Annotated in this window: 35 protein-coding genes and 10 pseudogenes; 34 read left to right on the forward strand and 11 right to left on the reverse strand. The window is 58.3% G+C overall.

Going from position 1 to position 48686, the window contains the following annotated elements; translation table 11 throughout:
• Positions 1 to 481: HlyD family efflux transporter periplasmic adaptor subunit (locus tag EOA79_RS03805; protein ID WP_206639228.1), on the forward strand; the 481-nt coding region annotated here is incomplete at its 5' end.
• Positions 482 to 760: 279 nt separating this feature from the next.
• Here EOA79_RS03805 and EOA79_RS03810 read toward each other — a convergent pair.
• Positions 761 to 889: pseudogene (locus EOA79_RS03810) on the reverse strand (IS5/IS1182 family transposase); the annotation flags it as partial.
• A 321-nt stretch (positions 890 to 1210) separates the two neighbouring features.
• On the opposite strand from EOA79_RS03810, the gene EOA79_RS03815 reads away from it, so the two are divergent.
• On the forward strand, positions 1211 to 2554 hold the full coding sequence (locus EOA79_RS03815; RefSeq protein ID WP_127215540.1) for an MATE family efflux transporter: 1344 nt from the start codon (positions 1211 to 1213) through the stop codon (positions 2552 to 2554).
• A gap of 375 nt (positions 2555 to 2929) precedes the next feature.
• Positions 2930 to 3127, forward strand: coding sequence for a hypothetical protein (locus EOA79_RS03820; protein WP_245489837.1), 198 nt, complete (start codon positions 2930 to 2932; stop codon positions 3125 to 3127).
• 188 nt (positions 3128 to 3315) lie between these two features.
• On the opposite strand, the gene EOA79_RS03825 is transcribed toward EOA79_RS03820, so the two are convergent.
• The 3 genes and pseudogenes from EOA79_RS03825 to EOA79_RS03840 all read right to left on the reverse strand — a co-directional run.
• Positions 3316 to 4527, reverse strand: coding sequence for an acetyl-CoA carboxylase biotin carboxylase subunit family protein (locus EOA79_RS03825; protein ID WP_127215539.1), 1212 nt, complete (start codon positions 4525 to 4527; stop codon positions 3316 to 3318).
• Positions 4528 to 5010: 483 nt separating this feature from the next.
• Positions 5011 to 5676 (reverse strand): hypothetical protein, encoded by a 666-nt coding sequence (locus EOA79_RS03830; protein WP_127215538.1) that lies wholly within the window; start codon positions 5674 to 5676, stop codon positions 5011 to 5013.
• Positions 5677 to 6827: 1151 nt separating this feature from the next.
• Positions 6828 to 7205, reverse strand: a pseudogene (locus EOA79_RS03840) (site-specific integrase); the annotation flags it as partial.
• Positions 7206 to 8089: 884 nt separating this feature from the next.
• Between EOA79_RS03840 and EOA79_RS03845 the strand changes: the two are divergent.
• The 19 genes and pseudogenes from EOA79_RS03845 (at position 8090) to EOA79_RS03935 (ending at position 30108) form a co-directional block, all read left to right on the forward strand.
• Entirely contained in the window at positions 8090 to 9415 is a 1326-nt protein-coding gene (locus tag EOA79_RS03845; RefSeq protein ID WP_127215537.1) for a serine hydrolase, read from the forward strand.
• Between the two features lie 227 nt (positions 9416 to 9642).
• Positions 9643 to 10471: pseudogene (locus EOA79_RS03850) on the forward strand (MFS transporter); the annotation flags it as partial.
• A complete protein-coding gene (locus EOA79_RS33415) occupies positions 10456 to 10614 on the forward strand; it encodes an MFS transporter (protein WP_245457060.1) in 159 nt (52 codons plus the stop codon). The pseudogene EOA79_RS03850 and the gene EOA79_RS33415, both read left to right, overlap by 16 nt.
• Positions 10615 to 10816: 202 nt before the next feature.
• Positions 10817 to 11128: pseudogene (locus tag EOA79_RS32625) on the forward strand (MFS transporter).
• 1861 nt (positions 11129 to 12989) lie between these two features.
• Positions 12990 to 14243, forward strand: a complete 1254-nt coding sequence (locus tag EOA79_RS03870; protein ID WP_127215533.1) for a methylaspartate ammonia-lyase — start codon at positions 12990 to 12992, stop codon at positions 14241 to 14243.
• Positions 14244 to 14258: 15 nt separating this feature from the next.
• Positions 14259 to 15410 (forward strand): CaiB/BaiF CoA-transferase family protein, encoded by a 1152-nt coding sequence (locus tag EOA79_RS03875; RefSeq protein WP_127215532.1) that lies wholly within the window; start codon positions 14259 to 14261, stop codon positions 15408 to 15410.
• Between the two features lie 135 nt (positions 15411 to 15545).
• Complete coding sequence (locus EOA79_RS03880; protein WP_127215531.1) at positions 15546 to 16457, forward strand: CoA ester lyase; 912 nt, start codon at positions 15546 to 15548, stop codon at positions 16455 to 16457.
• A 133-nt stretch (positions 16458 to 16590) separates the two neighbouring features.
• The gene (locus tag EOA79_RS03885; protein WP_128292872.1) at positions 16591 to 17517 is read left to right on the forward strand and encodes a LysR family transcriptional regulator; all 927 of its coding nucleotides are present in this window, start codon (positions 16591 to 16593) and stop codon (positions 17515 to 17517) included.
• A 196-nt stretch (positions 17518 to 17713) separates the two neighbouring features.
• Complete coding sequence (locus EOA79_RS03890) at positions 17714 to 19147, forward strand: NAD-dependent succinate-semialdehyde dehydrogenase (protein ID WP_127217280.1); 1434 nt, start codon at positions 17714 to 17716, stop codon at positions 19145 to 19147.
• 6 nt (positions 19148 to 19153) lie between these two features.
• The gene (locus EOA79_RS03895) at positions 19154 to 20698 is read left to right on the forward strand and encodes a fumarate hydratase (RefSeq protein ID WP_128292873.1); all 1545 of its coding nucleotides are present in this window, start codon (positions 19154 to 19156) and stop codon (positions 20696 to 20698) included.
• Between the two features lie 66 nt (positions 20699 to 20764).
• Positions 20765 to 21262, forward strand: coding sequence for an Lrp/AsnC family transcriptional regulator (locus EOA79_RS03900; protein ID WP_127215251.1), 498 nt, complete (start codon positions 20765 to 20767; stop codon positions 21260 to 21262).
• 188 nt (positions 21263 to 21450) lie between these two features.
• Positions 21451 to 21696: a multiubiquitin domain-containing protein gene (locus EOA79_RS03905; RefSeq protein ID WP_127215250.1), complete on the forward strand. Its 246-nt coding sequence runs from the start codon at positions 21451 to 21453 to the stop codon at positions 21694 to 21696.
• A complete protein-coding gene (locus tag EOA79_RS03910) occupies positions 21696 to 22118 on the forward strand; it encodes an E2/UBC family protein (RefSeq protein WP_127215249.1) in 423 nt (140 codons plus the stop codon). Before EOA79_RS03905 ends, EOA79_RS03910 begins: the two co-directional genes overlap by 1 nt.
• On the forward strand, positions 22115 to 23569 hold the full coding sequence (locus EOA79_RS03915; RefSeq protein WP_127215248.1) for a ThiF family adenylyltransferase: 1455 nt from the start codon (positions 22115 to 22117) through the stop codon (positions 23567 to 23569). Before EOA79_RS03910 ends, EOA79_RS03915 begins: the two co-directional genes overlap by 4 nt.
• A gap of 5 nt (positions 23570 to 23574) precedes the next feature.
• The gene (locus EOA79_RS33420) at positions 23575 to 24030 is read left to right on the forward strand and encodes a DUF6527 family protein (RefSeq protein WP_245457015.1); all 456 of its coding nucleotides are present in this window, start codon (positions 23575 to 23577) and stop codon (positions 24028 to 24030) included.
• Positions 24031 to 24553: 523 nt separating this feature from the next.
• A pseudogene (istA, locus tag EOA79_RS03920) lies at positions 24554 to 25860 on the forward strand (IS21 family transposase).
• Positions 25854 to 26648: pseudogene (gene istB / locus EOA79_RS03925) on the forward strand (IS21-like element helper ATPase IstB). Before istA ends, istB begins: the two co-directional pseudogenes overlap by 7 nt.
• Before the next feature lie 384 nt (positions 26649 to 27032).
• Entirely contained in the window at positions 27033 to 28439 is a 1407-nt protein-coding gene (locus EOA79_RS03930; RefSeq protein ID WP_127215247.1) for an aminotransferase, read from the forward strand.
• Between the two features lie 931 nt (positions 28440 to 29370).
• Positions 29371 to 30108, forward strand: a complete 738-nt coding sequence (locus EOA79_RS03935; RefSeq protein WP_127215252.1) for a LuxR family transcriptional regulator — start codon at positions 29371 to 29373, stop codon at positions 30106 to 30108.
• A gap of 547 nt (positions 30109 to 30655) precedes the next feature.
• Here the strand turns inward: EOA79_RS03935 and EOA79_RS03940 are convergent.
• On the reverse strand, positions 30656 to 30937 hold the full coding sequence (locus EOA79_RS03940) for a DUF2285 domain-containing protein (protein WP_127215246.1): 282 nt from the start codon (positions 30935 to 30937) through the stop codon (positions 30656 to 30658).
• A gap of 116 nt (positions 30938 to 31053) precedes the next feature.
• Between EOA79_RS03940 and EOA79_RS03945 the strand changes: the two genes are divergently transcribed.
• A complete protein-coding gene (locus EOA79_RS03945; RefSeq protein ID WP_127215245.1) occupies positions 31054 to 31287 on the forward strand; it encodes a helix-turn-helix transcriptional regulator in 234 nt (77 codons plus the stop codon).
• Positions 31288 to 31765: 478 nt separating this feature from the next.
• Here EOA79_RS03945 and EOA79_RS03950 read toward each other — a convergent pair whose 3' ends face one another.
• Positions 31766 to 32032 carry a DUF2285 domain-containing protein gene (locus tag EOA79_RS03950; RefSeq protein WP_029354712.1) on the reverse strand — a complete coding sequence of 89 codons (267 nt, stop codon included), beginning with the start codon at positions 32030 to 32032 and terminating at the stop codon, positions 31766 to 31768.
• 109 nt (positions 32033 to 32141) lie between these two features.
• Here EOA79_RS03950 and EOA79_RS03955 point away from each other — a divergent pair, with 109 nt between their 5' ends.
• From EOA79_RS03955 to EOA79_RS03990, 9 genes and pseudogenes are all read left to right on the forward strand, one after another.
• A complete protein-coding gene (locus tag EOA79_RS03955; RefSeq protein ID WP_029354714.1) occupies positions 32142 to 32360 on the forward strand; it encodes a helix-turn-helix transcriptional regulator in 219 nt (72 codons plus the stop codon).
• 684 nt (positions 32361 to 33044) lie between these two features.
• Positions 33045 to 33962 carry a DMT family transporter gene (locus tag EOA79_RS03960; protein ID WP_236473635.1) on the forward strand — a complete coding sequence of 306 codons (918 nt, stop codon included), beginning with the start codon at positions 33045 to 33047 and terminating at the stop codon, positions 33960 to 33962.
• The gene (locus EOA79_RS03965; protein ID WP_127215244.1) at positions 33959 to 35941 is read left to right on the forward strand and encodes an argininosuccinate synthase-related protein; all 1983 of its coding nucleotides are present in this window, start codon (positions 33959 to 33961) and stop codon (positions 35939 to 35941) included. Before EOA79_RS03960 ends, EOA79_RS03965 begins: the two co-directional genes overlap by 4 nt.
• A gap of 221 nt (positions 35942 to 36162) precedes the next feature.
• A complete protein-coding gene (locus EOA79_RS34035) occupies positions 36163 to 36390 on the forward strand; it encodes an aminotransferase class III-fold pyridoxal phosphate-dependent enzyme (RefSeq protein WP_263485461.1) in 228 nt (75 codons plus the stop codon).
• Entirely contained in the window at positions 36351 to 36599 is a 249-nt protein-coding gene (locus EOA79_RS34040) for an aminotransferase class III-fold pyridoxal phosphate-dependent enzyme (RefSeq protein ID WP_063169297.1), read from the forward strand. Before EOA79_RS34035 ends, EOA79_RS34040 begins: the two co-directional genes overlap by 40 nt.
• A 308-nt stretch (positions 36600 to 36907) precedes the next feature.
• Positions 36908 to 37142, forward strand: a pseudogene (locus tag EOA79_RS03975) (aldehyde dehydrogenase family protein); the annotation flags it as partial.
• A 68-nt stretch (positions 37143 to 37210) separates the two neighbouring features.
• A pseudogene (locus EOA79_RS03980) lies at positions 37211 to 37866 on the forward strand (IS630 family transposase); the annotation flags it as partial.
• Positions 37867 to 37967: 101 nt separating this feature from the next.
• Entirely contained in the window at positions 37968 to 38627 is a 660-nt protein-coding gene (locus tag EOA79_RS33425; RefSeq protein ID WP_063169296.1) for a hypothetical protein, read from the forward strand.
• A gap of 144 nt (positions 38628 to 38771) precedes the next feature.
• Complete coding sequence (locus tag EOA79_RS03990; protein WP_244514237.1) at positions 38772 to 38972, forward strand: hypothetical protein; 201 nt, start codon at positions 38772 to 38774, stop codon at positions 38970 to 38972.
• A 307-nt stretch (positions 38973 to 39279) separates the two neighbouring features.
• On the opposite strand, the gene EOA79_RS03995 is transcribed toward EOA79_RS03990, so the two are convergent.
• Together EOA79_RS03995 and EOA79_RS04000 are read right to left on the reverse strand one after the other, a co-directional pair.
• Complete coding sequence (locus EOA79_RS03995) at positions 39280 to 39978, reverse strand: OmpW family protein (RefSeq protein WP_063169295.1); 699 nt, start codon at positions 39976 to 39978, stop codon at positions 39280 to 39282.
• Positions 39979 to 40016: 38 nt separating this feature from the next.
• Positions 40017 to 42179 carry a prolyl oligopeptidase family serine peptidase gene (locus EOA79_RS04000; protein ID WP_082826571.1) on the reverse strand — a complete coding sequence of 721 codons (2163 nt, stop codon included), beginning with the start codon at positions 42177 to 42179 and terminating at the stop codon, positions 40017 to 40019.
• A gap of 217 nt (positions 42180 to 42396) precedes the next feature.
• On the opposite strand from EOA79_RS04000, the gene EOA79_RS04005 reads away from it, so the two are divergent.
• Together EOA79_RS04005 and EOA79_RS04010 are read left to right on the forward strand one after the other, a co-directional pair.
• Positions 42397 to 42657: a hypothetical protein gene (locus tag EOA79_RS04005; RefSeq protein ID WP_095769041.1), complete on the forward strand. Its 261-nt coding sequence runs from the start codon at positions 42397 to 42399 to the stop codon at positions 42655 to 42657.
• A gap of 93 nt (positions 42658 to 42750) precedes the next feature.
• Positions 42751 to 42951: pseudogene (locus EOA79_RS04010) on the forward strand (SMC-Scp complex subunit ScpB); the annotation flags it as partial.
• A 161-nt stretch (positions 42952 to 43112) separates the two neighbouring features.
• Here EOA79_RS04010 and EOA79_RS32630 read toward each other — a convergent pair.
• From EOA79_RS32630 to EOA79_RS04025, 3 genes and pseudogenes are all read right to left on the reverse strand, one after another.
• Positions 43113 to 43349, reverse strand: coding sequence for a hypothetical protein (locus EOA79_RS32630; protein ID WP_063169293.1), 237 nt, complete (start codon positions 43347 to 43349; stop codon positions 43113 to 43115).
• A 116-nt stretch (positions 43350 to 43465) separates the two neighbouring features.
• Positions 43466 to 44149: pseudogene (locus tag EOA79_RS33430) on the reverse strand (integrase); the annotation flags it as partial.
• Positions 44150 to 44392: 243 nt separating this feature from the next.
• Positions 44393 to 47926, reverse strand: a complete 3534-nt coding sequence (locus EOA79_RS04025) for an autotransporter domain-containing protein (RefSeq protein WP_082826570.1) — start codon at positions 47924 to 47926, stop codon at positions 44393 to 44395.
• Positions 47927 to 48686 lie beyond the last annotated feature (760 nt).

Consider the following 48686-nt stretch of genomic DNA (forward strand, 5'->3'; position numbering starts at 1 on the left):
CCGCCGCGAGGCCTATCTCGACAAGATCGCCACCGAGCTGGTCGAGATCGACCGCTCGATCGGCGTGCTGCAGCAGGACCTAGCCAAGGCCGAGCTGTTCGAGCGCGCCAGCCTGCTCAAATCGCCGGTAGCCGGCCGCGTGCAGCAAGTGGAGGTCAACACACCGGGCGAAGTGGTGCAGACCGGCCAGCGGCTGATGGTGATCGTGCCGGATGGCACGGCGCTCGAAAGCGAGGCGATGCTGCTAAACCGCGACAAGGGTTTTGTGCACGAAGGGCAGGATGTTCGGGTCAAGCTCGAAGCTTTCCCCTTCACCAAATACGGCACTTTGAAGGGCAAGGTTCTGACTGTGTCCAACGACGCCATCCCTTCCGGCGCGCCGCAGGCGCCAGCGGCCGGGGAAGAAGCTGCGCGCGATGCCGCCGGTGTTTCCTGTGCGCATGACGCTCAACGAAAGCTTGATCCGTGTCGAGGGCAATGATGTCGTTTTGACGGCCCGGCATGTCGGTGACGGCGGACATCAGGACCGGGAACCGCCGGGTGATCGAGTTCCTGCTCGATCCGCTGATGGAGATGACGGATGAGGCGTTTCATGAACGATGAAACACACGCAAGAGAGTATTACGTCACTTTGAGTCAATACATCGCGCTGAAGGACGTCCTAACATGAGCTGGACTCAGGTAACTCATAGTTCATCCGCAAGTGGCGTTGGTGCATTGAACCGGACTTTGAGCGGATGGCGATTTTTGAACCGGCAGACTACGCCGCTGCCTTGCGGCGGGCGGATTTCGGGCGCGCGCAGGCAAGCATATGGTTGAGGACGGCGCAGTTGATGGCGCTTTCGGTCTGCTGAACGGGAAGCGACCGTGCCCGCAAACGCCGCCCGATTTCATCCGGCCGCCTCTTGCCGATTGCGGCGATATAGGCAAGTGGACGTCGCAAGGACTGATCGCGACCGGCCGCATCCAGAGCAGGGCTTTTCCCACCTGTCTCGGCATTCTGTCTCTGACCCAAGTGCCCGTCCTCGTTTCAAGAAACCTTCAAATAAATTTGCGGGATCTTTGCAGCGGCCAATCGCCGACAATCGTACGTTCACCTCGTGTCAGAGGTCAGGCGCGGCCAAAAAAGCCCGAGATTGGTCGCGAGTCGGCGCTTTATGCCACACCGCCGGTAATCAAAACCCTGCAATCGATCCAACAGGAGCCGAACATGGAACAGAAAGCGCCAATCCGAGGCTCCAGGCCGTTCCGGGTAACCAATCGGCAGGTTCTGGCAATCGCCATTCCGATGACACTCGCATACCTCACGACGCCGCTGCTCGGCCTCGTCGATACGGCCGTAGTCGGCCGATTCGGCGATGCAGCTTTGGTTGGAGGTGTTGCATCCGGGGCGGTGCTCTTCGACATCGTCTTCGCAACCTTCAGTTTCTTGCGCTCCGGTACGACCGCGCTAGTCGCCCAGGCTTTCGGGAGGAACGACGCTCTAGAAGAGAGGGCGGTCTTCTGGCGGGCGTTTGTCATCGCCGCGATTTCCGGTATGGCCCTGGTCTTGTTTTCGCCGTTGATTGCCGCGGTTGGTGAATGGTTCATGAACGCGGGACAGCCTGTGACTGCCGCGATGGATCTCTACATCCGCATCCGCCTTATTGCGGCGTCTGCCGCCCTGATTAACTATACCGTTCTCGGTTATTTCCTAGGTCGCGGCAATTCAGCCCTCGGACTTCTCCTGCAACTTCTCCTGAACGGGACGAATGTCGCGCTCTCTATCTTTCTAGGTCTTTGTCTCGGATGGGGTGTTGCAGGCGTCGCCTGGGGAACCGTCTTCAGCCAGGCCATTGCCATGATCGCCGGGATGATAATCCTCCTCGGGCGCTTTCGTGCGATGCCGAAAATGTCGCGCCAGCACATGTTCAACATGATGGCAATATGGCGGATACTTCAACTCAGCGGTAACATTATAACTCCTTCCTGCATGGTCGCGGGAGTCTACATGCTGTTCACGAGGCAGGGCGCCCAGCTTGGTACGTTGACCCTCGCCGCGAATGCGGTGCTGATGCATATATTCCTGGTGTCGGGCTATTTGCTTGACGGGTTTGGCGGGGCCGCCGAACAGCTCGCCGGGCGGGCCGTTGGCGCATGTTATCAGCCGGCTTTCTCGCGAGCCGTCAGGCTGACTGCGGGCTGGGGATTCGCGCTCGCGGGCCTTGCGAGCCTTGTGATCTTCGCATTCGGCGAACAGCTCATTGGCGCCATAACAAAGGCAGCGGACGTGCGAGCCGAGGCGGCTCTCTATCTTCCTTGGGCGGCCTTCGCGGCACCCTGCGGCGTGCTGGCCGTCCAGATGACCGGCATCTTCGTGGGCGCAACTTGGTGGCTCGACGTGCGCAATATGATCCTCATATCCTTCGCAGCCTTTATCGCTGCTTTGTTCGCATTCGGCCAGATGTTCGGCAACCACGGCCTCTGGGCTGCTTTTTACAGTTTTCAGCTCGTGCGAGGAATAGGCCTGTTGCTGGTCCTGCGTCGCCGCGCCTACACCGCTTTCGCGCAATGACCAGTTGATATGCCGTCGGTCACTTCGGGAGCTGTTGGCTTTGTCACGAGCCTTCGATCCGGCCAGTTAGGTGACACGCGCCATCGGGGGCACTGATTTTTCGGTTAGTAACCGGTATGATCATGACGGTGCCATCCGATCCCCCTCTGGAGATGAGCGATTTTCGGCGTCTGGTGCGACCATCCGGGACAGGGGCACCGGGAGCACGCCAAGTGCGGGTAGGCCGATGTATTCGATGAGCTGCGGGCTCGCGCTAGTAGCTGGCCGCCCCTGCGACCTGCCCGGTTGCGCCGAGAGCGCGGATCCGTAGGTGTCGCGTCGCCCGCCGGCTCCCGACTGTTTGAGGAGAGGAAGCCGATGAGACGTGTGATTGGAATGGACATCCACCGCACCTTTGCGGACGTGGTGGTTTGGCAAAACGGCCGGCTGCGCCATCACGGACGGGTCGACATGACCCGCTCGGGACTGGAAGGCTTCGGCCGCAGTTTGCGACGGACGGATGAGGTTGTCGTCGAGGCTACGGGCAATGCCATCCGCAATTACCTGATCGGCGTGGCAATGTGCCGTCCCTGATGAAACGGCGGTTCAAGGCCCCGATCTCGTCGCTCAATCCCGATGGCGCCGCCCGCCCGCCGGAAAACAATGCCTTCCTGCGGTACAGAGAATGGTATCGGAGCAAAAAGGGACCGGACTCTAATCGCCGCGGATGAAAGCTATGTGGGTCATCCCAACCCGCAACTTGGGTCTGTATCGCTTGGCAGTTAAAACGGTGTGATCGACCAATCGATCAAGTCGACGGCGTGCTGAAGTATCTCCTGGGTCCGAGAAAGGCTGGGTGAAGCGGCGATGACATATCCGAGACTGTCTGTGTAATCGCCTCTCCTGACGATCGGGGTCTTGGGTTGAATATGAAATTTCACGTCGGCGATACCTGGCACTGCAGCCGCCCGATCGCCGCCGTCGATCCAATCGAGGGTGCCATCGCAATCAGGAATTAGGTGCCGCACAGCCGCCGTGTTTGAATGCCTTCTGCGCAAATCCCATTCCTCGCCGATGACAAGCTTGATGTGCTCGGTGATGAGGTTGACACCGTAAGACAGCTGAACCAGCCGAGGGCTGGCCCCACCGGCAAGTCGCGGATTGACTTCAATCACCACTGGTCCACGCTTCGTCCACCGGAATTCGATGCTCGTTGGCCCCCAGCTAAGGCCGAGAGCTTGCAAACAGCACAGCGAAATATCGGCGATGTGCTCATACTCGTCATCAGTTAGGGGGGCCGGAAAAATCGTTTCATGAAAGACGAAATGCGGAGGTGGGCCGAAGTCAGCGGCACCAATCGCAATGACTTCATTTCCCATTATATTAGCGCTATAAAAAGGGCCCTGTGCGAATTCTTCTGTTAGTATCTTCGGCGCAGACCTCCATATGTGCTTCCCATCCAACAGGAAGGTCGAATGTTCGGCCAACTCGTCGAGAGTGCGGCACAACCGGACACCGCTGCTGCCGCTGCCTACGGCTGGCTTAACAATCATCGGCAGGCCGATCTCCGCGGCAGAGTTTTCTACATCCGTCGCATTCGTTGCCAAGCGATAAGCAGGTATTGGAACACCAGCCTCCGCGAGGAGCTCACGTTGAGTGAATTTGTCGTAGCACCGTTCGATCGACGCGGGGTTTGGACCCGGTAGATCGAAATACCGACAGAGCTCGCCGACCGTCGCATAAACAGACTCGTCGAGACCCGAAAAGCCAGTAATGCCAGCAATGTCATAGGTCGCACGCAGCCGGGAACATTCGTGGATCAGCGCATCGAGATTGTCTGTATCGACACGGATTGCTTCCGCCGTAAGATAATCGTGCTGAGTTGGATCAGCCGACAGGGTAATTGGATAAAGGCCAAGACGCTGGGCAGCTTTCACGTATAGCAGACCAATACTCCTATGGCCTTCAACCAGGATGAGCGCTCTTCTTGCCATTGGCTGTGCCCTCCGTTGCATGCTGTGTGGCGGCTGAGGCGTGAACAGGGCACCAGCTTTTTTAGCCGTGTCTGACCCTAGACTTTGCAGTGAAGATATCACTCTAACCGGGCTGCGGCCGCAAAGATTCTGTAAATTTAATTGAAGGACCTGTTACAACGTTTCGCCGTCTCTGACCGTTATGTGTCCCGCCGTCATTGAGAACGGTTGGATCAACAGGCTGCGGGCACATAATCGTTCCTGGACAGATAAACTGGGTAAGCACTCAATTTTTTGCACCTAGACTAAGACTAGATGGGGCAACGGGCCTCTGGCGTCCGGCCTGGCCTGTTAGGGCCGAACGTCCATACAGCGCTGTCTGCTGGCAGGGCGTCCGGCGCTATGCAAATCCTGGGTGGAGCGAGCCTGTCCGCATAGTTCGGCGATATAAAACGGCAAGCTCAACGACATCGATCCGCAGGCTTGGCTCGCCGACGTCTTGCCCTACCGGATGCCCCTACCAAGGGCGTTCGCACACGCCGTGAAAAACAAGCGAAGCCACTCCATGGATTTTGCGACGCGCAGCAGCGCGGCCGCGCGCCGCTCCAAAACCCTTTTCTCGACAAAAGTCCAGGAGAGATACGCAGCTGCGCCTGAAGAGAGGACGGCATAGACGATGTTCAAAAGCCAGAATGTGCCCCCTGGAAGCAATTGAAAGGCTGCCTGTTGGAAGGGGTAGCCGTAGAGGTAGATGCCATATGAATAGTCGGCGCCGCGTACCAGAAGCATTCGCCTCGGATTGAGTAGCCCGATGTATGCTGTTGAGTAGGCGACGAATGGTGTCGCGAGGTAAAACGTCGCCGCGAAGTAGAAGAACACTAAGGACAGCGTGAAGCTCAGAACGAACAGCGGAAGCGAGAACGGCAATGTCTTCCGGACGAGATAGATTGCCGCTCCGAATAGAAACGATAGGATTAGCACTCCGCCTGGGTGGTTGCCGCCAAGGATAAAGAAACTAGTGAAGGCTCCCTTTGCGGAAAGCGCGAGCATAGCAACGATGGCTGCGCTCGTGAAAAGGATTGGTCTCTTGGCGAGACCAGCTATTCCCAAAGCTGCAATTGCAATATAGCAATCCAGTTCAAAGGGAACAGTCCAAAGTGATCCGTTCACACGGTTCGGGGGAGATCGTTCTCGAAGACACCGGGAAGGTCAAAGTGCACCCACCCTACTATATTGCCGAGGTAGCGCCAGAATTCTGGATGGGAAAAATAATCCCTTAGAGAGAGCGACGTTAAGAGCGTGCCCAAGAACAGGGCGGAAATTAGCACTTCAACGCAGAGGGCTGGAAAAATTCGGATAAATCTGAGGGTCAGAAACGCTGGAATGGTGTTACGTTCCAGGCTTCCGGCGACTAGGAATCCACTCAGGGCAAAGAAGCTTGGAACGATAAAATAGAACATTGGGTGCAGCGGACCACGCCACAGCCATATGACCAAAGATGCATGCCATCCGTAGCATATGTCTATGCTATGGGTCAACAAGACGCCAATTGAAAGAAATAACCGAAGATAATCAAAGCCGGATGGCCGATTCTCCGCTCGGATCAACTGGTCTGAGATCATCCTATTGCCGAACGGAAAAGCATTCATCTGATCATAACTCCCCAATGCGTGTCGGTGTAGGCAACCTCGGTAGTTGTTTGCCGAGTAGGAGGGGACGTGCCTTGCCTCCCTGCCAATGAGGAAGTTCCCAAAAACCGTGCCAACTGCGTAGAAAGCGGTCAGAAATGATTTTCTGCATACAAGGCAACGGCTTAAATGAGCGTGCGGCAGGGTGCAGGCCGAACATCACCGCGTCGTGAACTCGACAAACCCCACAGTTGTTGTTTCCTGGGTCGCGGTCGAGGAGCTCGGCTTTCACCATCACAGATCCGGGCGGGCGGATTTCCCGCATCAAATGTGCTCGACACATTTCACACATTGGACTAACCCGCTCCGCAATTGCGGAGCGGGTTAGTCCAATGCCTCTAATTCCGAGCTCGAATTAACGCCATAGTTTTCCAGTTCACCGCCTCCTCTCCTGGTATCGCCAAGGCGCCGACGTCCAACGGCTTCTGCCCAAGCTCTCCACCTACCTTGGCCACAACATCTCGGGCACGCAGCGATACGTAACCCTAACCCCGGACCTTCTGCGTGAGGCCAGCGCGCGCTTCGAGCATTACGCCATGGAGATGCCCAATGCAGACGAGGCGCTCCTTGGCCCTAGACCCGGCGGTTCCTACTCGAACACGTGGTTGCCGAACGCAATCTCGCCCGCAGCACCCAGCAGGTTACCGCGACGGCTGTTTGAGGTCGAGGACGCAACCGAGGAACCGCTGAACTTCGTCGGGACTGAGGACGATCGGCAGCTTCTGTGGCTTCTTGGGAAGCGGCAGGACCTCTTCACGCCCAATCCCTTTCGAGCGTCACCTTGTAAAGAAACCGCAGCGCCGCAATGGCGGTGTGGATCGAGCCGGGCGACAGCTTATTCTCGTTGGTGTGATAGACCTGATAGGTCCGAATGTCCTCGCGCCCGAGCAAGTCCGGCGACTTGCGAAGTCACACGCAACAGCGACACCTGCTGAAGGTACGAAAGTTGGGTGTTGAGCGCGAAGTTGCGCACCCATGTCTTCGCTCATGCGCTGGCGAAGTTGGGGTCATGACAAGCTCCTTTGTCCGATGGAGGGGGCTGCAAGCAGCCACACCATGCTGATGCAGTCGGAGCTCGTTGTGGACACATGACCAGCGCGACAGACTGACCGATCAAGACCACGCCGGCGGCACTCACCCTCCTTGCCGCTCCGCATTCGCGGAGTGGGTTAGTCCAATTACGGAAATCGACAGGCCGCGTGGCGACCCTTTACCGCTCCCGACGGCACGAACACGGACTGTGCCTTCACTGCCTGATGACGGCGGCAATCGTAGCGGCGTCCGCGCCGGACGCGATCATGCGAATCTGTTCACATGCTCGTCTGGGGCCGACCACAGCGCCAAAGCTCTGTCGGAACCCCACGTGAATGGTATCTTTTGGCCGCTTTAAATGGTGTGAACATCGGCGACGAAAGGGTTGCGGCCGTGAACGCATGGGGCTCTGTAGTCGGTCAAATAGGTTTCATCATGCCTCGTTCGTGTGCAGCGTTTTATTATTTTCTTCCTGTTTTTGTCGGGTGGCGTTCTGTACGCGCTGCACAGACAGCCAAAAGTTTGCACTTGCGCCTAAACTGGAAATGTTATAGTTCATTCAATTATTGACCCAATTCAATGGGGAAGGGTCCGCGCGTCGCACATCGCAGAATGGGTGGCGTTCACTATGTTTCAGTTGGACTTGCGATCCCTAACTCAACCCACTCACTTCTGTAATCATCGCGATGTAATGCCGGTCGAAAAAGCACCGCAAGTATTTCCTTGAACAGAATACCTACGCCGGCTCGCTGCTGTTAGGGCGGAGATGGCGAAGCGTAATGTGTGCTCTGATCGTACCGAAAATCCACACATAACCTATCTCACCGGGTCCACAGCCAGATCCTTCGATAATAGACGCCTTATTGTTTTGGCGCACCAAGAACAACCGGCGTTCAGCGCCGCGCAAAGCGGACCTGATTCGGGTGAGACCGGAATTACAGGGCTACCGCCGACGTCGCATCCTCAGACAGGTCGCCGACCGTACGAGGCAATTGGGACTTAATTTTCAGTTTAGAATGGCTCCCCCTATGACAGTACCCTCGATCGCCAATCCGGACCTCGTCACCCTGTTCAACAACAAGCCGCGCTGGAACGTGCCCGACCACCGCCGCAGTTGTTTTCACAACCTCCACACCACGATGCGCTATGGCTTTTCAATACGCGCGCCCTCCTTCTTGCCACTCAGGAAGGAGGTCGACTGGACCATCGGCGACCGGCCAGACGTCGCACGCCATCTCGCTATGCCACATTTTTCGGCCTTCATTGTGGTGCGAGACGATCGCATCCTCTACGAAGCCTATGCGCCTGACTTCGGCCCCCAGAAACCGCATCCAATCATGTCCATTACTAAGACGACGCTCAACCTGATGCTCGGCCGCGCGGTAGCCGACGGTCTTGTCAATCTTGACGAGCGAGTAGGCGCATACCTGTCAGAGATCGGTACGGGCTATGCCGAGGCGACCGTCAAAGCGGTCGCCGACATGGATGTCGCCAACGACTTCATCGAAGGCTACACCAACCCGAACTCGTCGGCCTACAACTGGGAGTCCGCTGTCGGCTGGCGCCTTCCGCTGAATGGTAAGAAGGAAGGGACGATCCGATCCTACATCTGCGGCATCACCGGCGGTGACTTGACGAATCGCATGGGAGAGGCGCTCTACAAGTCTACCAACACCGATGTGCTCGGCTGGATCATTGAACGTGTCAGCGGCCGGTCTTTGCGCGACTTGCTGATCGAGATCGTCGAGGCTGCGGGCCTTGAGGGGTGCTTCCATATCAGTTGCGACCGCGAAGGCGTGCCGCTGGTCAGCGGCGGTGGTTGCCTCTCTGCCCGCGATCTCGCGCGCTACGGCCTGCTTTTCGCGCGCAAGGGCGAAGGCATCGACGGCCGCCGTGTGGGCGATGCCACCTTCATCGAAGAGACGCGCCGTAATCCCGGTCCTGCCCTGCAGAAACCGCGCGACTGGATGCGCTATAGCGGCCAAACGAATACCGACGGGACGTGGCTCGGCCACGGCGGTTACGGCGGCCAGTATATGCTGGCGAATCCTGACACCTGCACCGTCGTCGTTTACTTCAGCGTGCTTGAGAACGCGAGCGCTTTAGACGACGAGTTCATGGCCAATCTGGTGAAGATGATGGCCGAGATCGCTGCGCAGTCACGAGCAGACCCGGGGGGGCTCTCATGATCATCATGAATGTCGTGAAGCTTATCCCCTCTTCTTTTTGATTGGCGTGGGGTGGTCGAGGTGATCTTCGATATCCCGGCAAGGGGATACTTGTAACGCTATGCAGGGATGCGGGTAGGCCATTGCGACTTTGCCCGCGTGGCTTGAACCACACGGAAATCAGTAGCGCGGAATCAGATATCCTGCGGCTTCGCAGTAATGGAGTTGGAGACTTGAAAGTCACAGAACTGCAGCGCAAAGATCCAGCCCAACCAACCCCATCGACTTTCGCTCCGCCGCGAACCGCGGCATTCGGTGCGATCTGGGGCTCCACTCAGGTTGCCAACCTTGGATGGCTCGTGCAAACGGTCGCCATCAGTTTGGCTCATGGCCACGATTTCGGCTTCCGATCTGATGGGTGCGCTGGTGCAGGCTTCGACAACATTACCGGCGTTCATCCTTTCGATCATTGCGGGAGCCATTGCCGATAATTTCAGCCGCCATCGGTGATGATCGCTGGCCTGTCGATGGTCGCGCTCGCATCGATTGTGTTGGCAATGGCGGCTGGCTTCGGTTTTGTCAGTCCGTGGCTCATCCTTGGACTCGGCTTCCTGGCCGAACCCTCAACGCACCGTAGGACCGGCGCTGGGCGGCGCAATCCTGGCGTTTTTCAGTCCGTTCGCCGCTTTCGTCTTTACGGCGTTCAGCAATCTGTCGCCTCTTGGCGCGGTATGGCGCAACAAATGGCACGTGCGTTCCTCTCCGCTGCCTCGTGAGCGGATGATGACGGCCATCCACGACGGACTGCGCTTCACTGCCCTCTCTTTCGACATCAGGGCCGTACTCATCCGTGCGACGCACTTTGGCCTTGCCGCCATCTCCATTCTCGCGCTTCAGCCACTCGTCGCCCGCGACCGTTTGGCGGGCGGACCGATCGTCTATGGTGTTCTGTTCGCTGGATTCGGCACTGGCGCGTGCATCGCCGGACTAAGCAATCGTGTCTTGCGGAAATTGTTGCCCCAGGAATGGCTGATGGCAATTGCTTCGATTGCTTGCGCGATATGCTGCGTCTCGATACCCTCCTCAATGTCGGGTTCAACACGGTTCGTAGTGTCGGTCCCGCGCTTGGCGGGACTATTGTCGCCGCGTTTGGGCCGCCCGTTACTTTCGCGCTGACCACGCTTGGCTTTGTCGCCCCCATCACCGCCTTGGCGCCATAACTGGAATGTTCGAACCTCATCGCTCCGCGCGAAGTGCTCAGGATGGCCATCCACGACGGTCTGCGCTTCACCGCGATACCTCGGAAATCGAGTCTACGATTGTGCGCGGGACGCTGTTCGGGTTTGCAGCCACCTCCACTCTGGCGCTGCTGCCACTCGTAGCCACCTCGTGAAAGGCGGACCGATCCGCTTCGGCATCATGATGGGCGGCTTTGGCGCTGGTGCTCTTCTGGCCGGGCTCATGAACCCGCGGCTCGGGCGAACGCTCAATCAGGAATCGCTCGTGGTGCTTGCCTGCATCGCTTGCGCGATATGCCAGTTCTCCCTTTCCCTTACGTCTTCGCTCGCCATCGCAACGTTCAGCCTTGCCGCCGGAGGCGCGGGCTGAGTAACGGCATGGTCGGGGCTTGGCGTCGATGTGCAAATGGCAAGTCCGCGCTGGATCGTCGGACGCACGATCTCGATCTATAGCGCCTTCACCTATGGCGGGATCGCCGCGGGCAGTCGGCTTTGAGGTCCCGGTAGGGACGATGGTTACCCATCGCCCCCCGGCCAGATCCGTACGTGCGGCACTTGTGCTGGAACACATTTGATGCGGGAAATCCGCCGCCCGGAATCTGTGAGGGCGAAAGCCGAATGGCTGAACTACTCGACCGCGACCGACTAGGCCTGTCACCCGGCCGATGACATCCCTGAACATGGGGCGCTCGGACAGCACATTGTTCATCGGTCTTTGCGCCGGGCGGCTGAGGACTCAGAACACCGGTAAAGCGCGTCCTCGTTCTTGATAGACTTTGTTCTAAAGCGGCGCCTGAGCACCGCTCATAAACCTCGCCGCTTTTTGTAATGCCAGTTCAGAAAGTGACGCAGTTTGGCGCAAAACCATCACATGATCCATGCGAATGGTTAGGCTGGTCTCCAGTTCGAGAACGTGAATGACCGTCCGGCGCGACCGACCAGAGAATCGGCGAGAGCGAGTCTGCTGGTCTGGCCAAACCTGAAACCTGTGCCTGAAGCCGTTATTCAGGACGAACTAAAGAGGTAATACGCAATGATCGGTTCCTACCCTGCCAGCGGCAAGCCATGGCCCTCCTCGGTGAAACCGATGTTGGCTTTTCACGGTGCCCCTCTTGGAATAATTCTGACCGACCGTATGCCTAACCTGGCATCCGCCCTTACATTCCCGGGATGACTGGCAATGCGACAACTTGGAGCGTCCCGTTGCGCTACAAAACTGTGTCCGGACTCAACGATGAGGTGATCTTTGGGTCCGACGCGGACAACGGCCGCTGTGGTGCAGACGGCTCGCGAGCTCGTGAGTGAAGGTGCTCAATTAATCACCGCCAACTGTGGGTACGCAATTCGTTTCCAGCAAGGCGGTGGACGTGCCGGTGTTCCTGTCCAGCCTTCTACTCGCTCCGTTTCTAGAAAAGATGCTTCCTGCAAACAAGGCGCTCGGCATCATTGTGGCAACCAAGTCAGCACTCACTGAGGACACGTTGGTTGCGACCCGATATCGGCCCTAGGATTGTCATCGCCGGACTTGAGGACCCCCCAGTGTTTGGGCATTGTTGTGTTACAGCGACGACAGATTTGGACGTCGCCGGTAGCCAGGCGGACGTGGTTAATGCCGCGGTTGCGCTACAAACGGAGCGTCCCGACATTGGGATGTTGCTGCTGGAGTGCGGCGATCTGCCGCCTTACGCCCACGCCGTTTCAGCAGGCGACCCAAATACCAGTCTTTGCTTTACTTCAATGGTTCAGTTTTTCGTCGAGGGGTTGGTGCGCTATCCGTTCACGGGCCTCCTTTAAAGGCGTCGACGTCGCGTGGGCACCGTGGCCTGGCTGCGGTGCTCACATTGAGCCTGAACTTTGTCCATGGGTACTTCGGCGGAAGCGCCGCGCAGTGTGTCTTCGGACACCTCGAACGAGTGCGACTTCCGAATTGGGCGGAGCGGGCGTCGCGGCGAGCCTCCGGAATGGAACGAACTTTCGGGTCAATGAGAGCTCGGAGTTCATCTTCGCGACATGCAAACTCTAAGCGGATTCGAGGGAATTATGAGGCGGACCACACTCCACGCAGCAACTGACCTGAGTGAGCTTGCGACCATGGGAATCTTCCGCCAATAAGACATGCCAGTCACGCTCACGGGACGGAAGCTTCGTCTCGGCTCAAACGATCCGTGTTCAGATTGGTCTCCGCATGGAGGTTAGTGCGACGGCAATTTCAGTATGGCAGGCACCGGCCATCTCAAAACGCGATGGTACTGCCCGCGACATTATATTGGCGAACGCAATGCCAAGTGGCGCATACTTAGCGCCGCGGATCGAACTGCATCCGCCGTCAACGTCGTCCGATGAATAGAGCGAATAAAGTGCAGATCAAAGACGTTCTTGTCGCGCCTGGCAATGGCGCATTTTTCTATGACGATCAGGCCGCCATTCGGTCCGGCGCGGTGCAGGACGGCTTTTTGTATGTCGGCGAACCGATAACGCCTGGTTTCGATTTCATTCGGCATCCAGCATCGTCGCTCAGCATTGGGCTTGTCCTGTCCGATGACAGTGTTGTCTGGGGCGACATGATGGGCGTCCAATACTCTGGTGCTGGCGGACGCGATTCGCTGTTCGACGCCGATCAAATTTGCGATTTGACGTCACGCGTCGTTGCACCGCGGCTTCTCGATGTTGATGCGTCTCGCTACCTGGAAGCATGCGCCCACGTATTCGAACCTCACGAACATAAACGGCTGCCCCTCGCGGTTGAGTATGGCGTCAGCCAAGCGTTGCTCCGAGCGGTGGCCCAACTTCGTCGAAAGACGATGGCAGAGGTCATATGTGCCGAATTTAATTTGCCGCTCCCGACGCGAAGGGTCCCGATTTACTGCCAAAGCGGCGATGCTCGCGAAATTAACGTGGACAAGATGATTCTGAAGGCGGTGGATGTGCTTCCCCACGGGCTAATCAACTCACGGCAGAAATTCGGTGACGGCGGCCAGACCTTCATGGAGTTCGTGACGTGGGTTGCAACGCGTACGCGGCAAATCGGCCGCCCGGGTTATCACCCGGTGCTGCATTTTGATGTGTATGGTTGGATCGGTCAGGAGATCGGCCTGGAGCCGCAACGGATCGCCGATTTTATCTGCAGGGTTGTCGATACCGTTCCGGATTTTACGATCAACATCGAGTCCCCGGCGGACTTTGGTTCGACGCAAGCTCAAATTGAGAACTACGCCAAGATCGTATCCATTTTGGACAGCCGAAATTCCAGTGCTGGAATTGTCGTCGATGAGAGGTGCAACACGCTTGATGATATTCGGCTCTTTGCCGAAGCGAGAGCCGCGCATCTCATTCAAATCAAGACGCCCGATGTTGGCTCATTGGCTGACACGGCGCGTGCCGTGCTCCTGTGCAAAGAGAACGGGGTAGGTGCGTATGTCGGGGGTAGCTGCACCGAGACTGATCTCTCTGCCCGGACATCGGTCCACATATCGGTGGCGACTCAGGCCGACATGATGCTTGCAAAGCCTGGAATGGGCGTCGACGAGGCATTCTCGATCGTTGGGAATGAACAGAACCGGTTGCTGGCGATGCTGAATCGTCGTCGGGCTCAAAACGAAAATGTTGGATGACTAGCGCGGTGTGCCATGCAGAACTGCCTTGAGGGGATCACCGTCGTTGCTGTGGAGCAGGCCGTTGCTGCACCATATGCATCGTCTCGCCTTGCGGATGCTGGCGCCCGGGTGATCAAGGTTGAGAGGCCTGAGGGAGACTTCGCGCGGAATTACGATAAGTTGGTGCGGGGACAAAGCGCCTATTTCGTCTGGCTGAACCGGGGTAAGGAGTCCGTTTGCCTGGACTTGAGGTTGGAGGCGGACCGTGCCGTGCTGGACTCTCTTGTTGCTGCCGCCGACGTCTTTATCCAGAATCTGAAGCCGGGCAGCATCGAGAAACTGGGCTTCGGGTCTGCCGATGTTCGCCGACGCTTTCCGCGGCTGATAACCTGCGACATTTCAGGCTTTGGGGAGGGGGGCGCATTTTCCCATCTCAAGGCCTATGATCTCATCGTCCAAGCCGAAACTGGTCTGTGTGCGATCACCGGTACGCAACAGGGCCCCGCCAGGGTAGGGGTGTCGGTTTGCGATATCTCGGCAGGTATGACAGCACATAGCGCCATACTCCAGGCGCTGTATCATCGCGAGGTCACTGGCAAGGGGGCTAGCATTAAGGTGTCCCTGTTCGATGCCGTCGCAGACTGGATGAATGTGCCGGTTCTTCAGCACGACTACAGCAGTTATCAGACGGTACGCGCGGGCGTCAAACACCCCTCACTGGCGCCGTATGGCGCGTATCGCTGCTCCGATGGCAAAGAGGTCATCTTCTCCGTCCAGAATGACCGGGAATGGGTGAATTTCTGCGAGCTATTCCTAAAGCAGCCTGAGCTCACTCGCGCACTTGGTTTCGCCGACAACATGGAGCGCCTGGGTCACCGTGAGCAACTTGATGAGATCGTTGAAAGACGGTTTTCCGAACTGTCCAGTCACGAAGCAATGCAGGAGCTTGAGGCGGCCGGTTTGGCGTATGGGCGACTGAACGAAGTGGCGGATATTTCAAGGCATCCTCACGTTCGCAGGGTTGAGGTTGGCACCCCTGAAGGAACTGTAGAGACCATAGCTCCGGCAGCGATCTTCAACTCTGAGCGCCTCTCGCTCCGCCCAGTTCCGGCTCTTGGTGCGCATACGGAGGCTGTCCGCGAGGAGGTTCGGGCAGGCTTGGGCGCAAACGCCGCGTCAGCATGAGCGTGCCTGTTGTCGGGCAAGGGACGCGATCCCGATCTACAGAGTACGTGCCAACTCCTGGTCCCTCCCAGAGCCACGGCCGGCCAGCAAGCTCACTGACACCGCCCGCGCTAAAATGACCGCAGAGGCGACATTATGAAGCACACCGTCCCGGCCCTTGACAGCCCGATTTCTGTTCCCCGCTGGAGATCTCTGCTCTTCGTTCCTTCTCATGTTCCGCGTTTTGTGGGGGCCGCTCATGAGCGCGGGGCAGATGGCATCATACTCGACCTCGAGGACTCCGTTCCCCAGGATCAAAAAGATGAGTCACGAAGGCAGCTTTCTGCGTCCGTGACAAAGGTGGGCCGCAAGGGCGCATATGTTTTAGTTCGCGTGAATCGTGGTTTGCGCGCCTTGGCGGCAGATCTCGATTCAGCCGTGATTGCGGGTGTTGATGCACTTGTTCTTCCGAAGACGGCTTCGGCAGAGTGGGTATCAGAGATCGCGAATGCGGTTTCGGAACTTGAACGAGAAAGAAATCTTGCCCAGGGACGCATTCGATTCGTTGCCCAAATAGAGACTCCTGGCGCATTGCAAAGTCTCTCAGCCATTGCGTCGGCCCATCCCAGGATGATTGCAATGGCCCTTGGCCCTGAAGACTTCAGTGCCTCTGTTGGCGGAGCCCCGGAACTCGACCTTCTTTTGACACCGAACCTTTCTGTCCTGTTTGCCGCTCGCGCCGCAGGCTTGCTACCGCTTGGCTTCGTAGGAAGTATCGGCGAGTTCTCAGACAATGATAGACTTCGTGAAGCCGCGGCGCATGCGCGGCGGCTTGGCTTTGCCGGAGCTTTAGCGATCCATCCAAACCAGGTTGCGATATTCAATGAGGCTTTTTCGCCAAGCCCACAGGAACTCGAATGGGCCCGTCGTGTCCTCGCGGCGGAAAAAGATGCGACGGCGCAAGGCAGAGGCGCGTTCGCATTGGACGGAAAGATGGTCGATCCACCGGTTATTCGAAGGGCCCGAGAAATCATCGCGACGGATCCGGGCGCCGAGTTGGCCGTTTGAGTCCTCAGCGGGTTGATCAACAAGACTGGGACGACGACAGCAAGCGTCAGCAGCTCGGCACAATTATTGCTGTCGCGCCATCACATTTCAAGATAGATTACGTCAATTGCAGTCCGCCCTCGGAAGAGTACCCGTGGAAATCAGGCAGTTAAGATACTTCGTTGGCGTGGTCGAAGCAGGCAGTTTCACGAAGGCCGCTGGCTTTCTGAATGTCGCCCAGAGTGCGCTGAGCCTGCATGTGCGTCAACTGGAGGAAGGCTTCGGCACTCAGCTGCTGATACGCGACAGGACCGGCGTGAGCGTGACGGCGTCAGGAGCCAAACTGCTCGAGCGGGCGCGGGCGATTCTCAAAGAAATTCGACTTACCGAGGTGGAATTGACCAACACGGCCGCTTCCCCTGCCGGGGAGGTGACTATTGGCATTCCGTCTGGAGCTGCTCGCGTCCTGAGCGGTCCGCTGCTTGAGGCGGTGAGAAACGAACTGCCCAAGGTTTCCCTCAAGATGGTCGAGGGCATGACGGGACCGTTGGAGGAGTGGATGGCCGCTGGACGCTTCAATCTGGCGGTTCTGTACCGCACCGCAGACAGTGTGGGGCGAATGACGGTGCTAGCGCGCGAAGACCTTTGTCTGGTGGTTCCGTCCGGCGAGCCACCGTTTGAAGATGCGATATCTCTGGCCGACCTGCATGCATTCCCCCTGGCGGTTCCCATGCGCAACAACAATGTCAGGCGTTCGGTGGCTGATGTCGTCGCACAACACGGTTGCGCGCTGGACGTCAAGTTTGAAGTGGACTCCCTCTCAACGATCATCAACATGGTCGTAGAGGGAAAAGCGCATTCTATTCTCGCCCCGTCTGCGGTTCAGAAAGAAGCCTCCCAAGGGCTGGTCCGGACTGTCAAGATCGTCGATCCGGTGATTACCCGCTCCGTGGTGCTTGCTGTAAATCCGAAAGATGAGCGTTCTGCGGCCGTTTCTGCGGTCCGCAAGCTCATTCCGAAGGTCGCCAGAGAATTGATTGAAACCCGGGACTGGGCAGCGGTGGCGCCTGAGGCGACCTGACAACCTAACCTGTAAAGCTGGGCATAATCTTTTGCGGCCATCAGGACCAGCCCGATCTGGATTCCAGATGGATTTCGGCAATATTCGATATTTGACCCGCCGCGACCATCGCGATGAAACTGGCTCAAGCGAGTTCAGCAGTTTCGATATCGAAACTGCGCTCGTATGGCAAGAATTCAGTCAAGTGGAGCCCGCGATGTCCGACGCCAAGAGTTACGAGCTCTTCATTAACGGCAAATGGCGAGCCGGTGGTAGCCGAGCCACTTTGCCGGTGATCAACCCGGCGACGGAGAAGGTATTTGCCTCAGTGGCCTCGGCTACGGTTTCAGACTTGGATGAAGCTCTTGCTTCGGCAGAACGCAGCCGTAAGGCATGGTCCTCACGACCCGCCAAGGAGCGTGGCGAGATCCTCGTCTCTGCCGCCAGCATTCTGGCAGAGAAAGCTGGCGCCGCAGCCAGGGACCTGTCGTCCGAACAGGGAAAGACGATTGCCGAAGCGACAGGAGAATACGCGCGCGCAGTCGAAACGCTGGAATGGAATGGCCGGCATGCCGATGAGTTGTCGGCCCCGATTCCATTGGGCTCGAACAGGATGATAGCCCCGGAGCCGCTCGGTGTCGTCGCTGCATTTACGCCATGGAACTATCCGGCCGTTCTTATCGCCCGCAAGCTCGCCCCCGCGCTGGCGGCAGGCTGCCCGGTGATCCTCAAAGGGGCCGAGGAGACGCCAAGCGTGGCTGTCCATATCGTGGAATCTTTGCGTCAAGCAGGGATACCGGAAGGCGTGGTCAACCTGGTCTTCGGTGTTCCTGTGCATATATCGCGACATCTGCTCAGTTCGCCAGTTGTGAAAGTCTTGACGTTCACGGGGTCGACCGCTGTTGGAAAACAGCTGGCCACGCTCGCCGCGAAGAATTTGCAGCGCTGCATTTTTGAACTCGGGGGACATTCCCCGGTCATTGTGTGCGAAGATGCGGATCTGGCAAAGGCGATACCGGCTATTTCGGAATACAAATTCGAGTGCGCGGGCCAGAGTTGTAATGCGCCCAGCAGGATTTTTGTCGCCCGATCCCGCTATGAGGAATTCCTGTTCCGGATGACGGAGGCGGTCCGAAAAATCAGGATCGGTCCACCGGATGACCCTGCAACGCAAATGGGGCCAATGGCAAACGCGCGGCGAATAGAGGCCATGCAGCGCCTGACCAAGGATGCGGTAGAAGGCGGCGCCCGCATCGAGACCGGTGGCGTCCCCCTTGACCGACCGGGGTTTTACTGGCCGCCAACCATCCTGACGGGCGTACCGAAGGAAGCGAGAGTGCTTCATGAAGAGCCGTTCGGACCGATCCTCACTGTGGCTCCTTTCGATACGATCGAAGAGGCGATCGATGAAGCCAACGCCACGGAGTACGGTCTGGCCGCCTACTTGTTTACTGGCGCGGCCGATACGCAACAGAGGCTTGTGAGCGGTCTTTCTGCGGGCGCTGTTAGTGTGAATTACCTGAAAGGGGTTTCCGCTGATGCCCCTTATGGAGGAGTCAAGCAAAGCGGCTATGGATATGAAGGCGGCGAGCCGGGGGTGCGAAGCTTCCAGATTCTGAAAATGGTCAATGGCCTCGGTTCATTTGGATAAAATCCGGTGGGAAACAGAACACGGACCATCGCCGGTAGCGACATCACAAGGAGCGTCGCCGACGCCCTTCAGTACATCTCGTACTATCATCCTCCAGATTATATCCGGTCTCTTTCTCACGCATACACGCGAGAACAGAGCCCGTCGGCGAAGAATGCCATAGGTCAGATTCTGCTGAACTCCCGCATGGCGGCCTTTGGGCGGCGCCCGATTTGTCAGGACACCGGACTTGTGGTTGTCTTCGCAAAGGTCGGCATGGATGCCCGCATTAAGTCAACGGCCAGTTTCGCTGATCTTGTGAATGAGGGCGTACGTCAAGCCTATCTCGATCCGGACAATCCCCTTCGGGCATCGATCGTTGCGGATCCCCTCGCTAGACGGGTCAACACCCGCGACAACACGCCGGCAGTTGTCCATGTCGACTTGGTGCAAGGTAACCAGATTGAGATCACCATCGCCGCGAAAGGCGGCGGGTCGGAGAACAAGGCACGTTTTACCACCCTCAATCCCAGCGCCTCCGTTTCCGACTGGGTGGTCAATACCGTTTCGACCCTTGGCAGCGGGTGGTGTCCACCTGGACTGATCTCTGTCGGCATCGGTGGTAGCGCTGAAAAGGCGATGCTGCTGGCCAAGGAGGCCATGAACGAGCCCATCGATATGGCGGAACTGATCGCAATGGGGGCGTCAAGCGCAGAGGAGGGGCTGCGGATTGAGCTTTATGAGCGGATCAACGCGCTTGGTATCGGCGCCCAAGGCCTTGGTGGTCTAACGACAGTCGTTGACGTCAAGGTTGCGACCTATCCTACTCATGCGGCGTCCAAGCCTGTGGCGCTCATCCCGCAATGCGCCGCCAACCGGCACCTGAAGTTTACTTTAGACGGCTCTGGACCCATCAGCCTCCAGCCGCCCGATTTGCGCGAATGGCCCGACATCGGAGCCGACGAATTGAACCCAGCCGGCGTCCGGCGGGTCAATTTAGATACGCTGACGAAGGAAGAGACGGCATCGTGGCGCTGCGGTGAAACGCTCCTGCTGTCTGGAAAGATACTGACGGGCCGTGACGCTGCCCACCAACGAATGATCGAGCTGCTCGATGCCGGCAAGCCGCTTCCGGTCAACCTGCGGGGACGCGTGATCTACTACGTCGGCCCCGTCCGGGCAGTGAGGAATGAGGCCGTTGGACCCGCCGGTCCAACAACCTCCAGCCGCTTGGACGATTTTACGGACAAGGTGCTCGCCGAAACCGGCCTTTTCGCGATGGTCGGCAAAGCGGAAAGGGGACCGGCGGCCATCGAGTCAATTGTAAGACACAAAACGCCCTATCTTGCTGCAGTGGGTGGCGCCGCGTACCTGATTTCAAAATCGATCAAGGCGGCGCGGATCGTTGCCTTTGAAGACCTGGGCATGGAAGCCATCTATGAGTTCGAGGTGCAGGACATGCCTGTCATCATGGCTGTCGATGTTGAGGGAAACTCCATTCACAATTCCGGACCTCTTGAATGGCGTAAGCGCATGGCGGCGGACAGCATCGCACGAAACATTGGCATTTGAGCCTTCCCGGCCAGCTCGGTTGGCAGGATCGCTTCCATTTCGAAAACGGCTTGAGAGCAGAAGGTCATGAAGGCAAAACCCAATCCTGTGCGCCTGGACGCCTGGGATATCCGGATTCTTTCAGCAATTCAGTCGGACGGTAGGATTTCAAAAACCGAGCTTGCGAAGCGCGTTCATCTATCGGCCTCGGCCTGCTCGGATCGGCTCCGTGCACTCGAAGCTGCAGGGATTATTGAGGGATTCTACGCTCGGCTGAGTCCAGCCCTCATTGGTGGCATGATCTTTGTAATGGTGGAGGTCGTGCTGGACCGTCATCGCCTCGAGGACCAAAGACACTTCGAGGTTGCGATCCAAGAATTTCCGGAAATCTTGGATTGCTGGGCAATCGGGGGAAGGATCGATTATCTGATGCGCGTCGCATCACTTTCCATGGCTGCTTATCAGGATTTCATGGAGGGGTTGCTGCGGGCAGGCTTGGGGATCGATCAATACTACAGTCTTGTGGTGACCAAACCTGTGAAAGCCAACGCGCCGATCCCCCTATCTGCATTAAGGCAACGGTAAACTCCCAAGCCTTGATTTCCACGGGATTGAATCTCCATTCCGCGAATTCCGCGGCGAAACACGCGCATTCCCGTGAAACCCAAAGGAACGCTTCCCCTATAAGAGGCGGCCGGTCGAGCGTCCTCTCAATCAACGGGAGAAGGGGGATATCTTGAAACCACGCAACTGCGAGAGAAGGATCGAAGCTTATGGCTGCGAAAGAGAAGTTCAAGTTCAAAATCGAAAACGACAACTATGAATGGGACAACCGGTTCATAACCGGCCTCGAGGTGCGAGGCGTAGGTCCTGGCATACCAGATAGCATGGACCTTTATGTGAAACGGCCGGGCCAGCCCGGCCAGTTGGTTGGGCGCGATGACCCAATCGATTTGTTGCCACCGGGGATCGAAAAGTTCTACGCCCAAGATGCAAGTTCCGAAGCCGGAAATGAATAATGTCTCTGTTGTTCGATTCCGATTACGAGACACTCCACAAAGCCGGCGTCAATTTTGAAGAAGAAGAGAGCACCCGTTTTCTTATATTCAAAAGCTTTCCGCTGCCGGAAGGAATTTATCAGGGGGGTGGTAAACCAGCAGACGTGGTCGATGTCTTGTATGTTATTCCGGAGAATTACAATAGCTCGGGTGGCGACATGTTCTGGGTTCACCCACGCCTCCATCGGGCTGACGGCAAGCCAATACCAAATACTGGCGGGCCTGGTCCCAATGAGGATTCGCGTATGCACAAGGGGACAGTGTTTTGCCGGTGGTCCAGACACTGGTATAAAAATCCCTGGAAGCCAAAGGTCGACGACGTCCAGACTATCATGGACCGGATCTCGTGGGCGTTTAAGTACCCTGACGCGAGGCGCTCATGAACGGACATCGCATTTCGATTGTCGGTTCTCTCGATGATAGGCTCAAGAGCTGGTTGACCGGGCACCCTGACAGCGACGAGCGCGGCGCGCTCGTCCTCTTCCGCAAAATTGAGAGAGCTGTACTGGGTCTGCCGCCGTCAGCGCGTTTTGTGGCTGTTGACGTGATTGAGATGGATGGCGACTGGGTGCTGGACAGCTCCCCGGTGCACTTGCGCATTAATCTCCGCAAGTTCCAGGATATCTACTTTCGTTGCGAGCAGGAGCGGCTCGAGTTGGGGTTTGCCCATAGTCACCCAAGGGGCGTTCTGGATTTCTCGACGAAGGATGATCAGAACGAACAAAGCATTCTGAGGGGATACGCTGGCTGCAATGGCCCTGAGGTATCACTTGTTGCTATGATTTTGGCCGATGGACATTGGCGTGCGAGAGTTCGGCCGGGTGCGGCCCCTAACCGCGCGACTGACGTCCGGCATGTCTGTGTGCTCGGGACGGAGCTGGCAGTTCACATCAGCAACAGGGTCGATGCTGCACCATCGGAAGTGCTAAGGCGCCAAGAAGCTGCCTTTGGCGAACCATTCAACGAGAAGCTCAGATCGTTGCGCGTAGCAATCGTCGGAGGAGGCGGAACAGGGTCTTCAGTCGCCACACTCGTCGCTCGCGCGGGTGTAGGCGAACTCATCATTGTCGATGGCGATTTGCTCGAAGATAGCAATCTCAACCGCGTCCGCGGATATCGCCGTTGCGATGTAGGCGAGAGCAAAGCTGCCACATTAGCCCGATACATTCGAGATCTGGGCCTGATGGGGACTGTCGTTGCCATTGAGGCGTATGTGAACGAGTCTCCAGAAGCGGTCGATGCGATTTCCAGCGCCGACCTGGTGTTCGGCTGTACTGACGATGTCGCTGGAAGGGAAGTTCTCAATCAAGCAGTGTACTATTACTGCCAAGGGCTTATCGACTGCGGGCTCACCGGCAAGATTGGTCTCGACCAGGACCGTCAGCCGTACCTACGTGATCATAGAGGCCGGGTTAGCACAGTTCTTCCCGAATCTGGTGGGTGCCTAAGATGCCAAGGCGTCGTCACCGAGGAAAAGCTCAGCTACGAGAGTGCACTGAAGGCGCGCCCGAAGCTGGCGGAGTTGGATCCAGAGACGCTCCGGGAAGAGTATTATCTGGTCGGGGGCGGGGAGCGGGCGCCCGGAGTAGGTCCCTTCACCAGTGCGACTGCCGACGTGGCAGTAGCGACATTATTTGATCTGGTGCGCCCCTTTCGGCGGCTTCCGAGCGACATTCGCCGCGACAATATATGGTACGACTTCGTGCACATGGTGATTTACAGCAATATGCCAAAGGACAACGCTGATTGTTTTTGCTGCGGTCCACATGGTTTATTGCTCGCGCCAGAGAATGGCTATCGGCTCAGCATGCCGTCACTAGGCAAGCTGTGTTGATTCGCATGTGGTTCTGGCTGCTAAGACTCCTGCGGTGGCTAGAGGAAGTCATTCTCGGTCGACGCAGTCCAAAAACATCGGCGGACCGAAATCCTTCTAAGGCACCACCCGCGGACATATTTTTTGCTCGCACTGATGTGGTAGAAAAGAGCCCTTCGAATGACACGGTTCGGCCGGGACAGTTCATCAGCGTCGTGCACAAGGGCCGACCATACTGGGCACTCTTTAGGTGTCCCTGTGGGTGTGGCGATGTGGTTTCGTTGCCAACGCACGCGCCACATGACCCCAGGTGGCGCATTGAGGTGAGCCTGGAGGGCCGGCCAACGTTGCATCCCTCTGTTTGGAGAACCAAGGGATGCCTAAGCCATTTCTGGCTCAGCGACGGAAGAGTCTACTGGTGTGAAGACACCGGTGTCGAGCCTTGCCGAGCCCGACCAGACGTATATGCAAGAAAACTCTAGAGCAGGACCTGAAGCCGACGACGCGTTGTGACGAGGGCCAGTGCGGGTGATGGGATGCAATCCACTTTGATTAGGGGATGATGGCAAGAGCGAGTCTTGGATGGTGCTCTTGTGGGCTCCGGCTGACGCATGTGAGTACGGCAACACGTTAGACTTCCCATTCGTTGTTCGCAGGGCGAATATCCGCGCGTAGACGCCGCGTCAGCCCAACTTTCTATGCGCTAAGGCTGCATCGTCGGGCTTCGGTAATGCGTGCAGCATAAAACATCACGCTGGGCGAGATGGTTGGAGCGGCATAGACCGAGCGGTCGATTGAGCCCGGACTTCCGGGCGAGTGGCCGCTTACGCATGGCAGTAGATGCAAAAGTCTCGTTGTGATTACGGTGACGCATTCCTCACCTATCTCGAGCAGGTTCTGTGGTTACCTTGTGTCAGGAGGACGGCCTGGTTGTCGGGCGACATGGAAAACTGCCCCCCTGACGACATGGAAAACTGACCCCTGTCGGTAAAGCAGGGAATGGTCATGACGAATTCAGGATTGCAAGGAAGCTCTCTGCAGTTTGAAGCACTGCGGGGAGAGGAGATGCGGACACCGGAAGAAGTCTCGGCAATGTTGGGTTTGCGGAGACTGGGCTGGGGGACGAAGCGCATTGCGGCGGAGTTGGGTCGCAGCCGCAATACGGTGCGGCGTTACATTGAGGCCGGGGGCTGGGCAGGTTACCGCAAGCCGCGCCGGGCCAGGGCGCTGGAGGGGCTTGAGGACTGGTTGGCGGAACGGTTCCGGCAGCATCGGGGCAATGCCGACGTTGTTCGCCAGGAGCTGGCGCGTGAACATGGTCTGCAGGTGAGCTTGCGCACGGTAGAACGCGCGGTAGCGCCGTTGCGTCAGGCGCTGCGAGCTGAGGCCCGTGCCACGGTGCGGTTTGAGACGCCACCTGGGCGGCAGCTGCAGATCGATTTTGGCGAGACACGGATCACGCTCGGCGGGGAGCCGGTGCGAACGCATCTGTTTGTGGCGACGCTCGGGTATTCGCGGCGGTGTTATGTCCTTATGTCCGGGCGTTTCGGCACGAGCGCCAGTCGGCCTGGTTGGACGGAATCGAAGGCGCCTTTGATCACTTCGGCGGCGTGCCGCAGGAGGTGCTGCTCGACAACCCGCGGGCGCTGGTGGAGCACCATGATGCTGTCACCCGGGAAGTTCGCTTCAATGATCGGCTGCTGGCCTTTGCCCGCTACTGGGGCTTCAGGCCGCGGGCCTGCGCACCTTGCCGGGCTCGCACCAGGGGCAAGGACGAGCGGGGCGTCGGCTATGTGAAGCGCAACGCAATTGCCGGCCATGTCTTCGCCAGTTGGGCGGCGCTGGAAGCGCATCTGGCCTGGTGGATGCGCGAGATAGCCGACCTGCGGGCGCACGGCACGACCGGTGAACAGCCGATCGAGCGGTTCCGACGCACGGAAGCCAGGGCGCTGCGGCCGCTGGATGGGCGTGCACCATTCCGGCAGGTCCGCGATCTGACCCGGCGGGTTCAGTCCGATTGCTGCATCGAGCTCGACACGAATGCCTACAGTGTGCCCTGGCACCTGCTCGGCGAGCTGGTCCGGGTGGTCGTCTGTGGCGGTCGCATCAGCATTCAGCACGAGGGAAAGGAGGTTGCCGTCCATCCTGAGAGCGCCGGGCGCCGGCAGAGGCTGATCGAACCGGCGCACTTCGCCGGGATCTCCAAGGTTCCGGCGCTGGCGTAGCCGGCCGCACTGCCGCCCGGTCCGCCGGATCCGGCGCTTTTGCGTCCGCTGCGGGAATATGAACTTCTGGTCGGGGGAGGCTGGTGATGGTCGACCACGATGTGCTGATCGAGATGCTGACACGGCTCAAGCTAACGGCGATCCGTGACCAGCTCGACAATCTTCTGGACGAAGTGGCGCGGCGGAACTCACCGTGCGGGAAGCCGTGGCCTTCCTTTGCGAGCGCGAGGTCGCCCGCAAGGAGGAGCGCCGGATCGAGATGGCCAGCAAGATCGCCCACTTTCCCATCGTGCGCGATCTTAGCGGCTTCGACTTCTCAGCCCAGCCCTCGCTCGATCCCGGGCAGATTCGTGATCTGGCGGTCTGTCGCTGGATCGCGCACGGCGACACGCTGCTGCTGCTCGGCCCACGGTGTGGGCAAGACGCATCTGGCCATTGCGCTCGGCCGCGAAGCCATCCGCGAAGGATACTCGGTGCTGTTCGTCGCCGCCCAGGCCTTGGTTGCCGCCCTCGCCAAGGCGCATCAGGAGGGCCGCTTCGAAGAGCGCCTGGCGTTCTATGCAAAGCCCAAGCTGCTGATCGTCGACGAACTCGGGTATTTGCCGTTCGACCCCAACGCGGCGCACCTGTTCTTCCAGCTCGTCTCCAGACGTTACGAGCGCGGCAGTCTGCTCATCACCTCGAACCGGTCCGTCGGCGAATGGGGCGAGGTGTTCGGCGATCCGGTCGTGGCCACAGCCATCCTCGACCGGTTGCTCCATCACAGCCATGTCATCACCATCCGCGGCGACAGCTACCGCCTGCGCGAGAAGCGCCGTGCCGGTATCTTCAACTCAGCCAACCTCAACCTGGAGAAGGCTCATGACGCACGATAACCGACAGATTTGCGCCCCGGCGTGCCGGCACCCGCGGGTCCACAGGTACCTCCCGCGCTCCGCTCCGCCAGCCGCGTGGAGGCGCTCCGCTACGCGCGGGCCCCTCCTGTGGACTCCGGGACCGAGCCACACTCCATCAACCAAGGGGGGGCAGTTTTAAGTGTCGCCGAGGGGTCACTTCCGGATGTCGCTTGATACCTGGTGTCCGCTCGTTGGGCAAAAGTACGCTCCCAAGCCTGATTTCCACGGCATCTGATCCCGATTCCGCGAATTCATCGGCCAAAACGTGCTTTCCCGCGAAATTTGAGAGGTGTTTCCGGTATACTGCTTGCTAATGAGCTGGCCGGCCTAGTGCCCCTGCCATTGTATCGCGAGGAGAGGGACATGCGCTTGAGCAATCTGGGAACCGAGCAACTCCGGGAGAAGGATAGAAGCTTCGTCTTCCATCCTTCTACGCATCTGGCCAAGCACAGCCGAGGCGAAACGCCAAATAGGATTATGGCCGGTGCGGAAGGCGTCTATATCTGGGACACCGAAGGCCGAAGGAGCCTCGACGGTTTCGGAGGGCTCTACTGCGTCAACATGGGATATGGATGCACGGAGATCGCCGAGGCCATTGCTAGGCAAGCACACGAATTGCCGTTCGCGCACGTCTACGCCAGCCAAGGTACGGAGCCGGTCGCCCTGTTGGCAGAGGCCGTGGTCGAGTATTTCGGTCAGAACATGCGAAGGGTCTATTTCGGCCTCTCCGGTTCCGATGCTAACGAAACCAACATCAAGCTGGTCTGGTACTATAATAACATTCTTGGCCGGCCCGAAAAGAAAAAGATCATCTCGCGAAATCGCGGCTATCACGGGTCTGGATTGGTCACGGGTAGCCTAACTGGCCTTCCCTTCTTTCACAATTTCTTCGACCTGCCTCTGGATTTGGTGCGCCATACAACCACGCCGCACTATTACCGCCAGGCGCGTATCGAGGAGAGCGAGGAAGCGTTCTCCCGGCGCTGTGCCGATGAGCTTGAAGCCTTGATCCTGGCCGAAGGACCGGAAACGGTTGCAGCTTTTATCGGAGAGCCGGTACTTGGGACAGGAGGTATTGTGCCGCCCCCCACAGGGTACTGGACGTCCATTCAAGCGGTGCTCGACAAATACGATATCCTTCTAATCGCCGATGAAGTGGTCTGCGGCTTCGCGCGAACCGGCGAGAAGTTCGGTTCCCACCTGTATAACATGCGTCCGGATTTCGTGACCATCGCAAAGGGTTTGAGTTCCGCCTACCTCCCCATCTCCGGGTCAATCATTGGCGACCGCGTCTGGTCGGTTTTGGAACAAGGAACTGAGAAGCACGGCGCACTCGGCCACGGCTGGACATATTCGGGGCACACGCTTTGTGCCGCAGCCGCGCTCGCCAATATTCGACTGCTTAAAGAAAAAAATATTTTGGAGCATGTCCGCGATGTTGGACCGTATTGGCAAGACCGCATGAAGGCCGAGCTGGCGGGACATCCCATCGTTGGTGAAGTTCGCGGAGTGGGTATCCTGTCGGCCGTAGAGATGATGCGGGACCCAAAACAAAGGATACCATTCGAACCCGACCTTCAGGTCGGGGTGCGCACTGCAGCTGCTCTGTTTGAGAATGGTGTCATCGGACGGGCCATGCCGCATGGCGACATCCTCGGTTATGCACCCCCCCTGATCATTACCCGAAAAGAGATCGACATCATTGTCGACGCGACGGTAAAGTCGGTCGATACCACCTATCGCGCGCTGAAGGCCGAGGGTGCCGTATGATTTTGCGATCGCGAAGGAGTGAATCCGGAGGCAGGCATGTCCCTGCGCGCTACTGCGCCGAGCAGACCCAAAACTGTTGAATTCCAGATATCTGATCTTGAGCATGCTCCGGACTATTTCAGTCACGAACCGAATCAGTTCTGCCGCCGCTGTCCTGTTGCCCAACGACCAGGACCTCTGTGCGGCGCGCCCTGCGGGTGTACCTCCCCGCCGGCAGGGCGCCCTTTTTGACCCACGTAATCAGAATCATTATGGCCCGTCCGGAATCGAGGGTCTGGTAAAGGTCATCTGCACGTTCCGATGCAGATTGAGCTTAGACGCGCCCTTTACATCATTGCAGCGGGCCACGGTCGCCGGTTCCAAAGTGCGGCAACGCCGAAGATATCTTCCTTCACATCACATAAAGCAGAATAATCATTGCGGTGAATTTTATCACACCAGGTATATAAAAGGACGATACTCATACGCCATCCCCGTTCACAAGGAAAAGGCATTTTAACATTGTTGAGACGATTTGCCTGTCAAAGAAAAGAAGGCATCGCAACACTTCGTTCCGGATCACGGCGCCCCGGGTGGGGGATGAGCGGCTATCCGAATTGTTATGCTCGTGCCGACCCAAATTCCTGCAAAGGCTGGGTCAATGAAGGCTTTTGGTCAGCGCAGGATGATTTCTCCTGATTTGGACGGTGCAGGGGCGGTCATGATTTAATGCATGGAGATTCTCTGATTGAGCTGTTGAAAGACCACGAGGCGTCTGCCAGACGCCCATCGGGTGAGCCCAGCATGATTGGGATGACCGACGAAGATCGAAAGTGTGGCAGCATTCTGGAGCCTGGTCAGCCCAGCGACGCCCGCGAAGTCAATCGCGTTTGTTGGGACATACACGACGCAGCCGGAAGGCGTTCAGAAAGAGGAAGAATCGAGCGCGACGATGCCGAGGGACATGCCACTTGTTTTCGAGACATTCCTTGAAAGACTGTCACAGAGTATCGATGAGACAGATTTCCGGGATGCCATGGCTGAGGCGGCCGGACGACTTGACCTAATCTCCTTTGCCTACCTCTCCTTGCCAGCACGGCCTTCCGGCAAACCGAGGCTAATTTCGAACTATCCACCCCGCTGGACCAGACAGTATCTGGAAAATCAGTATGAGAAACTCGATCCTGTGATCTTGCGTGCTCGAAATGGCGGCTGCCCGTTTCACTGGGGATCGAATTTGGGAGGCGATAAAATGTCGCCGGCTCAACAGCAGCTATGCGATGAGGCGGCTCAATTCAGCATCTGCTGCGGTTTGACGATCCCAATTGTCGATCTCCGCGGCCGCATCGCTGCGGTTACTTTTGCCGCCGATGAGCCTCGTCCAGTATTTCTTCGGGTCGCTGAGCGGTACGAACAAGCTCTTCAGCTGATGGCGGCCTGCTTTCATCGTTGCGTTCGCCGCAAACTGCCGAGCGATCGAACAGTGGATGGGATTTCGCTGACATCCCGCGAATATGAGTGCCTGCGGTGGGCAGCGCGGGGTAATTCAGCCTGGGTGACCGGCCGCATCTTGGGCATTAAGCCACGCACGATCGCTTTTCATTTGGACAATGCCAAGAAGAAGTTAGGCGTGCGAACCCAAAATCAGGCTATAGCCCTTTTGGGGTCCGAAGGATCCTCAATTCTCTGAGAAGCTTTTTGATCCGCTTGTGCTCGGGCCATTCGATTGCGCGCTTTGTCTCGAGCGTTGACTGGATGCCGAGATCTTCTGTTCCGCCGGCTCGGTCAGGGCGATGCAGCCGTATTCTTCCAGTCCGCGCCGGTGATCTTAGTCTATCGGTGCTCGAGCGGGTGTTTCGTCGCTGACGAGCTAGTCGTGCGGTTATATAGGTTCCGACGATGGCCCGCTTGCATACCTGCCTGCCGGTAATCTCTAACCGTTGACTTAGGGCGATGGCTATCGGTTATCCGGCTTGAAAGCGAAGAGGTGGACCATTCTGCGTCGAGCGCCGGCACGATATGGAGTGCTGCTCCGGGCTATTACCCATCCAGACAGAGCGGAACCTTCTATCACGTCAGACGCTCGGACGAATTGCCAAAACCCGATTTCCTGGGAACTGAATTGTGCTCGCCACCGGGTCCATTTTGCCGGCGCGTCTGTGGTGCAGGTCCCGATCAGCCTGACCACTGGCTGCCACAGGAACTGCCTACTTGTATGACCGAGCACTGCGCATTTGTCAGCTGGCGAACAATTCCTTGTAGCCGCTCGTCACCATCCAGTTCGCACGGTCGAGATGACTACGAAGCGCCTTCCTGGCGCGCTCCGGTTCAAGTGCCGTATCAATGCCGAGGATCAGTTGGGCCATTTCCTCTTCGGGCGCCTCATCGGCTGAGGCGTCCAGGAGCCTCATATAGGTGGTAAAGTGCGCCCTGTCGTAGGCGGTAAGACGGTCAGACCAAGGGACTTCGTCGAGCAGTGTTGAGCTTTGAGTCTTATCTGTTGCCGTTGATCGATTCATGTCTGCCGCGAACCTCGCATGTTGATCGCTGGATCCAAGGCAGAATATCCCAAAATGGGATAATCCGAAACGGGGATTAGTCGCTGAGCCGGTCTTTACCTGACCGGTTCACCTAAATGCCCAAATCTCTTCGATCTCCCCGCCACCAGCGGTTTCTGGCCCAGTTGATCTCACTGCGCAAGGTCAAAGGACTGACGCAGGCGCAGGTGGCTGAGAAGCTTGGTCGTCCGCAATCTTTCGTGGCGAAATATGAGGGTGGAGAGCGGCGTCTCGATGTCATTGAGTTTCTCGACGTAACTGCGGCCCTCGACGCTGATCCGTGTGAGATTCTGTTGAGCCTGCGGACGTAGTGGGCGCCCGCGCCCATCACCGCGCGTGCCGGGTGCCGGTGGGTCGATCCCCGCTTTTCTTGGCTCAGGGCGTCTCGACCATTCCGCTGCGCCTCCTAGCGCGTCGTTAGACTCTCGCAATTCTCTCTGTTGTGCCTTTCCCAGCAGGTGGCGCCGCATCCTTCTAGGCCCGCCGCGGCGTCCCGCAACCCTTAGCTAGCTGTGAGCTTTCAGTAGGTTGTCCATCCGGTCCTTCGGATGCGGTGCGGCTCAGACGGCGGGCCCGTTCCTGTCATGACTCGCCGCCGCACCGCTTCCTGGGAAGCAGCCATTGGCGAGCGGAGGACAAAACGATGAGCCAGCGAAGCGCTGGGCCATCCGCGCCGACTGGAAGTCCTCGCGATCATCTTCGAGCGCATTCGCGCTGTGGTGATGCGTCGATGCATGGGGGTTACGCAACTTCGTTGCTTGAAGCGAAGCGACCGCACCGCCCATTTCGTCAACTGGCGAACAAATCCTTGTAGCCGCTCGTCACCACCCAGTTTGCACGGTCGAGATGACTGCGAAGGACGTTCCGTGCGCGCTCCGGTTCGCGTGCCGGATCAATGCCGAGGATCACATGGGCCATTTCCTCTTCAGTGGCGTTGTCGGCTGAGGCGTCCAGGAGCCTCATATAGGTTGTAAAGTGGTCCTTGTCGTAGGCTGTAATGCGGTCCGACCAGGGGACCTCGTCGGCAAACGGCGTGTTCGATTTGGGCTGTAACATCGCTAATTCTATCTCCGGAGAATGGACCGGCGAAGCCCTCTGGCTGCTAAATGTGGATTACATATTATAGTTGATAAACTCAAGCCGCCTGATCCGCTGGCTTGCGTGCATGGATATGCGCAAGTTGGTCGGACGGAATGTGCAGAGGATCAGGCAAAGGAAGCGTCTGACGCAGGAGCAGCTTGCGGAGATTTCCGGGTTCAGTCAGCAGTACATCAGCGGCTTGGAGAAAGGCCGAAGAAATCCGACAATTATCACGATCTATGAACTGGCATTGGCCCTCGGCGTCAGCCACATGGATCTGGTTCGGCCCGACAAACAGGCATGATACACCCGCCCTCCAAGTAGCTGGCCGCCTGATGGCGCGCGCCGGGTGCTCGTGAACCCAGGCTTTTCTTAGGGTCCCCCGGCAGCCCCTGCCATTTGGCTCGCCCTGGCCCGGCGCACCCTATTGGACAGTCGGCCGCTGCGGTTTTTGTCAGCCTTTCCTGGGGCGGTCGGCATTGCCTTTTAGGCCCGCCGCGGCCTCCCGCAACCTTCGCTCTCGCTTCAGGTCCTTCTCTTGGTTACGATCCTTCGGATGCGGTTCGCCTCTTTCAGCGGGCCTAATCGCTTTCTGCCGCCCACCCCACGGGGACAGCCACGCGAGACTAGTATGGAGCGTTGCGGTTAGCGCACGAACAGCAAAGGAACTGAAAAAAACAGGCAACTGTCGCAGCATGGCTGAACCAGCCATCTTGTCGGCATCTAGGAGCCGCGTGTTCGCCTTGAGGCCCTGCCGGTAGGATCCCTGCAGTTGAAGTCATTGTCGGCATTCTGACAACGATGGACATGAACCGCCGAACTATCAAGGCGACCAGGTTGTTGTCTAGCAATGGTTTTCCGAATCGGCACGGCACTTGCGTTACCAAAAACAAGTACCCCGCGGCACGGATCGCCCAAGAGGCTGAACGACCTGATCTGTTTGACCCTCGCAGCAGGGTGGATGGCTAACACAAAGGAAACTTTGAAGGTGGACGTTTTCGAAAGTTCTCCAATACCTGTCAGGAAAACACGGACGCCATCTTTCTCGGTGGATCTAGCCTTGCTGGGAGTCGCATTCGTTTGGGGGGCGAGCTATCCGGTCGGGAAAGGCGCACTGTTCTACGCGCCGGTTTCGATACTTGTTCTTTATCGCTTCCTGATTACTACGATCATTACGGCAGTGGCTGCAAGACATGAGATCGCATTGGTCTCCTGGGGCGATTTCATCCGCGGCTTCGCATTGGGAACAATACTTTTTTGCATCTTTATTGCTGAAACTTACGGCGTTGCATCGACAAGCGCAATGAACACGGCCTTGATCATATCGCTTTGTGTGATTTTCACGCCGATCATCGACTATGGGCTATCACGGCGACTTCCACCTACGGGCATTTTGGCAAGTGCTGCCATAGCGTGCATCGGTGTCGGCATTCTCACTGGCGGGATCAGCAGGTTCAGCCCGGGTGACGCGCTTGTCTTGGGGGCCGCGATTCTGCGAGCGGTTATGGTCGTTTCCACCAAACGCCTTCTGGCCGGCCGGCAGATTTCATCTGCAGCCCTGACGGCCATCCAGGGATCGACGGTGGCAACACTTACTTTCGTTTTGGCCGTCGCTCAGTTCGGAATTTCAGGCCTTGTTGTGAGGGCCACCCTTCAGTTTTGGGGCGCTGTTGCCTTCCTTGCACTCTTCTGCACCCTCGCTGCATTCTACATTCAAAATGCCGCAGTGAGAAAATCCACACCGACACGGGTTGGCTTCTTGATGGGAACAGAACCTTTTTTTGGTTTCGTTCTAGCGCACCTTCTTCTGAATGAGCCTTTGACAGTACCGAGCTTGATAGGCGCAGGCCTCGTCCTCGCTGGGACGTTTGCTGGCATCTGGTTTGAGAGCAGGACATCCAAATGAACCCCATCTTGGCTTCCACCAAACCCGCCATCGGCGGCATTTCGAGTTTTGAAGATCTGGAGGCTTTTCCGGACCGAACCGCACCAGTTGCAACCATGTTCAGCGGCGGTCTCGACAGCACCTATCTTCTCTACAAGCTGCAAAGCCTTGGCTTTGCGAACATTGAAGCTGTCGCAGCGGATGTCGGAACGCGCATCGATCAGCCTTTGTTGGAACGGACGGCAGCCATGTTCGGCGCGCGCTTTGTCTGCCTCGAAGGGCGGGATGCCTTTGTCGAACAAGGCGTAAAATCAGCCATTCGAGCCCACGCCAAGTACCTTGGCATCTATCCGTTGAGCAGTTCGTTGAGCCGTCCCATAATCGCATCTTTGGTTGTTAATCATGCAAGGTCAATCGGCTCACGGCTGGTTCTTCATACAGCAAACCTTTCTCAAAACAGTCTTCCGCGCCTTAACAATAGCATTAAGCGCTCAGGATTTTCCGGCAACTTCGGCAGTCCGTATGAATGCTCTGTGATATCCCGACAACAGAAGACCTCCGACCTGTCCAAGTGTGGAGCGACTTTTGTGGCGGACCGTACGTGGAGCGCGGACGAAAACCTCTGGTGTCGGGAATTCGAGTCGGGGCCTTTGGAAGATCCCGAGAACTTTTCCATCCCCGAGGAGGCATTTGCTTGGACGCGCAACATTCCCGCAGAGCAGCCGGTAGAGATCAAACTCGGGTTTGCAGACGGAAGTCTCGTGTCAATTGATGACCGTGATGTTGCATTGGTCGACGCAATCCCGTTCCTGAATAACACGGTCGGCAAATTCGGGCACGGCCGCTTTGTCGGGCTTGAACACATCACAACCGGCCAAAAGGTTCTCGAAGTCCGCGAGGCCCCTGCGGCGGCCATTATCTTCGACGCGCTGCGTCACCTCGAAACCGCTTCTCTTGACGTGGCATCAATCGTTTTGAAGCAAGGGCTTGAGCAAGCCTGGTCCCAAGAGGCGGTTTCAGGTGCATGGGGCAGTACTATTCACCAGATGTGCGAACGGGCCATTGCATCCGCCCTCGAGGGCGTTAGCGGGAGCGTCAGCTACATAGTCGATCACACACGCTTTTTACCTCGGTCGATCCGAGCCAGGACGCCGAGATACATTAGGGACCGCCACCTTTGGGAATACCAAGCCGCAACCCACATAGCGTCGTCCAAAGCGTTCCGTCCTCGCCAAGTCGCCAAAAGGGAGACACCCGTGGAAAACAACGCACCCCAGGCGCCGGCCAACCTCAGTCAACAATGCACTGACGGTCTGGTGACAAATGGATGGTGGTTTTCAAAAGGCGAGCGCCCCGAAGCCTGCTTTGGCATCGAAATTGATGCAGCCTGGAAGAACTTTGCTGACCATTGGAATCGACTTCTTCTCGATGAATACATGCGTGACGGCGGAACATATCGTTACCGGCGCTATAGCGCTTTTGAATATGACGCAACTGACGGAATCTTTAGGCTCCTACCCCACGCCCCCTACGAACAATCAAAAAGTGTCAATCATCTGAATGGCGGCTTCAAGCGCCACTTCGAGCCCCTTGAAAACTCCTTTATAGACCATCCCGTCTTAGAAAAGATTCTGACAGGTTTCTGCAGAATTCTATGTGAAGCCGCCCGACATGATCGTTGGAATATCAAGATCCATCCCTACCGGATTGTCGCGCGCGATGGTGTAAACGGCAAACCGGCACCCGAGGGCCTTCACCAGGACGGGGTGGACTTCATTGCTTGCTATATGATTGGGCGGGTCAACGTCACCGGCGGCATGAGCATGATCACCGACGCCTCAAAGGAGTTCCTCGGCGAGGTCGAAATGAACTCCCCGAATGATTTTGTGATCTGCAACGACCGCGAAACCTTTCACGATGTATCGTCGATTGTGGCCGAAAACCTGAAAATGCCGTACGCTTATCGCGACGTTCTTGTGATCGCCTTCGAGAAATTATAACGCCCAGCGCGCCGAGAGCATTTTCAACAAGGTTCAATACTGCTTGGTATCCTCTCGGGTGTTCCTGGTGCGGGAACAATGCAGGATTAATTTCTTGCATCTAAACACCTAGATAGCAGTTTCGCCTCTCTGGTATGATGGTTTTTGGCCTCGCGGATCTCGCGTAATACGAATGACCGTGGACACCCCCGATCTTCGCAAGAAAGTGAGAAATTATCCTCATGCTGTCCGACGAGGTGGTCTGCGGCTTCGGAGGCACCGGGAACTGGTTTGGTAGCCAGACATTTGGGATGGAACCGGACATGCTCTCGATCGCCGGGGGGCTTTCATCCGGTCACCTGCCCATTGGCGGCGTCATTATCTCGACAAGATTTATCAATGCGCCGCTGACGAGGCCCACAAGGTCGGCGTGTTCGGTCACGGTTTCACCTACTCCGGTCATCCGGTGATAGCGGCCGTCGCCGCCGAGGCGATCAGGATCTACAGCGAGATCGATTTCGTGACCCAGGCGCGTCGTCTCGGCGATCACTTGCATGGAGCCCTCGCGGACGCGCTCGGCGACCATCCGCTTGTCGGTGAAGCCCGCGGCCGCGGCTTCATCGCGGGGGTTCAGATCGTCGAGGATCGTGCGCCCGTCGCGTCTTCGCGCCCGAGCTGAGGATCGGCGATGTCGAGCGGCGGTGCCGCGAGCACGGCGTCATGATCCGCAATATGGGAGACGTGCTTGGAATCTGTCCGCCCTATATAATCACCGAAAGCGAGATCGACCCCTTGGTTGACGGCATTCGTTCTGCACTCGACGGCGCCGCTGCTGCGAATTCCCGGGTCGGTCGGGTGGCATGAGTTCCAGCATTAAGACCGACTGCTTCACTTCAGTGGATATTATCGAGCAAACGCTCACCCGAGGGGTGCACTTCATCCGTGTCCGGTACAAAACGTCACCCATGTCTCAGGTCGGGCACGCCGCTCGCCAACGACACCGAGTTCGGCCTCGCGGCCTACTTCTACACCGGCGATCTCGGTCGCGCCTTCCGCGTGATGGAAGGACTGAAGTACCGGCGTCAATGAAGGCCTGATCACCACGCCGGAGGTGCCGTTCCGCGGCGTCAAGGAATCGGGCCTCGGCAAGGAAGGCGGCCTCCAGGGCATCGTGGATTATCTCGACACCAAACATGTCTGCATCGGCGGTCTCGGCGTCTAGTGGTTCCCGCCTGACATAGGAGTCCAATCAGAGATTCCCTTTCTGGCCTGCGCGTGCGAGTCTGGCGCATGCGCACAGGAAGATCGTTCACCGTTTCGTCGGCCGATCGCGTCCGTCTGACGGCGCTGATCAGGGATCGCAACGCCCCGCAAAAGCATGTCTGGCGCGCCGAGATAGTGCTTTTGCCCGCCGACGGCGTCGGCACCGGCGAGGTCATGCGCCGCATCGGCAAGTCGAAGACCGACGTCTGGCGCTGGCAGGAGCGCTTTGCCGCGGAAGGCTGTGACGGGCTGCTGCGCGACAAGACGCGACAGTGGCGCATTCCGCCGCTCGGTCCCGATGTCGGCGAGCGCGTCGTGGCACTGACGCTTGCCGATCCGCCGGGCGAGAGGACCCACTGGACCGCCGACATGATGGCGCAAGCCGCCGCAATCAGCGCCAGCGCCGTCAGGCGCATCTGGAAGGCGCATGGTCTCGCACCCCACCGCTGGCGCCAGGTTCAAGCTCTCCAATGATCCGAAGTTCGTCGACAAGTTGCGCGCCGTCGTCGGCCTCTATCTCGATGCGCCGGCCCATGCCATCGTTCTGTCGGTCGATGAAAAGAGCCAGATCCGGCGCTCGACCGCACCCACCCGGCCTGCCGATGAAGAAGGGGCGGCTCGGTACGATGAGGCACGACTACAAGCGCAACGGCACCACCACCCTGTTCGCCGCCCTCAACGTCCACTATTGTCCCGTTGACGAGAATATCATCTTAGTTGCTTGTAAAAATTTGTTCTCCACTTCCGTCTCCATCGTATCTCAGTCAACGCGATGGAGCAGGAAATGACTACAAACATTGTGAAACTGGAAGAAGGCAGGGCAATCGGCTCTAATCGTGACGTGCCGCTGTCAGATCATGAGGCGGAAGCCCTAGGGCATCTTGCGGTGGCGCTGAGTGGCATTTCGACGACCATTCGGTCCGCCGCCTACAAACACGCGCTAAACTCTAGTCACGCGATGAAGCCCCTAAAGGAGACGGAGGACGCGCTTACCGACTACGACGCCTTGGCGAGGGCGGCGGGCCGAAAGCAGCCGAAAGCGGCGGAGGAGGACGACAGGAAGGGGGACGCCCTAGCGAGAGAGGCCGCCGCACAGGTCAGCAGGGTCGATCAGACCCGATCTTCCCGCTGGAGCAGACCGCGAAGGGTACCGGTGGCATCAACGGACTACGTTCGGCAGGTGGTCATGGCAGATAGTCAGCTTGGAGCAGTGTCGGCACTGGTAAACGCGCGGCGAGTGGCTCCAGAACGCTTCCATGCTTCTGTTCCCAGTGTAGATAATAATCCGGATGCTCCGCTTCTGACCTCTTTTTCGGACTATCTGAGCAGGGTGTGCGGACTGGAGTCAAAGTCCCGCGAAGGCGTTCTCCTGGGCAGCCGCCGCTTTCTGGATTGGTTCCATCACCACCATTCCCGGCCAAGCCCTCGGCGCGTTGACGGCTGAGCATGTCCTTGCCGCTGTCGAACATCGGCTGTCACTATCGGCGACCTCCGGTACCCGCACCGGCAGCAACTTCTCACATCGTATTGGGCTGGCCACCACGACCAGAATCTCGCGCGCGTCGTCCCCAGGACGCCCCACTGGCGTTTGGCTCATCTAACCCTCGAACTCGGCTACGGCCCGTCGACGGTCTTCTTCACATGGGTCGGATTCGACGAAATGGACGAGGTCACAGGCGACGGCCATGCTGAACTGCTCGACGACGGCTCCATCGACATCACCTTCTATCACAACGGCGACGAGGCAATCCTCAAGGCCAAACGGGACACTTCTTCAACGGCCTGCTAGGAGATCCGTGTTCGCCTTGCGCTGACAAAGAAGCTCACACATGACGTCCGGGAGACGATGCTGGCAAATGGTCTGGCTGAAGCATTCCACCCACAATACCAAAGCCCGTCCCGATCCAAAGCGCTTCTAAGCACTCCACCTCAGGCGCAAGGCCGGTTGGCCAGTGCATCTTCTTGGTCCGCCGGAAGAGAACCCCGCCCGACAATAGCTTCATGAGGTCTTGCGCTGCAGTGTCGACCGTAAAAAAGGGCGCGCGAGGCGCCCTTCATTTAAACCGGCAGTCGGGAAGCAGACTTCACTCTGATATTCAAAAGCGGTAGGTGACACCTGCGCCTATCAGCCAGGGATCGAGCTCCGCCTTCCCCGTCAGCTTCGCGCCGGTCACCGTGACGTCGAAGTCCGGCTTCAGGAAAAGCTTCTTCACGTCGAAGTTGAGGCCCCAGTGCTGGTCCACCATGTAGTCGAATCCGACCTGCAGCGCCGTGCCGAACGTGTTCTTCACCTTGAGAGCATCAGCGCTGCCAGTGTCCTGGTTGTAGAAGATCGTGTAGTTCACGCCGGCGCCGACATAAGGCTTGAACGCGCCGAGATCGGTAAAATGGTACTGCAACGTGAGTGTCGGCGGCAGCAGCCAAACTTTGCCGATGTTGCCCAACCCTCCGATCGTCCCTTGGCCCGCGATGTTGGCATAAGTGGTACCGAGTATGAGTTCGGCGGCGATGTTGTCGGTGAAGAAATACGAGATATCGAGTTCCGGCGTCACCGTGTCCGAATACGAAAGACCGGAGCCGGGAAGCGTATCAACGTAGCCCAGATCTTTCGTAACGACGCCCAACGCCCGCAGGCGGACCTGCCAAGGGATTGGCGCTTCGGTGACCGAGGCTCCCGTCTCCGCCAGGACGGTCTCTGCTTGCGCAGGCTCCGCGGCGACGGCCTGCTGTCCCACCATGATCAGGGCCACCGCCGCTGCTGTTGCCCGCGCTACGCCCATTCGCGTTCTCGCCATGAGATTCACTCCTTGATGTTCAGAAAGGATGCACTGCACTATTTCGTCTCCTGCTCGAATGAATTGTTGATGGACCTCAAATGCCCCTCTTGCGTTGCAACGCGTTCCGCCGTCTCCGGAGGGTGATCGTTGAAGCCGATTGCGCTGCGGAGAAAATTGGTGCCTAGACTGATGAATGCGGCTTGCTCCCGATTGTCCTCGCCGCAGCCGTGCCCGCCTGCGCTGGCCTCGTAGAAGTAAGCGGGATAGCCAAGAGCCTGCAGTTTTGCGGCCATCTTGCGCGCATGGCCCGGATGGACGCGGTCGTCGCGTTTCGTGGTGGCGATCAGGATAGGCGGATAGGGCTGTCCCGGCGCTGCGGCGTGATAGGCGGAGATTTCCTTCAGGAAAGCCCAATCGTGAACCTTGTCCGGATCGCCATATTCGTCGATCCAGCTCGCGCCCGCCAAGAGCTTGGTGTAGCGACGCATGTCGATAAGCGGTGCTGTGCAGAACAGAGCCCCGAAATGCTCAGGATAGCGGGTCAGCATGTTTGCGATCAGCAGGCCGCCATTTGAGCCACCCTCGGCGGCAATCCGCCTCGGCAGGGTGATGCCCCTTCGCACGAGGTCGGAGGCAACGGCGGCGAAATCGTCGTGGGCGAGACGCTTGCCCTCCCTGCGCCCGGCTTCGTGCCAGCGGGTGCCGAACTCGCCGCCGCCGCGGATGTTCGCCTCGACACACGTGCCGCCGCGCTCGAGCCACAGCTTGCCCAGCGGGGAGTTGTAGTAGGGCAGGAATGATACGCCGAACCCGCCATAAGCGGAAAGGTGAATCGGAGCATCTCCGTTCCCGTTCGCCGGACCAACCTGCGTATAGGGGATCAGCTCATGATCGATAGAGACTGCCTCGTGGCGCGTGACCACCAGTCCGGATGCATCGAAATTCTCCGGGCTGCGCTTCAGGATTGCTGAAGCGCTGAGAGACGGCGCGGCATTCAGATCGAACAGCAAGAGCTGCGGCGGCGTGATCGGATCCTGAGCACAGATCAGGACCTCTCCATTGGTCTCGTGAACTGCCGCATCGAATGACCAGACGTCGACAGTACCTTCGGCGGGCAGGGTGTTCAGGACTCGGCGCGTCCATTCCTGGTGGCCGGGAGTGAACATCTCGAAACGCGGTGCGAGATTGACGAGGTAAGAGATAATGAGCTTCCCGTCATTCCAGAAGAATGACTGCATGGAGCGCCTTTCCCCTGGTTGAAACAGGGTCTCAAAACGGCGTCCGCCGGCGAGGAAAGTGGAAAGCGAGATGACGATCAGCGCGTCGGCGGGATGGGTGGTGCCTCCCACCGTCCAGGGCTTGCGCGGCCTTACCGCCAGCCAGTCGCCGAAGACCCGCCACGACGCGTCGCGAGGAAGATCGATCTGCCTCCTCGGCCCGCTCCTATCGCCGATCCAGCTGATCTTCTCGAAGAAGGCCGGCTGCTCGATGAACCAAAGGCGCTCGCTGCGGCCGGTGCGGTCCGAATGACCAGACACTTGGAAGCTTTCGAACCCGGCCTCGAAGATTGCCGGCGTGGTGAGGGGATCCGCGTCACGCTTCCACAGTCGAACTGTGCGCGCATAGCCGGAGCGGGTGGCCATGCCATTACCAAGCGCACTGGAAAGCAGAAGCGTGTCAGGGTCCAGCCAATTAACGTAGCCTTTGGCCTCGGGGAGGTTGAAGCCGTCGGCGACAAAGCTCAGAGAAATCAGGTCGAATTCGCGATGCACGACCGCGTCGCTGCCGCCGCGCGACAGGCGCAGAACGGCTCTTTCCCGTCTCTCCGGCTCGATGGACGCGCCGTCCCAGATCCAGTCCTCTCCGTCGCTAGCCGCGAGAGCATCCAGATCGAGCAGTAGCTCCCATTGGGGATCCGCCTTCATGTAGGCGGCAAGGGTGGTCCGGCGCCACAGTCCGCGTGGATTACCGTCATCTCGCCAGTAATTGTAGAGGTACTGACTACGGCGCGCGATCAGGGGAAGATTGTCGCGATTGTCGAAAATGGCTGTCAGAGCCGCGCGGTCGCGCTCGAACTGCGTTCCACCGAAGTGCTTCAGAGTCCTTGCCGATTGGCCGGCGGCCCAGGCAAGTGCCCGCTCGCCCTCTACATCTTCAAGCCAGACATAGGGATCGTCGTCGGGAGCATCAAGCGTTGGACGGACATCAAATGCGTTCATGTCCGGACAGCCTTCAGAAAGAAGGGATAGAGGCTTCCGTCGGCTCGGGAACGCTCAGTGTCGGTAGCGGCGCCCACATGTTCGAAAAGCGTGATCATTGATGAGTTCTTCCAGTCGGTGCGGCATCGCAGTGCTTTTGCGCATAGGGCCGCAACCTTCGTGCCAACTGGGAAAATCGTTTCGGAACAATGCGATCGCTCTGGAAGCGTTGTGTCACATGTCCGACATCGTCGAGAATCCGACAACGAGTGCTCCTCCTAATCACCGGATCAACCTCCGGCGCCAGTCGTGGACACTGTGCAGAACTCGAGAAGTGAAGCTCATTGGAGTGAACCTGGTTGACGCCCAACATCTTCGCTCTGGAGCGCTTCACGCACACGGATTCATGGCAGACACCATGATGCGATCGATGCTGTTAGAGACCAAGCTGGCTGCGCCTGTGAGTTTCAGCCGCCAGCTGGAAGCAGCGGAGTTCTGAGGAGAAGGGTGGGGGGCCCAAGCCCTGCCGCAATCTTGGCCTGCACCGTCCCCTTGATTGTTGTGGGTCAACGTCTGCCTGCCCGCTGAATTTGGCACGCCTTACACCTACGTCACGACCAAGACCTTCCTGTTGCACTTCGGCCTCGACACACTGCGGGATTTGCCCGATTTCGAGGCGATTGAGGTTGCCGCGCTGCTCAGCAAGGAGAAGCTGCTGGCGGGCGATACTCCCATCGGGCTGGTGAGTGGTGGAGGAGGTGAGGAGCGACACTCCAAGGCCAGGACGGGCTAGCGCAGCAGATACATGGAAGTAATCGCTTGATATGAGCGGTTGAGAGTCGAATCAGGGAACTATGCGATCACTATCGATAAGAGGTGGCAATATCGATCGTGATTGTATCGGGCCACTCTACGGCGAAGGAGGCGGCAACTTGTGTCTCCGACCCGAAACGATTACCTTGCGGCCATTATGAGCAAGCATTTGGCATCCGTCTTGACGACGTGAACGCGCCCTGCAGCGTACAGCTGGACGACGCGGCGCTGGCCGATTGCTTTGCGGATCTCGATTTGGCCAAGCAGCATCCCGCTCATGTCAGCGCCTTTCTCGGCGAGGTCCCTCTCGCCCAGCAAGTCGAGTTCGCAACCGCGCACCACATTCGCGGTCGACGAGATGAAGGCTTTTGCCGCCAAGTTCTCTGCCTGGTCCGGCGAAAGCTATCCGCTCGCCGCATAATGGCTGGACATGATAGCCGACGCCCGTCCCGAATGGCGGCGGCTTTTTCGTATTATATCGACCTGATCGACAAGATGCGGCGGAACAGGGGTCCACGTGCGATGCGGCCAAAGCGGATCCAGCTCTCGAGCGCGACTACGGGGTAGGTGTGGTCGCTGGAGCCGCGGCCGACCTCGACCTCGCGCCAGCCGGTCTTGCCGCGCAGGGTGACCAGCAGCCCTTGCCGTCAAAAATCTCGATCCAGCTGGCGCCATCGCTGTTGTCGTCGCGCATGACGTCGAGACCGACGATCTCGGAGCGCCGCAGGCCGCCGCCACAGCCCAGGAGCAAAATAGCGCGGTCGCGCAGGCCCTGAGGTCGTGGCCGAGCGTGGCGATCATCGCCAGCAGATCGTCGCCAGGACCGCCTCTTTCTGCCGCGGTGGCTTTGCGTGCTTGCGGCGAATGCCGGCAAGAACCTTATAGATATGCCGCTCCGCGCGGTCCAACGGCCGGCCGCGCTGGGTAAAGTTCCAGGCGAGGCCGGAAAGCCGCCGCTCGATGGTCGCAAACTAAAGGGCAGGGGCGCCACGCTTCGGATCGCCGGCGGCGGTGCCCGAGGCACAGGCGCTGATATTGAGCCTGATCACCTTCGAGCCCGGAGGCAGGGGATCGAAGCCAGCGCGCCGGCACCAGGAGGAAAAATGCCGCCAATCCTTGGGGTAGGCGTCGCGCGTGTTCTCCGAGGTGGCGTTGTAGCCCCTCGCGGTCTCGACCAGTTCCTGGACATGCGCCGGGACTCTTTGAGCCGGGTCTCCATCTCCTTGTAGAGCTTGTCAAGCTCGCCATCGACTGGCTTCAGGTCGTCGATTGAACATTGCGTCATCATAGGCTTTGTGCCTTGTTGTAGCAGGCATCGTCCGTTCGCGCGGCGGACACAGACATCACCGTCGCTGAGCCGAGAACGACGGTAAAAGAAAATGCACTCACTGACTTCATAACCAATCTCTTTTGCGGGTGATTTAGAAACGGACGCCGAGCTTGGCGCTGAACCCGTGTGTCTGGGCATCCGAGGCGATCTGTCCCTGATAGGCGATGCCGAACGTCGCGTTCTCGGTGATGTTTACGTCAAGCCCAGCTTCGAGCAGAGCTGCGTTCTTTGCGATCGGCACGCCCTTGATGGCGAAGGAGGAACCGCCAGCAAAGGCAAGAGCGGTATCCGGCCTGACGTCGCCGAAGGCGTGGCGCCAGCCAAGACCGCCGCGCGCGGTAGCAGTCACGGTGCCGAGGGTCAGTACCGTCGACGCACGCAGACCTAGCGTGGTAAACGCCGTGTCGCTCGAGCGATCCCCGCTCGACAAGGCGGCTGCGCCGCCATTCTCGGTGAAGCCATCGGCGTCAAAATTCACATAAGCGAGATTAGCGTAGGGCTCGAAGGAAGCCGAAGCCGTATTGATACGGTAGCCGAGCTCGCCAAAGGCCTGGAACGTGCCGGCGTCGTAATCGGCCGAAAGGCTGTCGGCGAAGCCTGGAAAGACCACGGACCTGCCGGTCTCGATGCTGTGCCAGGTATAGGCAAGGCCGGAACGAAAACCGAGATTGCCGTTCTGCGTGCCGGCAAAAAGACCGAGATGGTAATTCTCGCTCGAGCCCGACGACGCGCGATCGTCCGCCTCCAAGGAGGTATGGCTGTAGCCGCTGATGAGGCCGAGCCGCCAGCTTTCGCCGACAGCCGCGTCACCGCCAGCCAGAAAGCCGCCTGTCGAGTGATCGAGACCGGCGGCATTGCCGTCGCTGTCGAGATGACCCCAGGCGCCGAAGCCACGGCCCCATACGGCGAAATTCTCACTCGTTGCCGGGGCCAGTTCCAGACCACCCAGCCCATAAGTCATCACCGGAACGCTGGAGGCACCGACGCCGTCGAACGCCGCACGGATCCGTTCGCTCGCGGCATCGCGTACAGAATGACTGTCCTCGATGAGGCCGCTATGAATGGAAGCATGAACCTCGCCTGATAGCATATCGAAAGCGTTGCGGGCTTCCGGCGCCGTCAGGAACAGGATGTTGTCCTGGATCGGATTACCGCTTCCAAGCGCCTGAGCCGCTGCGGCGACCGAGCGTTGATTGAAGGTGCTGGCTACATCGGCAAACGCCGTCGATGTGCGGCTGATATCGAGATAGACATTGTTGGCATCGTAGACGAGCTGGAAATCGACGAAGGGCGTCGCGTCTGTCGCCAGAGCCCCCGTCAGCCCGCCATAGGTGCCGCTTACGCCGCCTGCTGCGGAGAGCAGAGTATATCGGGCATCGACCGATAGCGTTCCCTGCCGCAGCAGCTCGATCTGCGCGCCGCTGTCGATCGCCGCTGCTCCGCCAACATCGATGAGATCGGACGACCTTGCGAGGTCGACCTGATAGATCGATCCGGACTGCTGCGCGAAATCGCCCGTGACAGTCAGTGTGGTGACGATCCTGCTCGGATCGGTCGCACTGCCAGGAGCGACCGTGCCGCCCTCGGAAATGGTGACCGCACCGTAGGTGCCGCCGCCTGCGACGACACCGCCGCTGTTTGCGATAGCCGTGCCCCCGATCTGCCCGTCATTCCCGAGAAAGCCGGACGTGGTCGCATCATGGGAAAGCACACCTGTATCGGCAAGCAGCAATCCCGCGCCGGAACCGACCGTCGTCATGCCGGAAAAATTGTTCTTTCCGCTCAGCGTTTGCACGCCACCGGCAACGAATAGTTTGCCGCCCATATTATTGTTATCAACGTCGAGGTCGTTGATGCTGCCGGCGAACGTGTCGTTCGAATCCGTTAGCACCAGGGTACGCTTGCCCAGTTCGACCGTTCCGCTGCCACTCAGGCTACGAATACGGGCATCGTTGTAGGCGTCGGAGATTCCCCAATAGTCGCTGCCATTTCCATGTTCGGAGATATCGAACGTGCCGTCTGCAACGACTTTCGCTGACCGTTGGATGTTGCCGAGCCCCGCAAGCGAGAGATAGGCATCCTGAGCAATATTCGTCTCGCCGGTGTAGGTGTTGACATTCGTCATCCGGACCACCGTCTTTGTATCAAGCGTCAGCGATCCGGAGCCGGAGACGACACCCGCTATGCCGAACCCGCCCTCATTCCCCATGCTCGTCGTGATCCTGCTCAGACCGGTCCCTTCGGGTGCGGATGAATCGGTAGAGAAGTTGCTGGCAGTGACGAAATGTGACGTATAAGCGGTATACTTCTTCTCCAGATCGAAAATGACCGATCTGTTTTTGAAGAAGTCAAGACCGGCAACAAAACTGGTCTGGTCATTGGGTTGTTCCGTCGTGCCGCTGGTGTAGGTGAAGTCGATATTGTCCAGCCTTACCGGATCGCCATCCGTTCCTGCGATTGTAACGCTCGGGATGTTGCCCGATGCGCTTACGATCTCGCGTTGCTCATTTCTCCGAACATTTTTAAGTTTGACGCCCGCATCCTGAAATTGCTTCAGCATCGCATCACTGATCTCCAGACTGCCACCGCCCGGTGTGCCGGTGTCGAGCAATACCGCGGTCTTGTTGGGGTCGGTGATTGGTGGGGCTCCATCCTTAACCGTGTACTGCAGATTGTAGCTGCCTTCGTATTCGGTCGAGGCATTGGCGCCAGAGCCAGGAAAATTCTGATAAGAATCCTGATCTTTTTCCTCGGGTTCTCCCCATGGCATGGCATTAGTATATTGGGCCCGGAGGCTTGGATTGAGGTTGACAATCGTGCAGGGGGAACAGCCAGGCGTTTGGTCGCTCTCGGAATCCGGATTCACATTGGCGGAGACCACGTAGCCAGACCTGGTGACACTGCCCATCATGCCCCAGACACTTGTCTTGCCAAGAAAATCGCCGGCCCCGAATGTACCTGCGAAATCGCCGCCTTCGTCTGCCATCTTGCCAGCGGTCATTTTCGCCCGCTGCTCCTTATCGGCGTGATAAGGTTCTTGGAGATCCTGACCATACATATCTTTAAGTCCATCCGTCACGGATCCCGGCGTGCACTTAAGATTGTTGTCCTTGCAATACGCATGGGTATAGACAAAATCGAGAATGCGAGCAGCCCGGTATTTCTTATCGCTTACAGACGGCCCGTCGATTGTTATCTTTTGATCTGGATCGACATATGTAAATTTATCAATTTCCACGTTCTGAAGCTTATTACCATACGTTCCGTCCCCGTACGTATATACGTAAGGCGTGTCGGCAATCGGGCGGACCCCGGTCACCTCTGACCCGATCTGCGTGTTGAGCTGGTCCGAGCCCGTGTCGAATACGTATCGCTGCGCGTTGCCATTGTTGATCTTGGCCCAGATGCCCAGGCGGTCATGGCCTTCCCCGACATACTCCAGCGGGATCGAAATCGGGTCGTCGGCCAACGCTTCTCCAGTTGGAAATGCTACCAGACCCACCCCGAGAGACACAGCCGGCAGGAATACCGTCGTCATCGCGGTGGTTGCCGCCAGAAAGTTCTTTGTCCTGAAACAAGCCTGCATACCTGGTCCTCGAAAAAGTCTCGCAAACTGATTGTTCATTGGAACGGCCTCCTGAATTGTTTAACGAGACCCTTTATGGCGGCCCTGGCTGACAACAGCCTGAAAGCTGCAAGCGGCCTGCGAGAATGGGGCGATCCTGAATGACGACAGGTGCTGTCAACAATGGATGAGTGCTCGGCCTGAAAGCTGAGCACGCTTTATGCTCAGGCTGCTGACAAGGCCAAAGCAGCGTAAGTGCGGAGTGAAATCCAAGGTCCACATGGGTCGTCGCGCTTCCCGTGCGCCTGGGAAGGCGCCGGCCCGGCCAAGCTTTCCCAGATCGTCCGGATGGCGCACAAGATACCGGTTCAGGTCGATCGAGATGGAGGCCGAGGCGTATGCCAAGGCGGTCGACTGCCTGACGAAAGATCAGAATGCGTCGCTGGCGCTCTACGATTTCCGCCGGCAGCGAGCTCAGCTCCTGCCGGGCATCCGTGTTTACTGGCGACGAGACACAAGATGTGCCCAAATTGCCACCAGACCGTCACCTGCGATGAGTTTCGGCAACTGATTTTGTCCTTTCAATCGTCGCCACTTCCTGGCCGCGGCCAACATGGGCCACTCGAAGGCAGCAGACTGGCGGCTATATGGACGGGCTGTGAGCCCGCACCGGAGACATTGGCGAAATCTACGATCTCTATAGCAACGTCAAGGAGAAGCGCGAGGTGTTGCAGATGTGGTCAAATCACATCGAATGGCTGATCAAGCAGGCTGCGGATGACGCTCTGGCGGCGTAGCTGCTGGCATGGGCGGAAGATGC

The organism is Mesorhizobium sp. M1A.F.Ca.IN.020.03.2.1 (assembly GCF_004023205.1).
In the GTDB taxonomy this organism is placed as follows: Bacteria; Pseudomonadota; Alphaproteobacteria; order Rhizobiales; family Rhizobiaceae; genus Mesorhizobium.

Excerpts from the sequence above, each read along its gene's own strand:
- EOA79_RS03815 (WP_127215540.1), top strand. The coding sequence starts at position 1,211 with ATGGAACAGAAAGCGCCAATCCGAGGCTCCAGGCCGTTCCGGGTAACC.
- EOA79_RS03825 (WP_127215539.1), bottom strand. The coding sequence starts at position 4,527 with ATGGCAAGAAGAGCGCTCATCCTGGTTGAAGGCCATAGGAGTATTGGT.
- EOA79_RS03950 (WP_029354712.1), bottom strand. The coding sequence starts at position 32,032 with ATGTTACAGCCCAAATCGAACACGCCGTTTGCCGACGAGGTCCCCTGG.
- EOA79_RS33425 (WP_063169296.1), top strand. The coding sequence starts at position 37,968 with ATGACTACAAACATTGTGAAACTGGAAGAAGGCAGGGCAATCGGCTCT.
- EOA79_RS03930 (WP_127215247.1), top strand. The coding sequence starts at position 27,033 with ATGCGCTTGAGCAATCTGGGAACCGAGCAACTCCGGGAGAAGGATAGA.
- EOA79_RS03880 (WP_127215531.1), top strand. The coding sequence starts at position 15,546 with ATGAAGCACACCGTCCCGGCCCTTGACAGCCCGATTTCTGTTCCCCGC.
- EOA79_RS03905 (WP_127215250.1), top strand. The coding sequence starts at position 21,451 with ATGGCTGCGAAAGAGAAGTTCAAGTTCAAAATCGAAAACGACAACTAT.
- EOA79_RS03940 (WP_127215246.1), bottom strand. The coding sequence starts at position 30,937 with ATGAATCGATCAACGGCAACAGATAAGACTCAAAGCTCAACACTGCTC.
- EOA79_RS03900 (WP_127215251.1), top strand. The coding sequence starts at position 20,765 with ATGAAGGCAAAACCCAATCCTGTGCGCCTGGACGCCTGGGATATCCGG.
- EOA79_RS03820 (WP_245489837.1), top strand. The coding sequence starts at position 2,930 with ATGGACATCCACCGCACCTTTGCGGACGTGGTGGTTTGGCAAAACGGC.
- EOA79_RS04005 (WP_095769041.1), top strand. The coding sequence starts at position 42,397 with ATGTCCGACATCGTCGAGAATCCGACAACGAGTGCTCCTCCTAATCAC.
- EOA79_RS03915 (WP_127215248.1), top strand. The coding sequence starts at position 22,115 with ATGAACGGACATCGCATTTCGATTGTCGGTTCTCTCGATGATAGGCTC.
- EOA79_RS04000 (WP_082826571.1), bottom strand. The coding sequence starts at position 42,179 with ATGAACGCATTTGATGTCCGTCCAACGCTTGATGCTCCCGACGACGAT.
- EOA79_RS03955 (WP_029354714.1), top strand. The coding sequence starts at position 32,142 with ATGGATATGCGCAAGTTGGTCGGACGGAATGTGCAGAGGATCAGGCAA.
- EOA79_RS33415 (WP_245457060.1), top strand. The coding sequence starts at position 10,456 with ATGCTGCGTCTCGATACCCTCCTCAATGTCGGGTTCAACACGGTTCGT.
- EOA79_RS04025 (WP_082826570.1), bottom strand. The coding sequence starts at position 47,926 with ATGAACAATCAGTTTGCGAGACTTTTTCGAGGACCAGGTATGCAGGCT.
- EOA79_RS03995 (WP_063169295.1), bottom strand. The coding sequence starts at position 39,978 with ATGGCGAGAACGCGAATGGGCGTAGCGCGGGCAACAGCAGCGGCGGTG.
- EOA79_RS33420 (WP_245457015.1), top strand. The coding sequence starts at position 23,575 with ATGTGGTTCTGGCTGCTAAGACTCCTGCGGTGGCTAGAGGAAGTCATT.
- EOA79_RS03965 (WP_127215244.1), top strand. The coding sequence starts at position 33,959 with ATGAACCCCATCTTGGCTTCCACCAAACCCGCCATCGGCGGCATTTCG.
- EOA79_RS03935 (WP_127215252.1), top strand. The coding sequence starts at position 29,371 with ATGCCGAGGGACATGCCACTTGTTTTCGAGACATTCCTTGAAAGACTG.
- EOA79_RS03875 (WP_127215532.1), top strand. The coding sequence starts at position 14,259 with ATGCAGAACTGCCTTGAGGGGATCACCGTCGTTGCTGTGGAGCAGGCC.
- EOA79_RS03910 (WP_127215249.1), top strand. The coding sequence starts at position 21,696 with ATGTCTCTGTTGTTCGATTCCGATTACGAGACACTCCACAAAGCCGGC.
- EOA79_RS34035 (WP_263485461.1), top strand. The coding sequence starts at position 36,163 with ATGCTGTCCGACGAGGTGGTCTGCGGCTTCGGAGGCACCGGGAACTGG.
- EOA79_RS03890 (WP_127217280.1), top strand. The coding sequence starts at position 17,714 with ATGTCCGACGCCAAGAGTTACGAGCTCTTCATTAACGGCAAATGGCGA.
- EOA79_RS03945 (WP_127215245.1), top strand. The coding sequence starts at position 31,054 with ATGCCCAAATCTCTTCGATCTCCCCGCCACCAGCGGTTTCTGGCCCAG.